The following is a 57,671-nucleotide window of genomic DNA, read 5'->3' as shown; positions in this document are numbered from 1 at the left end:
CATTCAGTACGCCGCCGCTGATCGAAACGCCCCCCAGGAAAATCCCGGCGGCCACGTGATTAGATTCAATCTTGTCACTGATCCGCGGCATGTAAATTTTCACCGCCGCAAACAGCAGCAGTTGCACCACTAAAGCCACGACACCCCATAGCAAGTAGTCCAACAGACTGACAGAGTTGATCGCCGCACTGGCCAGCGGGATCACATACCCCAGGCAAGCACCAATGAAGCCGAAAGCGGCAGACTGATTGTCGGCCTTAATCAACGCCCATTCGTCGTGTGGTGTAATGCGGGTATAAACAAACAAGAACACCAGAACCATGGCAAAGCCACTGAAAAAATAAGAGGCGAATGCCGCCAACGCGCTAAGAATATCCATGTCATGCTTCCTGATCAGAGGTCAGTATCCCTTACGGGCCAAGTGCTGAATTAAAAAGCTTTTCTCGTTCTGGCGCCACTGTTTTCCCTAGCCTCCCATCGCTCGGGTAAACAGCGTTTCGCACAGCCGGTCTGGTAACGCCCTTTCACCACGGGCATCGAGCATCATTTGACACCAGGCCTCTGCCAACGGGGGTGAACTGTGACGCAAAAGCTGTGCCGCAGCGAACAAATTGAATAATGTCCCGGTAACCGCGCGCCCTTGCTCTTCATGCGGTTTACGCATCAGCTGGAGCACCCGCCGCCACTGATGATCATAATGGCGGTTTTGTCCCTTCACTTCGCCAAGCTCGCGCTCCAAAGCCTCCTGCACCGCCGGCAGTTTTCCCCATGCCCGCATCACGTCCAGGCACATGATATTACCTGATCCTTCCCAGATGCTGTTTACCGGCATTTCACGGTACAGTCGCGGCAACTCACTCTCTTCGCAGTAACCGATTCCTCCTAACGCCTCCATGGCTTCACCAACAAAAGGGATGCCTTGTCGGCAAACTTCGAATTTCGCTGCTGGGGTCATCACACGGCACAGCGCCTGCTCCAAAGGCGCACCGGTACCCACGCTGTCGTAGGCACGCGCCAGTCGCATCAAGGCCGCTGTCTGTCCCTCTAACCGCAACGCCATCCGCGCTAACACCTGGCGCATCATCGGCTGTTCGATCAGTGGCTTGCCAAACGCCTGTCGCTGCAAAACATGATATAGCGCTACCGATAAGCCACGCCGCATCAAACCGTGGCTGCCCAATGCACAGTCAAAACGGGTCAACCCGCCCATTTTCAGGATATGCCGTACGCCATCGCCCTCCTCACCCACCAGCCAGGCGATGGCATCCTGGAATTCAACTTCACTGCTAGCATTGGAGCGGTTGCCGAGTTTGTCTTTGAGACGTTCCAGCCGTATTGCGTTGCGCGTACCGTCAGGCAGGATCCGCGGCAGAAAGAAGCAAGACAGCCCGCCTTCCGCCTGTGCCAACACCAGGTGTGCATCACTCTGTGGCACCGAGAAGAACCATTTGTGCCCCACGAGCCGGTAAGCTTCACCCGGGCCACGTGCAGCCAGCGGCGTGGCCGTTGTGGTATTGCTTAATACATCGGACCCCCCTTGTTTCTCGGTCATCCCCATACCAATCAGTAATCCGCGTTTTTGTCCGCCAGGCAACAAATGGGCGTCGTAACGATCAGACAGCAGCGGCGTCAGCCAAGTCTGGAACTCCGCGGGTAATGAACGTTGCAGTAATGGAATTGCACCAAAAGTCATGGTCACCGGGCACAACGTGCCGGCTTCAACCTGGGCGTGTAACACAAAACGCGCGGCACGTGCCACAAATGACCCCATGCGCGCATCCTCTTCCCACGGCAGATTGTGCACGCGGTTAGCGATCAAGCCTTGCATCAGAATATGCCAGGCAGGATGAAAACGGACATCATCCAGCCGCTGGCCGGTGGCGTCATAGCGCAGCAGTTCGGGCGGATTGACGTTGGCCAACCGCCCCAGTTCCAGTGACTCCTGAGTACCCAACTGTTGGCCTAACGAAGCCAGCACGTCTGCATCCCAACCGGCTTGCTCACGCTGTATTGCCTCAAGCAGCGGCGTGTCAGACAGGAAGAGATTGCTGTTACCCAGTGGCTTCGGCTGATTAAAAACGGTGTGTGTATTCCAGACCATGAGCTTGCTCCCTGATAAAAGCGTCAGGAGTAATTATGGTCGTCAGGGCGATTTCTGCCGCAGGTGAGATCACAGGGTGGGAAATGAGAAGGTAATAAGGGCGCAATGCCTACATTGCGCCCTTATGGGTAAATCAACTGCGCTGACGTACTGCTTCGAACAAACAGATGCCGGTAGCAACAGACACGTTCAAGGAAGAAACCGTTCCTGCCATCGGGATACTGATCAACTCATCACAGTGTTCGCGGGTCAGACGACGCATACCTTCGCCTTCCGCCCCCATTACCAGCGCCATCGGGCCCGTCATTTTGCTCTGGAACAGCGTGTGATCGGCTTCACCAGCAGTACCAACCACCCAGACGTTCATCTCCTGCAACAAACGCAGCGTACGCGCCAGGTTGGTGACACGGATCAACGGGACATTTTCCGCCGCGCCGCAGGCCACTTTCTTGGCGGTTGCGTTCAATTGAGCGGAACGATCGCGAGGGACGATCACCGCATGTACACCGGCAGCGTCAGCACTGCGCAGACAGGCACCGAGGTTATGTGGGTCGGTCACGCCGTCCAATACCAACAGGAATGGCGTATCCACGCTTTCCAGCAGCGCCGGCAAATCATTTTCCTGATACTGACGCCCTTCACGCACCCGGGCAATAATCCCCTGATGCACTGCGCCTTCAACTTTATCGTCCAGCCACTGGCGGTTCGCCACCTGGATAACAATACCGGTCGCTTCCAGCTCAGCAATCAGCGGCTGCAAGCGGCGGTCATCTCGCCCTTTGAGGATAAACACTTCCAGGAAGCGTTGCGGATCGTTATCTAACAGGGCTTTGACGGCATGGATACCGTAAATAATTTCGCTCATGATGCTCTTTTAACTGTGCGGCTGGCGTTTGCCAGCCGGTGATAATAACGTGTGGCAGGTTAAGCCTGCTCAGCACCTTTCTTCTTGCCGGCGCGTTTGGCCTTAGTCGCCGCCGCTATTTTCCGGGTTTTATCGGACACTTTCTTGGCTTTCGCCTTTTTGTCTTTCTTCACCTTGTCGGCAGGCTTGGCGTCATCTTTACGGAAAGCGCTGTCAGGTTCGAAGTTAGCCGGTGTCTTGCCACCACGACGTTTACGCGGTGCTTGTGTACGGCCTGCGCCTGCGCCGCCACGTAGGGTGCGTTGGCCGCCCTTGGCACGATCGCGTTCAGTTTTGCCTTCACCGCGTGGTTTACGGGTGCTGGAGACCAACGCAAAGTCAATTTTGCGCTCATCCATATGCACTGCTTCCACGCGGATCTCCACGGTATCGCCCAAGCGATAAACCACACCTGAGGATTCGCCAATCAGTCGCTGGCCGATATTATCGTAGCGATAGTAATCATTATCCAGCGATGACACATGCACCAGGCCATCGATAAACAGATCGTTCAAACGGACGAAGAACCCAAAGCCCGTCACGCTGGCAATAATACCGCTGAACACTTCCCCGACGTGATCCTGCATAAAGTCGCATTTTAACCAGTCAGCGACATTACGTGTCGCTTCATCGGCGCGACGTTCAGCCATCGAACAGTGCTCGCCCAGTTGCAGCATCTCTTCGAACTCACTGTGCCAGCCGCCTGTCGGGGTCCAGCGCTCTTTCGGCTGACCATGCTCTTTAGCCAGCACATATTTAATCGCACGGTGCAGTGCCAGATCGGGATAACGACGGATCGGCGAAGTGAAGTGACCATAAGAAGCCAACGCCAAACCAAAGTGGCCGCGGTTTTCAGGATCGTAGATCGCCTGCTTCATGGAGCGCAGCAACATGGTTTGCAGCATTTCATGGTCAGGACGTTCGGACACTTCATCCATCAAGGTCGCGTAGTCTTTCGGTTGTGGCTTGTTGCCGCCACCCAGTGTCAGACCCAACTCGCTCAAGACGCTTCGCAGTGCCGTAATATGATCGTCGCTTGGACGGTCGTGCACACGGAACAGTGCCGGCTCGTTGTGCTTCTCAACAAAGCGCGCAGCGGCAACGTTCGCCATGATCATACACTCTTCGATCAGTTTATGAGCATCGTTACGTACCGTTGGCTCAACGCGCTCGATACGACGCTCGGCGTTGAAGATAAACTTGGCTTCTTCCGTTTCGAAAGCAATGCCCCCGCGTTCGGCACGCGCTTGATCCAACACCTTGTACATCGCATGCAGTTCCTGCAGGTGTTTGACCAACGGATGATAATGCTCACGCAGCTCCTGATCGCCCTGCAGAATGTGCCAGACTTTGTTGTATGTCAGGCGAGCATGCGAGCTCATCACCGCTTCATAGAACTTGGATGTCGACAGGCGCCCCTGGGCGGAGATGGTCATCTCACACACCATACACAGGCGATCTACCTGCGGGTTAAGCGAACACAGGCCGTTGGACAGCACTTCCGGCAGCATAGGGATAACCTGCGACGGGAAGTATACCGACGTTGCACGGTTACGTGCTTCGTCATCTAGCGCTGTACGCGGACGAACATAATAGCTGACGTCGGCAATGGCGACCCACAGGCGCCAACCCCCGCCACGTTTTTTCTCACAGTAGACCGCATCATCAAAATCGCGCGCATCTTCACCGTCAATCGTTACCAGCGGCAAATGACGCAGGTCAACACGGCCTTTTTTGGCCGCTTCAGGCACCTGCTCGCTAAGATCGGCAACCTGTTTTTCCACCTGTGGTGGCCAAACATGCGGGATTTCGTGGGTACGCAGCGCGATATCCACCGCCATGCTGGTGCCCATTTTATCGCCGAGGATCTCAACGATCTTGCCAACCGCTTTAGTACGACGGGTCGGGCGTTGGGTCAGTTCAACCACCACCATAAAGCCCATGCGTGCACCACTCACCGCATCGGCTGGGATCAGGATATCAAAGCTCAGGCGACTGTCGTCTGGTACGACAAAGCCAGTACCGGCATCCATAAAGAAACGGCCAACGATTTGGCTGGTTTTCGGTACCAATACCCGCACAATACGGGCTTCGCGGCGACCCTTGCGATCTGCGGCCATTGCCTGCGCCAGCACCACATCACCGTGGATCGCCATTTTCATCTGCTCGGCGGACAGATACAGGTCGTCTTTGCTGCCTTCAATGCGCAAGAAACCGAAGCCATCACGGTGGCCAATAACGGTACCCCGCAGCAGATCCAGGCGTTCCGGCAGCGCATAGCACTGGCGGCGGGTAAATATCAATTGGCCGTCACGTTCCATTGCACGCAGACGACGGCGTAATGCCTCTAAAGGCTCTTCCCCGGTTAAATTCAGTTCTTTGGCCAGCTCTTCGCGGCTGGCCGGCGTTTCTCTTTTCGCCAGATGGGCCAGAATGAATTCACGGCTCGGGATTGGGGATTCATATTTTTCTGCTTCTCGTTCCAGGAATGGATCTTGTGACATTGCGGTTCCTCCGTTGTCATCAGCAGGGTGTCGCTGAGCCTTGTCTTCTCAGCAACGCTTTATTCGACAAGCAATAGCTTGTAGAGCGATGGATTGTCTTCAACCATATCGGCAAGCGTGTGGCTGTCCAGCTCTTCAAGGAAATTCTGTACGCCCTGTTGCAGCACCTGCTTCAGGCGGCAGGCAGGGGTTATGTGGCAAAAGTCACTGTTGCAGTTAACCAGCGAGAGCGGTTCTAGCGCCCTTACCACGTCGCCAAGGCGAATGGTTTCGGCCGGTTTGCCCAAACGGATGCCACCGTTCTTACCGCGCACCGCGGTCACAAACCCAACCCTGCTTAACTGATTGATGATCTTTACCATATGGTTTCTGGACACGCCGTAGACCTCGGTGACTTCCGAGATGCTGGTCATTTTGTCCGGTGGCAGCGAGGCCATGTAGATCAACGCCCGCAGGCCATAATCAGTAAAACTTGTTAACTGCACATCTACCTCTGGGTGTCATTTTACCCGTCTGATACGCCGATTTTCGGCATTATTCAAAAGATTACTTATTGGATAATAAACCAGCCGGAGAGTTCGCCGCTAATTATTTAGCGCATGTCAGGCTCTGGGGCAGGTTATGAAGGGATTTTTTGATGTGAAACCGCAACTGAGGATAATAATGATAAAAATAAACCGGGACATGCCCGGTTTATCTTATTGCCAGATTATGCGTCGAACGGGTCGCGCAGAATCATGGTTTCGCTACGGTCAGGGCCAGTAGAGATAATGTCTACGGGTACGCCGGTCAGCTCTTCAATACGCTTGATGTAGTCCAGCGCCGCCTGTGGCAGTTTGCTGTATTCCTTCACACCAAAGGTGGTGTCGCTCCAGCCCGGCATGCTTTCGTAGATGGGTTCGATACCTTCCCAACCTTCAGCCGCCAGCGGAGTGGTGGTCATTTCGCGGCCATCTGGCATGCGATAGCCCACACAGATTTTCACTTCTTTCAGGCCATCCAACACGTCCAACTTGGTCAGGCAGAAGCCGGACAGGGAGTTGATCTGCACTGAGCGACGAACAGCTACGGCGTCCAACCAGCCAGTACGACGACGACGGCCAGTGGTGGCGCCGAACTCGTTACCTTGTTTGCACAGGTATTCGCCGGTTTCATCGAACAGTTCAGTTGGGAATGGACCTGCACCCACGCGAGTGGAGTAGGCTTTAACGATACCCAGCACGTAATCTACGTAACGCGGACCAATACCAGAACCGGTAGCAACACCGCCAGCAGTGGTGTTAGAGGAGGTCACGTACGGGTAGGTACCGTGGTCGATATCCAACAAGGTGCCTTGTGCGCCTTCGAACATGATCAGATCGCCACGCTTGCGCGCGCCGTCCAGCAGTTCAGAAACGTCAACAACCATTGCAGTCAGAATATCCGCGATAGACAGCACATAATCCAGCGTTGCCTGATAATCAACGGCTTCAACTTTGTAATAGTTGACCAACTGGAAGTTATGATAATCAACAATTTCCTTCAGCTTAACAGCGAAGGTTTCTTTGTTGAACAAGTCGCTAACGCGCAGACCGCGGCGAGCCACTTTATCTTCGTAAGCCGGGCCAATGCCACGACCGGTGGTACCGATAGCTTTCGCACCACGCGCTTTCTCACGCGCGTTATCCAGCGCAACGTGGTAAGGCAAGATCAGTGGACAAGCTTCAGACAGTAACAGACGTTCACGTACCGGGATGCCACGCGCTTCGAGTTCACCCATTTCTTTCATCAAAGCGTCTGGCGCCAGAACTACACCGTTGCCGATGATGCTGGTCACGTTTTCACGCAGAATGCCTGAAGGAATTAAATGAAGGACGGTTTTTTCACCGTTAATGACCAGAGTATGGCCAGCGTTGTGACCACCTTGATAGCGCACTACATATTGAGCCCGTTCGGTCAGCAGGTCTACGACCTTGCCCTTACCTTCGTCACCCCATTGAGTGCCCAGTACGACGACGTTCTTACCCATTTTAAAAATCACCGGTTGCTTAAAAATGGATTCTACCACCGTAATTCGTGAGTTTCAGCACTTTTAGCGCTGAGTTGCGTATTTTTTAGGCTAAACTTTAAACCCCCGTGCGACTACGCAACATGTAGTAGATCACACAGCCCGCAACCACTATTCCGCCGCCAAATCGCCGTAACGTAGAGTCAGGTAACTGGGTCATCGCCAGTATCATTTTACGCCAGGCCTGCGGAAACAGCATCGGCCCCAGGCCTTCCAGCACCAAAACCAGCCCTAACGCCAGCCAGATCGTTGAATTCATCAGATACTCCCAAAAAGAAAGGGCCCGCGTTTAAACGGGCCCTCGATCATTAACCTGTCGCGGTTACTTACGCGTGGAATCAGGCGACTTCATGTAGCGGAAGAAGTCGCTGTCCGGGCTCAGTACCATCACGTCCTGGTTATTGCTGCTGAAGCTGGTTTCATACGCACGCAGGCTACGGATAAAGGCGTAGAAGTCCGGGTCCTGGCTGAATGCGTTAGCAAACAGTTTGGCCGCTTCGGCATCGCCGTCACCACGAGTGATACGGGCTGTACGTTCGGCTTCTGCCAAAGTACGAGTTACTTCGTAGTCTGCAGTTGCACGCAACTTCTCAGCTTCTTCCTGACCCTGTGAACGGTGACGACGCGCGACAGCTTCACGCTCTGCACGCATACGCTGATAGATTGCGTCAGACACTTCTGCCGGCAGGTTAATCTGCTTGATACGTACGTCGATAACTTCGATACCCAGTGCCGCCATGCTGTTCGGGTTAACCTTCGGCAAGTTGCCAGTGGTTTCCTTTTCAACACGCGCCGCTGCAGAAGCGATAGCATCATCGGCTTCAGTAGTCGCAACTTCTTGGTCATCACCCACGGTACCGGTGTTCAATGCATCACGTACGTCGGACATCAGCTTACCGCGCGAGTCGGTCACGATGTCTTTCACATCCAGACGACCAATCTCGGAACGCAGACGGTCACTGAACTTACGTTTCAGCAGAACTTCGGCTTGTGAAACATCACCACCGCCGGTTGCCAGGTAGTAACGGCTGAAATCACTGATGCGCCATTTCAGATAAGAATCGACAATCAGGTCTTTCTTCTCGCTGGTCACAAAGCGGTCTGCCTGGTTGTCCATAGTCTGGATACGTGCATCCAGCGTTTTCACTGATTCAATAAACGGAATCTTGAAGTGCAAACCCGGTGCATACACCAGCGGTTTGTTGTCGCTGTCACGCAATACCTTGCCGAAACGCAACACAATGCCACGCTGGCCTTCCTGAACCACGAACAGAGAGGCGTATAACGCCACCAGCACCGCGAGGACAATAACTATAAAAGACTTACGCATTGATTACTCTCTCCCTACGCGAGTGGTGTCGTCACGCTGCGCATTCGCCCGGCGCTGGTCCATGACCGAGCCGCTGCTTGTACGCTGGCTGCTAGAGCTGGCGCCACTGTTGACAGACGGAGCGGGGTTGAGACGAATCAGGCTGGTGTCTTTATTGCCGTCAGCCGCCGCGCCAGTTTGACCGCGCAGCATTTGATCCAGCGGCAACACCATCAGATTGTTGCCTTTGTCATTCACCAATACTTTACGGGTATGGCTCAGGACTTTTTCCATGGTTTCGATATACAAACGCTCGCGGGTAATCTGCGGTGCGGACTTATATTCCGGTAACAGCTTGGCAAAGCGTGCAACCTCACCCTGAGCTTCCAGGACGGTACGGTCTTTATACGCTTTGGCATCTTCCAGCAAACGCTGCGCCTGGCCGTTCGCACGTGGCTGAACTTCGTTGGCGTAAGCTTCTGCTTCACGGATGTACTGCTGCTCGTTTTCACGTGCGGCAATCGCATCATCAAATGCGGCTTTCACCTCTTCCGGCGGACGAGCAGCCTGGAAGTTAACGTCCAGCAGTGTGATACCCATGTTGTACGGACGAATAGTCTCTTCCAGTACGCGTTGCGTATCGCTACGTACGATAGTACGGCCTTCGGTCAGGATCTTGTCCATGGTGTACTTGCCGATAACGCCACGCAGGGCGCTGTCAGTCGCCTGGCTCAGGCTGTCGTCAGCATTCGTCACGCTAAACAGATACGCTTCCGGGTTGGTCACGCGATACTGTACGTTCATTTCTACACGTACCACGTTCTCATCAGAAGTCAGCATCACGCCTGAGGCTGCCAGTTCACGCACTGACTCCACGTTGACCGGACGCACTTCATCGATAAAGGTTGGCTTCCAGTTCAGACCCGGCTGTACCAGGTGGCTGAACTTGCCAAAACGGGTGACAACACCACGCTCGGCTTCTTTAATGGTGTAGAAGCCGCTAGCGGCCCAAATCACCACGACTGCAACTGCAGCAATGCCGATAATACGACCACTAAAGCCCGGCCCAGAAGTGCCGGTACCGCCGTTGTTATTGCTGTTGGAGCCTTTGCCTCCGCCCAAACCGCTCAATTTCTTGCTCAGCTTGCGGAAGATATCGTCCAAATCAGGTGGCCCTTGATCACGACCGCCTTTGTTATTACCGCCAGAGTTGCCGCCATTGTTATTGCTGCTCCCCCACGGGTCGCGGTCCTGTCCGTTATTACCGGGCTGATTCCACGCCATGTTTTAGCTCCATATTCTGTGATTGGGTACTTCAGGCTTACGCTTAGTTACAGCAGGCTATCTTACTTGCCCGTTTTCGCTTGGGCAGTGCTCAGAATCCTCACGTACTTGGTGTACGCTCTGGTTCCTGCGCGCTGGCCACCCAAAACTGGCTGAGCCGATAACGCCTGCGGACCGAGTGCTCAAATGTAACAGGATATGATCATACTATAAAGTTAATCAGTTCCTGTTCCTGTTTGCAGAGGCGACGCCATTCGACGATAGGCATACGCACCACCACGCCAATACTGCCGTCTTCTTCGTTCCACTCTTTTTCAATTGCCTGAAGCTGGTAAAAACGGCTACGAAGACGGCCTGCCTCTGGCGGTAAGCGCAGCTCATAATGCGCAATTTCCCCCGATAAGCGCTCCGTCAACGCCTGATACAGCAACGGGATACCTTCACCGCTGGCGGCGGACAGCCACACCCGGATCGGTAAGTTTTCATCGTTGCGGTCGATACGCGGGACAAAATCATCCAGCATATCTATTTTGTTCATCACGAGCAGTGTAGGGATCTCATCCGAGTCAATCTCAGCCAACACGGTATTTACCGCTTCAATGTTTTCATCGACGCGGGTATCCGCGGCGTCTATGACATGTAACAGCAAAGATGCCTGACGCGTTTCTTGCAGCGTTGCCTTAAAGGCGGCCACCAAATCATGCGGCAGGTGTCGGATAAACCCTACGGTATCCGCCAACACGGTATCGCCCACATCGGCGACGTCAATACGCCGCAGAGTCGGATCCAGGGTGGCAAATAGTTGGTCTGCCGCATACACATCAGCAGACGTTATTCGGTTAAACAGGGTTGATTTGCCGGCGTTGGTATATCCCACCAACGAAACGGTTGGCACATCAGCACGGGTACGCGCACGTCGGCCCTGTTCACGCTGCTTAGCTACGCGCTCAAGGCGGCGTAAAATTAAGCTAATGCGATCGCGTAACAGACGACGGTCGGTCTCTAACTGGGTTTCCCCTGGCCCGCGCAGGCCAATCCCCCCTTTTTGACGCTCAAGGTGCGTCCAGCCACGGACCAAACGCGTAGCAATGTGACGCAACTGCGCCAGCTCTACCTGCAGCTTACCTTCATGGGTACGGGCACGCTGGGCAAAGATGTCTAGAATCAACCCGGTGCGATCGATCACCCGGCATTCGCACAGGCGTTCAAGATTTCTCTCTTGCGCTGCGGAAAGGGAGTGATCAAACAGGACAACAGATGCGCCACTGGCTTTTACCGCATCTGCAATTTCTTCGGCCTTTCCTTCACCGACAAAGTACTTGGGATGCGGGGCTTTGCGGCTACCAGTCACCACTTGCAAAGCTTCGACACCGGCAGAGGACACCAGGGACTCGAACTCACTGAGATCTTCTGTATCTTTGTCTTGCGAGAAATAGATATGAACCAGGACGGCCTGCTCACCGGCTTCATAACGGTCAAACAAGCGTGCAACCTCTCAAACGGGAACCCGTGAGTTTGGGGGACATAAACAGCCCATGGCTGCTTATGCTCCCCGTCATGGTTGACTCGCAACGCGCTTTATTCAGCGTCATCGCTTTCCTGCTGCGGCTGTTGCGGCGCAGACGGGTTGTTACCATGGTGATAGTTACTGGTGCCGCCGCTCGGAGTATTGCTATGGTGCGAAACCGGACGTGACGGGACAACGGTAGAGATAGCGTGCTTATAAACCATCTGGCTCACCGTGTTTTTCAACAGGATGACAAACTGGTCAAAAGACTCAATCTGTCCTTGCAGCTTAATACCATTCACCAAATAAATAGAAACCGGAACACGTTCACGACGCAATGCGTTCAGGAACGGATCTTGCAAAGATTGCCCCTTAGCCATTCTATCTTTTCCTTATTTGCTTGTTGTTTTTAACTAAGAACCTGTCGGCTCTAAAATAAACGACCTAAAAAATTTGCGCGCTGAATACTCATCAATTGTACACAATCACTCAACCTATGCACTAACAACCTGTATTACCGAGTCCAAAGCCTCTCCCGGCTTCTCGCTGTCCAGCCAATGTACCGAGTTCCAGCCTCGTAACCAGGTCATTTGGCGCTTGGCCAACTGACGCGTTGCGCAAATACCACGATAAACCATCTCATCGTAACTAATCTCGCCAGATAAATATGACCACATCTGGCGATAACCGACACAGCGAATGGAAGGCAAATCCGTATGCAAATCACCCCGTGCAAAAAGTGCACGCGCTTCCGTCTCAAAACCCGCCACCAACATTTGATGGTACCGCAGCTCAATGCGTTGATGGATCAACTCACGGCTGGTCGGTGCTATCGCAAATTGGTGAACATGATACGGCAACGATTCACCCGAAATTTTAGTCAGTTCCGTTAAAGTTTTACCCGAAATAAAAAAAACTTCCAGTGCTCTGGACAGTCTCTGCGGATCATTCGGATGAATTCTCAATGCCGCAACGGGGTCAATCTCTTGTAACTGACGGTGTAAAGCGTCCCACCCCAACTCTGCTGCCTGCTGTTCGATGCGTTCACGCACCGCAGGATCCGCTGAGGGTAACGGCGATAATCCTTCCAACAGTGCTTTGAAATAAAGCATGGTGCCACCCACCAGCAGCGGGATACGCCCGGCAGCGGTAATTTCAGCCATCTCTTTCAACGCATCAGCGCGAAAATCCGCTGCAGAATAGGCTTCAACGGGATCGCGAATATCAATCAACCGATGTGGCGCCTGCGCCAATTCCTCAGCGCTCGGTTTGGCAGTGCCGATATCCATGCTGCGATAAATCAGGGCGGAATCCACGCTGATCAATTCCACAGGCAGGCGTTCGCGCAGCGCGATCGCCAACGCGGTTTTGCCCGAGGCGGTCGGCCCCATAATAAAAATAGCCGGGGGACGTGGTGTCATTTCAGTTTCAATCATGCCTAAGGGCTGCCAGTGCAGCCTGTAAATCAACAGGTTGTAAAAGTCCGCTCGGTGGTGATTTGACCAGCTGCGGGCAAAGTCGTTCAACGTCGGTCAGTAATTGTATCGCTTGCGAGGTGTTCCATTGTTCATGCTCACTGCCTAAGTGGCGAGCGAACCACGTGGCCAACACCGCGGGCGACATCTCCTGATGCTCGGCCAAGTAGCCTAACAGTTCGGGTATCAGTTTTTGTAAATTTTGTTGGCGTAATGGTAAAGGTACTGCGCGCAGCGTCACACGCCCATGCTCAGACTGCAGGTCCAACCCCATTTTGACGAACAACGGCTGATGATGCACGCAAGCGGCCACCTCGTTTTTGCTCAGCGTCAGCTTGATAGGAATCAACAGCGGTTGCGGCCGTAACCCCTCTTCTGACGGATTAAGCTGCGCCTGGCGCAACCAACGTTCAGCCACCGACAAATTAAGCAACATCAGTTGCTGACGGTTTTCAATCAACGCATAGCAGGGGGGGTGGATCATCAACACACGCCCAAAACTATGTTGGCTACCGGCCAGCGGCGTTTCCTGCGCAATTTTAGCCGGCGGAAACAGCGGTTGCTTCTGCGTTTCTTGCTGAGGTTCAGCCGCGGTAGCCACCTGTAGCAGCTTGCCGTACAGCTCGCCTTCGCGTTTTTGATAACCACTGCCTGCATGATAGGCAGGTTGCGGAGCACGTTCACGCGCGACGGCAGGTTGCGGCTCGCGGTACGGCGCCGGTTGCGAGAAATGGTTCCCCCCGGCAGCGACGCGGTTTTCAGGCTGCCAAGCTGGCGCAGGTTCCTGCTCCTGCTCATCAGCCAGCGGTAGCTGCGCATTGCCGACCTGCTGCAACACGGTGGTTACCGCCTGATAAATAAAATCATGTACCAGCCGCGCCTGATGGAACCGCACCTCATGCTTGGCCGGATGAACATTCACATCAACCTGATGGGGGTCTACCTCGAGATACAGCACGTAAGCAGGCTGCTGATCGTCTTTCAATTGATCCTGGTAGGCCTGGCGGATGGCATGGTTGATCAGACGATCGCGCATCATTCGGCTATTGACGTAGCAATACTGCATTTCGCCCAGTTGCCGAGCGCCCGCGGGGTCGGCCACCCAACCACGGATGGTCAAGTCGCCATGCTGCCATGAGATATTCAGCGCATGCTGCAAAAAGGCCGGGCCACAGATGCTGCCTAATCGACGCTCATGCTGGCTCTCGTCTTTCGCTGCGCGGTATTGGCGGATAAGTTTGCCGTTGTGGCTGAGGTTGATCGCCACATCGAAACGCGCCAGCGCAATGCGCCGCACCACTTCATCAATATGGCCGAACTCCGTTTTCTCGGTGCGCATGAATTTACGCCGCGCGGGCGTGTTGTAGAACAAGTCCAGGACTTCCAGCGTGCTACCTATCGGGTGGGCCGCCGGCTTGACCGTCACCGCCTGATCGCGGCCCTCAGCGTAGGCCTGCCAGGCTTCGTGTTGTTCTGCGGTACGTGAGGTGAGCGTCAAACGCGAAACCGAGCTGATACTGGCCAGCGCTTCACCACGAAAACCGAGGCTAACAATGGCTTCTAAATCATCGAGCGTGCTGATTTTACTGGTGGCATGACGGGCCAAAGCCAACGCCAGATCGTTCTTGCCGATACCACAGCCGTTATCGCGGATACGAATCAGCTTGGCGCCCCCGCGTTCGATATCGATATCGATACGCGTCGCCCCAGCATCCAGACTGTTTTCCACCAGTTCTTTGACCACTGACGCAGGCCGTTCAACCACTTCACCGGCGGCAATCTGGTTAGCAAGTTGGGGCGGTAACACCTGGATGGGCATGCTGACTCCTGTAATATTGGCGCTAGGCCTGCGGAATGGTCAACGTCCGGTCCAGCGGCGCGACGTCCGACTTCAGTTTATTTACACGTTTCAAGTCACTGACGCTGACACCATAGCGAGTCGCAATAGATGTCAGCGTATCGCCGCGGGTCACTTTATGTTTTGACGCTTTCTTCACGCCAGGTTTAGCCTTAGTGCTGGTCGTGACGGCGGTGTTACCCGCTGGCACTTTAAGACGCTGGCCAACCCACACGCCATCCTTCTTCAGCTTGTTCAGATCACGCAACGCCGCCATTGTGGTGCCATAACTGTCTGCGATACCGGAGAGCGTCTCTGCACGTTTCACCACGTGAATCTGTGTTTTGCCGTTAATACGGCTACCACCGGCCGAACTAACGACCGGTGCAGGCTGACTGATGACGTCTGGTGTTGAGGATTTAACCGCCGCTGCGACGTCCAGCGGTCGGTTTTCCACCTTTGGGTCGGCTTGTAGCGGGTGCGCCAGGAAATAACTGCGCAGGCCATTGTGGATCGCCTTGGCAATTTTATCCTGATATGCGCTACTGCCGAGCAGCCGCTCCTCCGTGCTATTACTGATAAATCCTGTTTCCACCAGCAATGATGGAATGTCCGGCGAACGCAGTACGCCAAGGCTGGCGTGCTCTGGACGACGCTTATGCAATGCACCCACACTCTGCAGCTGCTGCAAGACTTTAACTGCGACATCGTAACCCACACGTTGCGAGTGACCGAATTGCAGATCCAGTACCGCTTGGCTCAGATAAGGATCCGCTTGGCTGTTGGCCAGCAAATCACCCGCACCACCCAGTAATTCAGATTGTTTCTCATGCTGTTCCAGCCAGCCCGCCATCTCACTGTTGGCACGGCGGTTGGACAATACCCAAACCGAGGCCCCATTGGCACTGCGATTTGGCGCAGCGTCAGCGTGAATGGACACCAACACGTTTGCGCCCTGCTTACGTGCCACATCCGAACGCCCCATCACTGAGATGAAGTAGTCGCCATTACGCGTTAACACCGGTTTGAACTGAGGATCGGCATCCAGCAGCGCCTGAAGGCGACGTGCGATGGCGATAGTGACATTTTTCTCTTTCAGTCCGTTCGGGCCGATCGCGCCCGGATCCTGCCCGCCATGACCTGCGTCAATCGCCACCACCACGCGATCGCCAGAACCTGCGGACACTCGGCTACTGCGCGGTGTAACCTCTGATGCGGTCCCTGCAACAACGGTAGGTTTATTGGTGAAAGGATTCGAACCGCTTGGCGCTTTACGCATCGGTTCCGGCTCAGACTCCTCCACAACCACCGGTGCTTTGCGCGCCGGCTGGCTCACAACCAGCGGCGCTGGTGCAGGGGCTTTACGCGCGGTGTTGGTATTAGCACTGCCCTCTGCAGCAATAGTGAACACCACGGTATAGACACTGCCATTTTGACGAGTAGCGACCCGGGTCTTCGAGCGCTGCGTTAAATCAAACACCAAACGTACGCTCTGGGCATCTTTCGGCGTACTGGAACGAATGCTTTTCACCAGATTCTGGCCGCTAAAATTCAGCGGCAGGCCACCCACTTTACCTTTCTGATTCACATCCAAAACCACGCGATCCGGGCCGTGTAGCGGGAAAAAGGCATAGTCTGGCGGGCCAGTGAAACTCACGGAGACCGTAGCTTCTCGCTGGGCATTGGTGACTTTAATATCTGATAGTGATGATGCAGCCAGCGCACTTGCCGCACCCAAAGGCCCCAATACGGCGATCAGAGCGATTACGAATAGTTTTCTCAACGCATACGTCATTGCGGCGTCATTCCTGTGGCCCGTGAATACGGTCTAAAAGCTGGCTGCCGTAGGCGGAAACCGCCTGAATTTTTGCCTCTCGGCCTTGATCCTGATAGCTGAGATGCAGCTCCAGATCTGGCTCTGGCAATACGCCCGTGCCCTGCTGTGGCCATTCCACCAGGCAAATGGCATCCTGCGCAAAATAATCGCGAATACCCATAAATTCGAGTTCTTCCGGATCGGCTAAGCGATACAGATCAAAATGGTATACCGCTAATGGCTGCAGCGCATAAGGCTCCACCAGCGTGTAGGTTGGGCTTTTAACATTGCCCTGATGGCCTAATGCCTGCAAGAAACCACGGCTGAAGGTGGTTTTACCGGCGCCCAGGTCACCGTAAAGATAAATTACGCTGGCGCGATCGCACGCCTTAGCCAAGGCGGCACCCAATGCGACAGTCGATGCCTCATCCGACAGAGGTAAAACGAGTTCTTTCATTCGATAGTTTCTATTATGCCAACTCAGGATTAACGTAATAAGGAATTTCCGGCAGCAAATCGCTTGCCAGCATTCCCCTTATTCCTTGTCTTGCCGCCACGCGATCGGCGGCTGCGCCATGCACCACACACCCGGCACAGGCAGCATCATACAGCGAGAGCTTTTGCCCCACCAAACCGCCGATTATGCCTGACAGTACATCCCCCATACCACCCGAGGCCATGCCAGCATTGCCGACGTCAGTGATTGCCATCTGGCCCTGGTCGTCTGCGATCAGCGTGCCCGCGCCTTTGAGCACAGCAACGCCGCCATAGCGTGCAACCAGATTGCGCACTGCAAGTAAGCGGTCACTCTCAATATCAGCGGTACGGCACCCCAGTAGACGTGCTGCCTCCCCAGGATGCGGGGTCATTACACGATTCTGACGCTTCTCGGGATTTAATGCCAGCAAGTTCAACGCATCCGCGTCCCATAACGCCGGTTTATCACTGGCTTGCAATACTTTCAGCGCATTCCTAGCCCATTCTCCCTGGCCCAACCCTGGCCCCACGACCAGTGCGTCTGCCCAATCGAGCGCCTGCTGCAGCGTATCGTCCTTCAACGGCTGTACCATCAGCTCCGGCCTGGCGGTCAACAAGGGGCCGACATGCTCTATGTGAGTAAGCACTCGCACCAATCCCGCGCCGCTGCGTAACGCCGCCTCTGACGCCATACGTATTGCGCCACCAAAACCCTGATCGCCTCCTACCACCAACAGACGCCCCTGTTCACCTTTATGCGTGCAGGGGCGGCGTGGTTTTAACCACTGAGGCAACGATTTGTCAGTAAGCCGCTGAATCTGTGCCGGTTGCTTCGCCAACCAACCAGATAATCCTAGCGTACTCTGGTGAAGTTGCCCGACCCAATCACGTGCCTGGCCTGTCAACAAGCCAGGTTTGAGGGCAATAAAAGCCATCGTGTGCATCGCGCGGATGACCGCACCGGGCGCAGCACCGCTTTCGGCCAACAGGCCTGAAGGAATATCGAGTGCGATAACCGGCGCAAGACTGCGGTTAGCGGCTTCAATCAGAGCGTCGTACGGCGCCCGCGGTGCAGTGCTCAACCCCGTACCGAGCAAACCATCGATAATCAGATCAATGCCTGCTGGCCACTGGGCGTCAGCCGGATGGATTTCACCGCCGGCGGCCAGCCAGGCTTGCCTGGCTGCATCGGCTTCCGGCGGTAATGGACGCGTCCCCTCACAGGCGATCAGGCTAACCTTGACGCCAGTTGCCGCTGCCAGCCGAGCGACAACATAGCCGTCACCACCGTTATTACCATGGCCACACAGCACCAGCCAATGGTGGGCAGCCGGGTATTGGTCGCACGCCAGAGCGTAAGCCGCTTCACCAGCGCGCTGCATGAGTTGATAGAGTGAGATACCCAGCGAAGCAGCAGCACTCGCTTCCGAGCGCCGGATCCAGTCCGCAGACCAGACAGAGTGTGATAAACTGTCAGAGTATTGTTTTTCACTGTGGCCCGTCATGACTCACCCCCTCGATCTCAATCAACTCGCCCAACATATCAAGCAATGGGGGCAATCGCTAGGATTCCAGCAGGTAGGCATCTGCGACACCGATCTCAGCGCCGAAGAACCCAAATTGCAGGCATGGCTGGACAAGCAATACCACGGTGAAATGGAATGGATGGCGCGGCATGGCATGTTACGCGCCCGCCCTCATGAGCTACTGCCGGGGACATTGCGGGTGATCAGCGTACGCATGAACTACCTGCCAGCCAAAGCGGCCTTTGCCAGCACACTCCAAAATCCTAACCTGGGTTACATCAGCCGCTATGCGCTGGGCCGTGACTACCACAAACTCCTGCGCCAACGGCTCAAAAAGCTCGGCGATCAGATCCAGGCCTATTGCGGTGAACTTAATTTCCGCCCCTTTGTCGATTCCGCACCGGTAATGGAACGCGCCCTGGCCTCCAAGGCCGGGATTGGCTGGGTTGGTAAACACTCACTTATTTTGAATCGCGAGGCAGGCTCCTGGTTTTTTCTCGGTGAACTGCTTATCGACTTGCCGTTACCGGTGGATGAACCACAGCAGGAGCAATGTGGCCGTTGCGTTGCCTGCATCACCACTTGCCCAACGGGGGCCATCGTCGCCCCTTATACCGTCGATGCACGGCGCTGTATCTCCTACCTGACTATCGAACTGGAAGGGGCTATTCCGGAAGAATTCCGTCCATTATTGGGCAACCGCATTTACGGCTGTGACGATTGCCAGCTAATTTGCCCCTGGAACCGCTTCTCGCAACTCACCGACGAAGATGATTTCAGCCCACGCGCGGCCCTGCATGCACCACAACTTATCGATCTGTTTGGTTGGACGGAAGAAAAATTCCTGCGCATCACCGAAGGTTCCGCCATTCGGCGAATCGGCCATTTGCGCTGGCTGCGTAATATCGCCGTCGCGCTGGGCAATGCCCCTTATCAGGATACCGTCGTGATGGCATTACGTTCCCGCTTAGAACAGGACGCCATGCTAGACGAACATATCCATTGGGCGATTGAACAACAATTGGCACGACGTGAGGCGCAAGGTGTAGACGTGCAAACAACGCAGAAAAAACGATTGGTACGTGCTGTGGAAAAAGGATTACCGAGGGATGCTTAAAAGCTTCCATGCTTACCAGAGAGTCACTCTGTGGATTTGTGTATAAAAATAAAAATGCTTTGTCTTTCAACTGCAACAAAAAGAGCAAGTGATCGGCATAACGTTTTCCGATAAATAAATATACTTACGAATCAATCAGATAAATATTTCATTTGTGTGGCGTTGATTTTTTGAACTGAGGGTATTATGTACGCTACCTGTGGATAAGTCTGTTCACAACATTTCGACAGGATATGTATAACGAGGCAAAGAACCGCGCCAGCAAAGGCGTTGAACTGAGATAAACCGAAGAGAAAATTGGAGCGGGAAACGAGACTCGAACTCGCGACCCCGACCTTGGCAAGGTCGTGCTCTACCAACTGAGCTATTCCCGCATTGAGATGCTTTGTGCATCCGGCCATCAAACAAAACATGGCCTTTGAATTTTTTGGAGCGGGAAACGAGACTCGAACTCGCGACCCCGACCTTGGCAAGGTCGTGCTCTACCAACTGAGCTATTCCCGCGTCGCATGGGTACTGCTTAATACTCTTTTTATTCATCACACCGCTTACGCAGCATTGTTGAATAGATAATAGGAGATAAATTGCATTATTTATCCCTATCTTATTGATTTTTATGGGCTTTTTTGGCGACACTCAATCAATGGACTGCATTATGGACTAGTCATCGCGCCTTGGCAACCCCCCACATAGCGAAAAAATGCAAATTAGAGGGCGTTTGCTCAATTTGCAATCGAAGGTACCACAAGCTGACAATTTCTCAACATCTGCTGGAACGGCAGAATGATCGTGCCAGGCTGGCACGATCATTCTCATCTTAGCTAAAAATGATAACGTGCGTTCAGCATCCCGCCATATCCCTGCTGACCGTTGTTACCCGCTTGCCCAAACACATGCCCAGAAACTTGAAGCTTCTGCCCAACGTCCCCTGCGGCACCAAGCTTCATCTCTAGCATGCTGCGTGCCAATGAGGCATCCAACACGGAGCTTCCCATCTGCACAGATGCCTTTTCACCATAATGCAGTAGGTTGGTTTCCAAAAACGGCCGAATGCCCGTTTCACGCTGCGGGTAAATGCGTAAACCGGTACGTGCAAACCAGGGATTATTCACATGACTCCTCATGCGCGTACCTTGCAGCACCGCATCCGAGGCACGGTAATCACTGTAGACAAACTGGGCATTTGGTTCCATCACCAGCCCCTCCAAGGCCGAGCCGGCGGCGAATGACGTCATCGCATAACCCGCTTCCAACGAGGCAGACCACACATTCGAATGATAATCGGCCCTCCCAAGTTCGCTGCCAATGTGGTTAGCATAGCGGCCATATTGCAACCAGGCGTCGGCATACCCCCCTTGACGCGTTGCTTCGTTTTCAAAAACGGTGGCATACATCCCTACCGCATACCCCGACATTTTCCCTTTTGCTTTCGCCTGTGCACGGGTGCCTTTGCCTGGCAATACAAGAGTGGAAACCGAATCCGTTCGCGCTGTACCGTACCCACTCATGATTCCCACGTGGGCCGTACCCTTGTTCAGCACCGAGATCTGAAGCACGTCCCCACCCAGTTGCAGGAGAGTACTGTCTGATTTCATATCGACCCGCCCCTCCGACATACTCATCCCTTTATCATGTCGGCCCTGAGTACGAAGCCATAGCCCACGTTCGTCTGGCACACTATTCCCTTCTGCGGAAATAGGCAGACGATCGCGCAGGTTATGAATAAACAGTCTGGTTCCAGCGAGTTGGTTGCCGATGTAAGCGCCACTTTCCGGCGAAACATTACTCACGCTTGGGGCCACCGGGGGCAGCACAATTTCCTCTGGTGGCACTACTGTCGGCGGCTGTATGACCGGAGGTTCAACCGTTGGGGGTGTCACAGGCGGCTCTACCGTAGGGGGGACTACCGGTGGCTCCACCGTTGGGGGGATTACCGGGGGTTCAACGGGCGGCGTATAAGTCGAGGTCAGGTACCAGTCATCCGGCACACCCTGATTCCCACCGCGAACCAGACTGTAATCGTAACCATTGAGGGCCAGAGTGGCCGTTCCCGCGCGATAGCCCGTTGAGGCTGCATCAAGTCTAAAGGCATCCACACCCGTTGTACCGCCGTTAAGTGTTTCTACCAGGCGAATTCCACGCTGGGTATACCCGCCGGTGCCACCAGCGTTGATAACGCGCAACGCGGTTTTACCTTCAGCCGTTCCGCCATCAATGACCAGGCGATCTGTCAGCGAATTATCATCACCGAGCCGCGTATTTAACACTAGGGTCCCATTTCCCCGGTAGTGGTTAACTGTCACCGTTTTAAAACCGCTGTTGTCCGTTGGGGCCAGGAAGGCAACGGTGCCGTCATTTTCTAACGCCCCCAGCAATGAGCTATTTCGCACATACCAATAGCTGTCATTATCCAGCGCAAAACGGTTGACCAAGCCTTTCTCACGTTGGTTCACGGCCCCTACCAACTGGGAACCCTTGGCCAATAAAAGGTTTGCGGAACCGCTATCTATCAGAATATCGCCCGTCAGTTGGCTATTCTTCGCGTCCAACAGAATCGAGCCTGTTTCAATCTCTTTCACTACCCCACCGGAGGTAATGTTAGCCGATTTTGAATACAGCAATATGCCCTGTTCTTCGGCCCCTTCAGTTCTTGCCGTGACGTTGGTGCTATCCAGGATAAACCGATGGTTGCCTCCGTTAGCAAACAAACCGACACCATCCTGCGTATCGATCCGCGAGCCGTTTGTAACAGAGACTTCATTGCTGAAGTCAGCGGAAGTCGCGTAGCTCCAAATACCCTGTGATTTCGCCCCCGTCGACGTTAATTGGACATTATTCAGACTGACCGTTGGGCTGTTGCTGATAAACAAGCCAGCGGCAGACGCACCCGACGTGGTTATTGCTGAATTAAGTGCTGTAAGAGTCGCACCGCTTCCGGTGGCGTAAAGAGCATGGGAATTGTCACCGTAGGTATTGATAACCACATCTTCAAGACCGATTGTCGATCCGGCAAAGCGCGCCAAGGCCCCCACAGCACCGGAGCCAGACGTCTCAATTTTTACATTTTTGGCCGTGGTTGCTGCCTGATTCTTGGCTTCAGCCGCGACATAAAGCGCATGACCGCTGTTGCCCTCTGTCGCCAAGATACCCTCATCCAACAAGACCTTTCCTGCACGGTTATCTATGCCGACATAGAGGGTGCGAATATCGAAGCGACTTGCCGTCAGGCTAGTGCCCGCAGAGGGCAGCCACGCACCGGAGGTATAAGGGTCTGGTGCTCTGATTTGCACGTTCTCCATGACAACGCGCGCATTTTGCGAATTGATATTGAGGCCATAACTGAACTCTCCTCCCGCAACCAATTTGGCATTGCGAAGATAAACCACAGGCGAGGTTCCGTTATAAAGAGACATCAGCCGGATCGCATCGCCTTTGGCGGTTAGCGTGCCGCCATTCATGTCAAAGGCACCACTTCGCACGATCACTGCAGGCCCATTGACAGAAAGCACATCCGTGTCCTTTAAGGTTATCAACGCGTTTGTGCCCTCTGCATATACAGCGGCGTTAGCGCTACCTTTAACGGTTATTGTTGAATTATCTAGCCGAATAGAAGCCCCTGGCCCGGCAAATGCCCCTTTTCCCGCAGCCATGATGGTCACGTTTTTTGCAGTAATGCTGGCTTTTGCGTCTTTCGCATGCAGACCATCACTGTTGGTACCCGCCGTAGTGATAGTCCCACCATTCAGTATGATTTTCCCGCCCGCCTGAGCCATCGCGCCATGCGAGCTTGTCCCTTCTGTAGAAAGCGTCACCCCGGTACCGGCAATGCTGCTACCTGTATCTCTCGCGTACAGTGCATGGGTTTTAGAACCTGTACCAATGGTCTCAACGGTACTGTTGCTCAAGAACACAACACCGCCGTACCGCGTCAGCACGGCTGGCGTGTCGCCAGTGTCCGTGCCGTCTGCACGAATGGAGATATCCTCGCCAGTGAAGCTATTACCGACCTGGGAGACCAAAATGGCGGGCCCCCTGCCAATGTGATTCACCCTATCGCCAGGCGCCAGAATAATTTGGGTGTTGCCACTGGGATCATCCACGACAATTTGCCCGTATTCTTCCGCAAAGCTGGATCCAGAACTGAACAGCGCCAGCATAACGGCACTGTAACGGAAAGGAGCCCGTTTATAGGGCCGATGTAAAGCAGGTGTAACCCCCGCAGTTACGTTTTTGCTAAGTCCTGAAGTCAATTCAGATACGGCTTGATATACCCGCAAAGCTGAATTAAATACGATACGAAATACGTGATTCATTATAATTTGCTCCAGCCTTTATGGCCGCTGGCAGCAATTCAAAAACAATATACTTGCTGCACATCGGGCCAAAAAGTCGTCCGACAAAATCCATTTCATGACGCTCCGTGTGCCTGGCGCCTACGAAGCCTGGGTTGGGCATGCAATCCCCTGGTACATTGGCGGAGGCCCGGCAATATCTACGTGCACATATTTACCGATACCCTATTGCCTGCATTATTCGCACTAAAAATAACACACGGCATTTAACTTAAAGAAATTAAAGTTTCCAAAAAAATGAAAATTCAGAAAAACCTTCAACACATTGAATATAAATAATAAAAATTATTTATATATTGTAATTTTAGTATATTAATTTCTTATTAATTGGGCCTAAATGAGAAAGCACACCCCATTCTGTCGAAACAGAGATCGGGTGAGTATGACGTTGAAGCAGGGGGGCTTTGGGGAATACAAATATTGGGAGCAAGGAGTGGCCCACTTGCATTGACCAGGAAAACGCGTGGTCAGAAAATACAAAAACAAAAAAAGGGGCAAAAGCCCCTTTCTTCGTCATCTGCAGAATGCTCTGCAGCGTATAATTTTGGAGCGGGAAACGAGACTCGAACTCGCGACCCCGACCTTGGCAAGGTCGTGCTCTACCAACTGAGCTATTCCCGCCCGGCGTATCGATGTCGGAACTAAACGAAATTCTTCATCGGTACGGGGTGCGCATTATACGAGAAATCCTTTTGGCCGCAAGCCCCTAAAAGCAAAAAAACACGATTTTTGTTTGATTGCTGATTAAATCGGCTGATTGAACAATTAAGCGGCGCAGCCGAGCACTTTTGGAATACGGCCCTGTCGAGGGCCCCACATCCATTACAACTGAATGAAATGCTCACGGTAATAGGCCAACTCGCCCACCGACTCACGGATGTCATCCATTGCCTGATGCGTCCCCTGCTTTTTAAAACCGCTCAGGATTTCCGGCTTCCAACGACGAGCCAACTCTTTTAGCGTACTGACATCCAGATAGCGGTAATGGAAGTAGGCTTCCAGCTCTGGCATATAACGGAACAGGAAGCGACGGTCCTGACCAACACTGTTGCCACAAATCGGTGATTTACCGGCAGGAACCCACTGCTGCAAAAAGGCAATGGTAGCCAGTTCAGCGGCATGGTCGTCGAACTGGCTGGCCTTCACACGCTCCACCAGCCCACTGCCGGTATGCGTGCGCACGTTCCAGTCATCCATAAGCCCCAGTTGTTCATCTGATTGATGTACGGCGATTACCGGACCTTCTGCAAGGATGTTCAAATTGGCGTCAGTGACCAATGTGGCGATCTCGATAATGCGATCGCGTTCAGGATCCAACCCAGTCATTTCCAGATCGATCCAAATCAGGTTATTTTCGTTTCCTGTCATGATATTTCCTGCGTAAAAGCCAAAAGATAAACAAACTGTGGACAAGGCGGCGACCGACGCTGGCTGTTTGCTGGCAGAGGTACGCTGCGCGTGGCGGCTAACAACGGTTATTTAATATAAAATAGCGTGTATCATAGTCTTTTTGGTCGCCATGAGCGATAAAGCGGATTCAAGTGAGGCGCAGTGAGCAAGAACAAACTGTCCAAAGGTCAAGAACGCCGCGTGCAGGCGAACCATCAACGTCGCCTGAAGCGCACCGATAACAAACCGGAACTGGATGATTCCCAACTGGGCGAGCCGCAGGACGGCATCGTAATCAGCCGTTTTGGCATGCATGCTGACGTTGAAGCAGCGGACGGTACCCAGCATCGCTGTAATATCCGCCGTACGTTGCGTTCACTGGTCACCGGCGATCGTGTGGTATGGCGTCCCGGTGTTGGCACCCATGAAGGGGTCAAAGGGATTGTCGAGGCGGTATACGAACGCACCTCGGTACTGACACGCCCAGACTTCTATGACGGCGTGAAGCCGATCGCCGCTAATATCAACCAAATCGTTATTGTTTCGGCGATCTTACCCGAACTTTCGCTAAACATCATCGACCGTTACCTGGTCGCCTGTGAAACGCTGGAAGTTGAGCCACTGATCGTCCTGAACAAGATTGATCTGTTAGACGCCGAAGCGCGTAAACGGGTCGACGGTATGATGGATACCTATCGCAAGATTGGCTATCGGGTATTGGAAGTCTCCAGCCAGACGCGCGAAGGCATGGAAGCGTTTGAACAAGCGCTGGTTGGGCGCATCAGCATCTTTGCGGGCCAGTCAGGGGTCGGCAAGTCCAGCCTGCTGAACGCTCTGCTTCCCGCGTCCAAAGAGCAAATTCTGGTAAATCAGGTTTCCGATGTCTCTGGCCTCGGGCAACATACCACTACCGCTGCACGGCTGTATCATTTCCAGCACGGCGGCGACGTGATTGACTCCCCAGGGGTGCGCGAGTTTGGCCTGTGGCACCTGGAACCGGAACAAATCACCCAAGGTTTTGTCGAATTCCGTAATTATTTAGGCGGTTGCAAATTCCGTGATTGCCGCCACGATACCGATCCAGGCTGCGCGATCCGTGCCGCAATGGAGAAAGGCGACATCGCGAAAGAACGTTTTGACAACTACCACCGTATTCTGGAAAGCATGGCGCAAGTGAAGGTTCGCAAGAACTTTACTGATGCCGCAGACTGATCATACCGGGCGGCGTTGACTGTGGCGGAGCCACAGTTACAATGCGCGCCCTTTTACCCCGATTTACGAGGTTAACGTGCTGGATAGCATCAAAATTAAATTGCAGTATTGGTTGCCAAAGCTGGCACTGACCCGCCTGGCTGGCTGGGGTGCGGATAAAAACGCGGGCTGGCTAACCCAGCTTGTACTGAAGGCGTTCGCCCGCTATTACCGCGTGGACATGCAGGAAGCAAAAAATCCTGACCTGGCTTCTTATGCCACTTTTAACGATTTCTTTGTGCGACCGCTGCGTGACGGTGCGCGTCCGATCATCGACGACGCCCACTGGTTGGCGCTGCCTGCCGATGGTGCGATAAGCCAGCTCGGCCCGATCAACGACGATCAAATTTTCCAGGCTAAAGGTCATTACTACAGTCTGGAAGCGCTGCTTGCCGGTAACTATATGCTGGCGGAGCCATTCCGCAACGGCTTGTTTGCCACCACTTACCTGGCCCCGCGTGATTATCACCGCGTGCATATGCCTTGCGCTGGCGTATTGCGCGAAATGATTTACGTCCCGGGCGACCTGTTTTCCGTCAACCCACTCACCGCCGCCAACGTGCCGAACCTGTTCGCACGCAACGAGCGTGTCATCTGCGTATTTGATACCGCCATCGGGCCAATGGTGCAGATTCTGGTCGGTGCCACTATCGTTGGCAGTATCGAAACGGTGTGGGCTGGTACGGTAACGCCACCACGCGAAGGCGTGATCAAGCGCTGGACCTATCCCGAAGAGGGCGCAGAAGGTGCCATCGCCTTGGAAAAAGGCGAAGAAATGGGCCGTTTCAAGCTCGGCTCTACCGTCATCAATCTGTTTACACCAGGCAGCGTAGCGTTTGCTCCGCAGCTGAATAACGGCACCGTGACCCGCATGGGTGAAGCCTACGCAGAAATACCAGCCGCGCCTGTCGCCGCTGAATCACCGCAGATCTAAAGGAATTGACGCTGTGCGCCTGATTATCACGCTATTGCTCGGTTGTTTACTGTCTCAACCGGTGCTGGCCGCTACGGTGCCCACTGAAGCTCAGATTAAACAAGAGCTAAAGCAGGCCGAGGGCAACAAAAGCGCGCCTAATCAGGCGGAAACGACAGAGGCACTCCAAAGCGCCCTCAATTGGTTGTCAGAGCGGAAAGAGTCGTTAACGCGCGTTGAACAGTACCAACGCGTAATTGACGACTTCCCCAAGATGACGCAGGAACTGCGCCGTCAGTTAACGCTGGAAAACAGTAAAATCCTGCCAAACGGCGATAATCTGCCGGCCAGCGATCTGGAGCAGCAAATACTGCAGACCAGCAGCCTGCTGCTGGAACAGGCACGCCTGCTTCAACAAGAACAGGACCGTACGCGAGAGATCAGCGACTCTCTGGGCCAATTGCCACAGCAGCAGACCGATGCACGCCGTGCGTTGACGGAAGTACAGCGCCGCCTGCAGGCTCAACCCGCCAATCCAACCACCCCGCATGCGCAAGCAGCGCTGGCGTTATTGCAGGCAGAGGCCGCGGCGCGCAAAGCCAAGGTGGACGAGCTCGAGCTGGCGCAACTGTCCGCCAACAACCGTCAAGAGCTGGCGCGAATGCGCGCAGAAGTCTACAAAAAGCGCCATGAGAAGATTGACGTTCAACTGCAGGCGTTACGCAATAACCTCAACGCACAGCGGCAACGTGAAGCCGAGCTGGCGCTGGAAAAGACAGAGCAACTCGCCGAACAAAATGGCGATCTGCCAAAAAGCGTCAGTCAGCAGTTACAGATTAACCGCGAGCTTTCTGCCGCGTTGAATAATCAGGCCCAGCGTATGGACCTGATCTCATCCCAACAACGACGGGCCGCCGCCCAAACGCTGCAGGTGCGTCAGGCACTAAGCACCATTATCGAACAGGCGCAATGGCTCGGTTCCTCGTCGGCACTCGGCGAAACCCTGCGCGCTCAGGTGGCAACGCTACCTGAAATGCCCAAGCCACAGCAGCTCGATGGCGATATGGCCCAACTGCGCGTGCAACGGCTGCAGTTTGAAAGCCAGTTGGAGAAGCTGCCTCAGCGAGAATTCAAACGTGACGACGGCAGTGAACTGACCAGCGCGGAACGACGCATTGTCGACGCCCAATTGCGTACCCAACGTGAACTCCTGAATTCACTGCTTTCTGGCTGCGACACTCAAATCCTCGAACTGACCAAGCTTAAAGTAGCAAATACCCAGTTGATCGAGGCGCTGAACGAAATCAAGGACGCCACGCACCGCTATCTGTTCTGGGTCCCGGATGTTAATCCGATCACCCTGTCCTACCCGATTAACGTGGCGCACGATCTTACGCTCTTGCTGTCGCTGGATACGTTATCGCAGCTGGGCGGCGCCTTTATGATGATGGTAACCAGCCGCGAAACACTGATCCCCATCTTTGGCGCTCTGCTGCTGGTCATTTTCAGCATCAGTTCCCGTAAGCACTACCACGACTTCCTGGCTCGGGCCAGCAGCCGAGTTGGTAAGGTCACCCAAGACGAATTTTTCCTGACCGTACGCACCGTATTCTGGTCAATTCTGGTTGCACTGCCGCTACCTGTACTCTGGGCAGCACTCGGGTTTGGCCTGCAAAGCGCCTGGAATTATCCGGTCGCAGAAGCGATCGGCAAAGGGGTGACGGCCACACTGCCAATCCTCTGGGTATGTATGATTTGCGCCGCGTTTGCCCACCCGCAAGGGCTATTCATCGTGCATTTCCGCTGGCCGGCGAAGCAAGTTTCACGCGCCATGCGCTACTACAAAATGTCGATCTGGCTGATCGTGCCGCTGATCATGGCCCTGATCACCTTCGACAGCCTGAAAGAACGCGAATTTGCCAATACCCTTGGCCGGCTGTGCTTTATCCTGCTGTGTTTAGCGCTGGCTATCGTCACCAACAGCCTGAAACGTGCCGGCATTCCGCTGTATCTGGACAAGAAAGGCTCCGGTGAGAACATCATCAACACCGCACTCTGGGGGCTGCTGTTGTCAGCACCGGTGTTGGCGGCGCTCGCCTCCGCCGTCGGGTACCTGACCACGTCGCAGGCGCTGCTGGCACGATTGGAAACCTCCGTCGCAATCTGGTTCTTCCTGCTAGTGATCTACCATATTATTCGCCGGTGGATGCTTATCCAGCGCCGCCGTATCGCCTTCGACCGCGCCAAGCAGCGCCGTGCCGATATCCTGGCCCAGCGTGCGCGTGGTGAAGAGGAAACCTCACACGCCCCCAACAGCACCGAAGGTTCGATGGATCTGGATGACTCGGAGATCGATCTGGACACCATCAGTGCCCAATCCCTACGGTTGGTGCGTTCGATCCTGACAATGATCGCGCTGGTGTCAGTGATCGTCCTGTGGTCAGAAATCCATTCCGCCTTTAGCTTCCTGGAAAACATCACCCTGTGGAACGTCAGCTCGACGGTCAATGGGGTGGATACCGCGCATCCAATCACCCTTGGTGCGGTATTGATCGCCATTCTGGTGCTGATCGTCACCATGCAACTGGTGCGTAACCTGCCAGCGCTGTTGGAACTGGCAGTGCTTCAACACCTGGATCTGGCACCGGGCACTGGCTATGCCATCACCACCATCACCAAGTATCTGCTGCTGCTTTTCGGCGCATTGCTCAGCTTTGCCTGGATCGGCATCGAGTGGTCGAAACTGCAATGGGTAGTGACTGCGCTCAGCGTGGGGTTGGGCTTTGGTATGCAGGAGATCTTCTCTAACTTTATCTCCGGCCTGATCATTTTGTTCGAGAAACCGATCCGCATCGGCGATACCGTGACGATCCGCAATCTGACCGGCAGCGTGACCAAGATTAACACCCGTGCCACGACAATTTCAGATTGGGATCGCAAAGAGATCATCGTGCCTAACAAGGCATTCATCACTGAACAGTTTATCAACTGGTCGCTGTCGGACAACCTGACCCGTGTGGTACTGACCGTGCCGGCACCTGCGGATGCCAACAGTGAAGAAGTGACCAAGATCCTGACCAACGCCGCAGAGCGCTGCTCACTGGTGCTGGATAACCCGGCGCCTGAAGTCTATCTGGTCGATCTACAGCAAGGCATCCAGATCTTTGAACTGCGTATCTATGCCGCAGAAATGGGCCACCGCATGCCGCTGCGTCACGAGATCCATCAGTTGATCCTGTCCGGTTACCGCGAGCATGGCATTACGCTGCCATACCCGCCGTTCCAGGTGCGCAGCGAAACGCTATCCCGCTTGACCAGCAACGGTCGCACGCCGCCTTCCACGCCGGCGCCTAACACCAAACGCGAATCGGGCAGTTTGTAACCTCAGCATGCAAAAAGGGTTCGGCGTGCAATGCAACACCGAACCCTTTTATCACCACAATATACCCTATGGATTTCACGTTGCGGCCAGCTCCCCCCACTGACTTACTTCAGTAAGTCAGTGGGGGGAGCGATAAATCTGTCTGAACGCTGCGGCGTGAAAGACGACAGAGATACGCTTACGCGCGCCCAACCGGGAAGGCCAACACGTCGCTCAGGCTTTCTGCCCCCAGCGCTAGCATTACCAGCCGGTCAACCCCCAGGGCCACACCAGAACATTCCGGCATACCATGCTGCAAAGCGTCCAATAAATTGTTATCAATCGGATGCTGCGGCAAACCACGTTCCGCACGCTTGCGATTGTCCTGATCAAAACGCTGACGCTGTTCACGGCTGTCGGTCAGTTCACGGAAACCATTCGCCAGCTCAATCCCTTTGAAATAGACCTCGAAACGTTCCGCCACCCGGTGATCTTCAGTACTGATTTCCGCCAACGATGCCTGGCTGGCCGGGAAATGATAAACGAATGCCGGTTTATCACGGCCGATGTGCGGTTCCACACCCACGGTGAACAACAGTTGCAGCAGCGTGTCGCGATCTTCTTCAGTATCGGCGATGTTGCTCAGATCGAGCTTGGCTGCCGCTTCACGCAGCTGGACTTTCTCCGCCGACAACGGATCGATATCCAGATGGCGCAAGAAAGCCTGCTGATACGACAGCGTCTCCGCGCTGTCGCAATCCAATACCTGCTGCAACAGATCGTCCACTTCATTCATCAGCCGGTACATGTCGTAATGCGGACGGTACCACTCCAGCATGGTGAATTCCGGGTTGTGGTGCCGGCCCGCTTCTTCATTACGGAAACTGCGCCCCATCTGATAGATCGGTCCGCTGCCTGCCGCCAACAACCGTTTCATGTGGTATTCCGGGCTGGTCATCATGTACAGCGTCAGGCCATCCGCGGCACCGGGTCCGACAAAGCGAGTCTGGAACGGGAACAGGTGGATATCGGTGACCGTCGCCTGGCTCATGGTTGGCGTTTCAACTTCTAATACGCCACGATCGGCGAAGAAACGCCGGATCTCAGTCAGGATCGCTGCGCGTTTCAACAAATTGGCGATGGGTGCACTTGGCTGCCAGCTTGCCGTTTCGCTCATGGTAATTACTCCGAAATCAAACAGGGGATGCAGTCTACTCGTATCCAGGCATGCAAACAAATTCTTAACAGCCCGGCGCCTTTAATGGCGGTATTTCCTAATAAATAATTAGCAGAAAGGTTAATAAAAGGTGAATAAACGTTAAATACCCCTTGCAGGCAATTATCCTTCCGGCTTCGAGTTAAAAGGCAAAACAATCGATCACATCAAATTTCTTCTACTTATCTTTAGGTATAGTTAATTCCACATTATTGGTGGGAGATATCTATCCTTAGTCTTTATGCAACGACAATGAACTCAATTAGTTAGCACCCGAAGAATTTTTATAAATATTAAGCATAGATATTTAATTTGCCGTTCTTAACAAGAATATTGGAGGAATGCAGTGCAAACCTTTAACGCCGATCTTGCCATTATTGGGGCCGGGGGTGCTGGTTTACGTGCAGCAATAGCCGCAGCGGAAGCCAATCCCCAACTGAAAATCGCGCTGATCTCTAAAGTTTACCCGATGCGCAGCCATACCGTGGCCGCCGAAGGGGGCTCCGCCGCCGTTACTCAGGATCACGATACCTTTGACTACCACTTTAACGACACCGTTGCCGGTGGCGACTGGTTGTGTGAACAGGACGTAGTCGACCATTTCGTTCACAACTGCCCACGTGAAATGATCCAACTTGAACAGTGGGGTTGCCCGTGGAGCCGCAAACCAGACGGTTCAGTCAACGTGCGTCGCTTCGGCGGCATGAAGATTGAACGTACCTGGTTCGCCGCCGACAAAACCGGCTTCCATATGCTGCATACCCTGTTCCAGACGTCACTCAAATACCCGCAAATCCAGCGTTTTGACGAGCACTTTGTGCTGGATATTCTGGTGGATGACGGTCAGGCCCGTGGTTTGATAGCGATGAACATGATGGAAGGCACCCGCGTGCAGATCCGTGCCAATGCGGTGATCATGGCTACCGGCGGTGCTGGACGCGTATACCGCTACAACACCAACGGCGGCATCGTTACCGGTGATGGCATGGGTATGGCGTTCCATCACGGCATACCGCTGCGCGATATGGAATTCGTCCAATATCACCCGACCGGTTTGCCAGGCTCCGGCATTCTGATGACTGAAGGTTGCCGTGGTGAAGGCGGCATTCTGGTGAACAAAGACGGCTATCGCTATCTGCAAGACTACGGCATGGGGCCAGAAACCCCGCTGGGCGAACCGAAGAATAAATACATGGAACTGGGCCCGCGCGACAAAGTTTCTCAGGCCTTCTGGCACGAATGGCGTGCCGGCCGCACCATCCCGACACCTCGTGGTGACGTGGTCTATCTCGACCTGCGCCATTTGGGGGAAAAGAAACTGCTCGAACGCCTGCCGTTTATTTGTGAACTGGCCAAAGCCTATGTCGGCGTGGATCCGGTGAAAGACCCCATTCCGGTTCGTCCGACCGCGCACTACACCATGGGGGGTATTGAGACCGACCAAAACTGTGAGACACGCATCAAGGGGCTGTTTGCCGTTGGCGAATGTTCGTCTGTCGGTCTGCACGGCGCCAACCGACTGGGTTCCAACTCACTGGCAGAATTAGTGGTGTTTGGCCGAGTCGCCGGTGAGCACGCCGCACGTCGGGCATTGGAAAGCGGCCCGGCCAACGGCAGTGCTCTGGATGCACAGGGCCGCGACGTCGAGACCCGTCTGAGCAACCTGATGAAACAGGAAGGTAACGAGAACTGGGCCAAAATCCGCGACGAAATGGGCATGTCGATGGAAGAAGGCTGCGGCATTTACCGCACGCCAGAGTTGATGCAAAAGACTGTCGATAAGCTGGCTGAGCTGAAAGAACGTTTCAAACGCGTAAAAATCACCGACAGTTCCAGCGTGTTCAATACCGATTTGCTGTACACCATCGAGCTGGGTTACGGGCTGGACGTCGCAGAATGCATGGCACACTCTGCCCTGAACCGCAAAGAGTCCCGCGGTGCTCACCAGCGCCTGGATGAAGGCTGTACCGAACGTGACGACGTGAATTTCCTGAAGCATACCTTAGCGTTCCATAACCCGAACGGCGCACCACGCCTGGAATACAGCGACGTGAAGATCACCAAACTGCCACCGGCCAAACGCGTGTACGGTGCTGAAGCCGAAGCACAGGATAAAAAGGATAAGGAGCAGGCAAATGGCTGAGATGAAGACCCTGAAAATCGAGGTCATGCGCTATAACCCTGAACGCGATGCCGAACCGCATTTCGAAACCTTTGCAGTCCCTTATGACGAACAAACCTCGCTGCTCGATGCGCTGGGCTATATCAAGGATAACCTGGCGCCCGACCTGTCCTACCGCTGGTCATGCCGCATGGCGATTTGCGGTTCGTGCGGCATGATGGTCAACCGGGTTCCGAAATTGGCCTGTAAAACCTTCCTGCGCGAATACACCGACGGTATGAAAGTAGAGGCCTTGGGTAACTTCCCGATTGAACGTGATTTGGTGGTCGATATGACTCACTTTATCGAAAGTCTGGAAGCCATTAAGCCTTATATCATCGGCAATAACCGCAAACCGGAAGATGGCCCTAACGCACAAACCCCTGCGCAGATGGCCAAGTATCACCAGTTCTCTGGCTGCATCAACTGCGGTTTGTGTTACGCCGCTTGTCCGCAATTCGGCCTGAACCCAGAGTTTATTGGCCCTGCGGCGATTACTCTGGCGCATCGCTATAACCTGGATAACCGCGACCACGGCCAGAAACAGCGCATGGCGCAGCTCAACGGCCAGAACGGCGTATGGAGCTGTACCTTTGTTGGCTATTGTTCTGAAGTCTGTCCGAAGCACGTTGATCCAGCCGCTGCGATTCAGCAAGGCAAGGTAGAAAGCGCCAAAGACTTCATGATCGCCATGCTGAAGCCGCAATAAGGGAGATAAACAGCAATGACTACACAACGTAAGCCCTATGTGCGCACCATGACGCCGACCTGGTGGCAAAAACTCGGCTTTTACCGTTTCTATATGCTGCGTGAAGGGACTTCAGTACCGGCAGTCTGGTTCAGTATCGTGCTGATCTACGGCGTTTTTGCACTGAAAGGTGGAGCGGATAGTTGGGCAGGTTTCGTCGGTTTCCTGCAAAACCCACTGGTGCTGCTGATTAACATCATCGCCCTGCTGGCCGCACTGCTGCATACCAAAACCTGGTTCGACTTGGCACCGAAAGCCGCCAATATCGTGGTCAACAGCGAGAAAATGGGTCCTGGGCCTATCGTCAAAGCGCTGTGGGCAGTAACGCTGCTCGCCAGCGTGGTCATCCTGGCCGTGGCCTTGCTGTAATCCGGAGGAAACATGATAAATCAAGCACCTAAACGCTCAGACGAACCGGTTTTCTGGGGATTATTCGGCGCTGGCGGCATGTGGGGGGCGATCATCGCGCCCGCTATCGTACTGCTGGTCGGCATTCTGCTGCCGCTGGGGTGGTTCCCCGGCGATGCATTAGGCTATGACCGCGTGCTGGCTTTCTGTCAAAGCCTGATCGGCCGCTTGTTCCTGCTGCTGATGATCATCCTGCCACTGTGGTGCGGTCTGCATCGTATCCATCATGCGATGCACGATTTGAAAATCCACGTGCCGGCAGGTAAATGGGTGTTCTATGGCCTGGCAGCTATCCTCAGCGTCGTCACCGTTATCGGCGTAGTAACGCTATAAAACACCGCTGGCGGCCAACGCTTATTGGCCGCCAGCTTTGCCTTTCGGCTACACTGTTTATTCACATCAGGTAAACAGGAGTAACCCATGCGTCTTCGGTCAAAGCTATGCACGATTATTCCCGCCTTCCTTTCCGCCGCGTGCAGCGTTTCCCCTCCGCAGGATATCAAAGTAGTGAATGATTTCGACAGCCAACGCTACCTCGGTACCTGGTATGAAATCGCTCGCTTTGATCACCGTTTTGAACGGGGCCTCGAGCAGGTTACCGCCAGTTACAGCCCTCGCGAAGACGGTGGCCTAAAAGTGGTTAATCGGGGTTTTAATTCGCAAAAACAACAATGGCAGGAAAGCACGGGCAAGGCCTATTTTACGGGTTCACCGCAGGTTGCCGCACTTAAGGTGTCCTTTTTTGGGCCTTTCTACGGTGGATATAACGTGATTGAGCTGGATGCGAATTACCGCTACGCCCTGGTATGCGGCCCAAACCGGGGGTATTTGTGGATACTGTCGCGCACGCCGACACTGGACACCGCCACGCGCGACAGATTAGTACAAACCGCGAAAAACAACGGCTTTGATACGGATAAGCTAATCTGGGTGAAACAACAGCAACATCAGTGACTGCTGAACTTCAACCCAAGTATGCCGACAACGATCAGGCACAGGCTGATAATGCGCGCGATATTGGTCGACTCACCCAGCAATACCATCCCCATAATTGCTGCCCCTACAGCGCCGATGCCCGTCCAGACGGCATAAGCGGTGCCCGCAGGTAGCGTTTTCATCGCGTTCGCCAACAGCACCATACTGACCACCATAGCGACAACGGTAATGATGCTCGGCGTCAGGCGGGTAAATCCATGGGTGTATTTCAGGCCTATAGCCCACACAACTTCAAGTAAACCCGCGATAAGTAAAATAATCCAAGCCATGAGACGGCCTCCATAAGTGGGGTCGTCCCCGAACAATGGCACGTAAACGGGTCGTCCCGTTCAGTTTGATGATGAATTGCGGGCAAGAAGAGCCGCCAGAGGCAGGATATCAGGCCCGTAAACGGGCAGGCAAGCAGGTTTGACGATGCGGTGGTATTCCACCGTGGGAAATACCACCAGGATCAGGAATGCGGGCTATTGCGCACTACGCTGGATGGCCTTACCGCCAGCCTGAATATCTTCGCCCACACCTTGAGTGGTATTGCATGCGGTCAATGAGGTCAAAATCATCAAAGAGAAAATCGCGATAATACTTTTCTTCAGCATAGGGAAGTCCTTATTTATCAGTGATGAAAAAATACGACTTTCTAAGCTTAGTAAATATTAGCGGGCGTTGCTGTTTAAAATGGTTTTATTTTGCACTATGACATTAGTGCATTTTATGTGTATTAGCTGGCCGTGCGCGAAATAGCGCCGCCGAGGTGCTGGACGTCCTCACCGAAGCCACGGAAAGTATTACAACTGCTAAGGGACATCAGTAACAACAGGGAGACAACGGCTAACAGAGTTTTCTTCATTATTCAGATTCTGCCAACAATATGCGGGAAGGGATAAAACAAAGGAGCCAAGTTTGGCTCCTTTGTGTTGAAACTTATTTAACGCGTGAAACGTATTCGCCAGAGCGAGTGTCAACGCGGACAACTTCGCCAATCTGTACGAACAGGGGAACCTTAACCACAGCGCCAGTGCTCAGGGTAGCAGGCTTGCCGCCGGTACCCGCAGTGTCGCCTTTCAGGCCTGGATCGGTATCAACGATTTCAGCTTCGATGAAGTTCGGCGGCTGAACCGCGATAGGACGACCGTCCCACAGGGTAACGATACATTCTGCGTTATCTTGCAGCCATTTTGCCGCATCAGATACAGTTTTTTCTTCAACACCGTGTTGCTCGAAAGTCTCAGGGTGCATGAAGTGGTAGAACTCACCGTCGTTGTACAGGTAGTTCATGTTGGTATCTACAACGTCTGCGCCTTCGCAAGAGTCAGTAGATTTGAAGGTTTTTTCAACGCGGCTGCCGGTCAGCAGACGACGCATCTTAACGCGTGCAAACGCCTGGCCTTTGCCCGGCTTGACGAACTCACTGGATTCGATGGCGTAAGGTTCACCCTCGAACATGATTTTAAGACCCGGACGGAAATCGTTGCTAGAATAAGTCGCCATGATGGCCCTCTGAATATTTAAACTGGTAGCTTAGCCAAAAAAATGGCACACATTATAACCCAAAGTACGGCATATAGAGAAGATTGGTTGCATCAACTCGCCGATGTTATTACCGATCCCGATGAATTACTGCAGCTTTTATCACTGAATACGCATCCAGAGCTGCCGCAGGGCCGCGAAGCCCGGCGCCTGTTCGCATTGCGCGTACCACGCGCCTTCGCCGCACGCATGCGTTCCGGCGATCCCGATGACCCGTTACTGCGCCAGGTTCTGACTGCCAGCGAAGAGTTCATCAATGCGCCTGGCTTCACAAACGACCCGCTGGATGAACAACGTAGTGTGGTGCCAGGCCTGCTGCATAAATACCGTAATCGTGCTTTGCTGTTGGTCAAAGGAGGCTGTGCGGTCAACTGCCGTTACTGCTTCCGCCGCCATTTTCCGTATCAGGACAACCAGGGCAACAAGGCCAACTGGCGTCAAGCGCTGGATTATATCCGCCAACACCCAGAACTGGATGAGATTATTTTCTCCGGTGGGGACCCGTTGATGGCGAAAGACCATGAGTTGGACTGGTTGATCGGTGAACTAGAAGCCATTACGCACCTGAAACGGCTGCGTATTCATACCCGCTTACCCGTCGTTATCCCTGCGCGCATTACGCCTGAGCTGTGTCAGCGGCTTTCAGTATCACGCCTACAGGTGTTGATGGTCACGCATATCAACCACGCCAATGAAATTGACCGCGAACTGCAAGCCAGCATGGCACAGCTGCGCCTGGCCGGTGTCACGTTGCTGAATCAAAGCGTGCTGCTGCGTGGTATTAATGATAATGCTGACACGCTGGCGGCACTGAGTAACGCGCTATTTGATGCAGGTATTCTACCGTACTACATCCACGTACTGGATAAGGTACAGGGAGCCGCGCACTTTATGGTCAGTGATGACGAGGCACGCGCAATCATGCAGTCTCTGCTGAGCAAAGTTTCCGGCTATATGGTGCCACGCCTCACCCGTGAAGTCGGTGGTAAGCCAAGCAAAACCCCTCTCGACCTGCACCTGATGCAAGACTGACGATGGCGGTTTATCGAGACAAAAAGAGGCATGCCTGAGCATGCCTCTTTTTTATGCCATCTTGTAAATCGTATTATGTTACGGGCACTTATAAACCTGGCCAACCATTTTGCTGTCTAATGGGGCAAAGCTTGACAGTAAGTTCTGGCTTGGGCTGGTTGCACCATAAATGACATTGCCACCCATTGCCGCCGCTTTATTACGCAGATCGTTTGCCGCACCGCGCATGGAACTACCTTCACCGCCATTACCTGACAACCAGTTGCTCTGAGTGCCGGTCACTTCGCCCACCAGCTGGCATTCTGCTGCCGGTTTGGTGTCGGTGAATTTAACCTGTTGGCCTGCAGCGGACAGTTCATTGGTGCTGCTGCAACCTGCCAGCAGTACCGCTGCCGAAAGACCCAGTAAGGCTTTAATCCGCATCTTGTTCCCCATCTATATTGAGAATTTCGCAAAAGCTTATCAGAAAGCGTTGCCATCTCTTAAGCATCCGTTGCCACTGGTGCTGGCCAACGTCTTGAGCGACAGCTGATGAAAGATCAGTTTACCAGCTAAATCAGTCCGGTCTGCAAAAATATCATCAAAAGCCGTACGACAAAGCACGCAAAAAAAACCCCGACCAATTGGCCGGGGCTTTTGCACACGCTAACGTGGGGGATGATTACATCATGCCGCCCATGCCGCCCATGCCACCCATACCGCCAGCGCCACCTAAATCAGGTGCATCACTTTTTGGCAGGTCGGTTACCATGCATTCGGTGGTGATCATCAGGCCAGCCACAGATGCCGCGTACTGCAGAGCAGAACGGGTTACTTTGGTTGGATCCAGGATACCCATCGCGATCATGTCGCCGTATTCTTCGGTGTAAGCGTTGTAGCCGTAGCTGCCTTCGCCTGCTTTCACGTTGTTCGCAATAACAGAAGCTTCTTCACCGGCGTTGATTACGATCTGACGCAGTGGGGATTCCATCGCGCGCAGTGCAACCTTGATACCGACGTTCTGGTCTTCGTTGTCGCCTTTCAGGTTAGCGATTTTGCTTGCTACACGGATCAGTGCAACACCACCACCCGCAACCACGCCTTCTTCAACCGCAGCACGGGTTGCGTGCAGGGCATCTTCAACGCGTGCTTTCTTCTCTTTCATTTCAACTTCAGTTGCTGCGCCAACTTTGATAACGGCAACGCCGCCAGCCAGTTTAGCGACACGCTCTTGCAGTTTTTCACGATCGTAGTCAGAGGTCGCTTCTTCGATCTGCTGACGGATCTGGGTAACGCGGCCTTTGATAGTCGCTTCGTCGCCCACGCCATCGATGATGATGGTGGTGTCTTTGTTGATAACAACACGCTTAGCCTGGCCCAGGTCTTCCAGGGTCGCTTTTTCCAGCTCCAGACCGATCTCTTCAGAGATAACGGTACCGGCAGTCAGGGTAGCGATGTCCTGCAGCATGGCTTTACGACGGTCACCGAAACCAGGTGCTTTAACCGCAGCCACTTTCACGATGCCGCGCATGGTGTTAACCACCAGGGTAGCCAGCGCTTCGCCTTCAACATCTTCAGCAATGATCAGCAGTGGTTTGCCCGCTTTCGCTACGGCTTCCAGTACTGGCAGCATTTCACGGATGTTGGAGATTTTCTTGTCAGCCAGCAGGATGAACGGGCTTTCCAGCTCAATAGAACCTGTTTCTGGTTTATTGATGAAGTATGGAGACAGGTAACCACGGTCGAACTGCATACCTTCAACCACGTCCAGCTCGTCTTGCAGGCCAGTGCCTTCTTCAACGGTGATGACGCCTTCTTTACCGACTTTTTCCATCGCTTCTGCAATCAGTTTACCCACGGTTTCGTCGGAGTTTGCAGAGATAGTGCCTACCTGAGCGATAGCTTTGGAGTCAGAGCAAGGTACGGACAGTTTTTTCAGCTCTTCAACAGCAGCGATAACCGCTTTGTCGATGCCGCGCTTCAGATCCATCGGGTTCATGCCGGCAGCGACTGCTTTCAGGCCTTCGGTGATGATGGATTGAGCCAGTACGGTTGCAGTGGTGGTACCGTCGCCTGCCGCGTCGTTCGCTTTAGAGGCAACTTCTTTCACCATTTGCGCACCCATGTTTTCAAACTTGTCTTCCAGTTCGATCTCACGAGCAACAGATACGCCATCTTTAGTGATGGTAGGAGCGCCGAAGGATTTATCCAGCACTACGTTACGGCCTTTCGGGCCCAGGGTCACTTTCACTGCATCAGCGAGAACATTCACACCGCGGAGCATTTTCACGCGAGCGTCATTGCCGAATTTTACGTCTTTAGCTGCCATTGGTATTTCCCTTCAACTCGTTCAGTTCAGAAGATAAAAGCGTAATTACGCTTCAACAATTGCCAGAATGTCGCTTTCGGACATGATCAACACTTCTTCATTGTCGATCTTCTCTGCTTTCACGCCGTAGCCGTCGTTGAAAATCACGATATCGCCAACTTTTACATCCAGCGGCTGGATGTTGCCGCTTTCCAGAACACGTCCTTTACCAACTGCAACTACTTCACCACGAGTAGATTTACCCGCTGCAGAGCCAGTCAGAACGATGCCGCCAGCAGATTTTGATTCAACTTCTTTGCGCTTGACGATAACGCGGTCATGCAATGGACGAATACTCATTGAACGCTCTCCTGTAAGAAGGTCTCTATCAGATTTAGGGTTGTCACCGGATTGTGATTACCGGCCTCGTGGAATTTGAAATGGGGGCATTCCATTCCCCTTCAAGGGGCCGGCCAAAAAAATTTTCGCTTTTAATGGCAATACTGGGCTACCGATACAAAAAACGCGGCCTGAGCCGCGTTTTTTCAGCGATCGTTACGCTTGTCATGATCGTCAGGTTGGTGATCCAACGTATAACGATCGTCATTCTTACGCTGAAACTCACCGTCGAAAGTGTTGCCATTAGCAGCGTCGCCCCCTTGCCCCCAACCGCCTGGGCGGTAGACGGACAGATGCGGCATCAACTTAAGCGTCAGCGACTTCTGCACGGGCGGCAGCAGCAACAACAGACCGAGGAAGTCGGTAAAAAACCCTGGGACAAGCAGCAGGAAACCCGCCAGCACCAGCGAAACACTCTTCACCATTTCCGCTGCCGGGCTTTCACCGGCAGCCAGTTTCTGTTGCATTTGCATGAAGGTTTTCATGCCCTGATTGCGTACCAGCGAAATGCCGACGCAGGAGGTGAACACCACCAGCAACAGAGTAATTGCCACACCCAATACGGCGGCAACTTTGATAAATAAAGATATTTCTATGTAAGCCAACAGAAATATCAGCAGTAACGGTAACCAGCGCACCTGGTTCTCCTCTGGTAGCGTTGCGTAGCCGCACACTGGCGACGACGCGGAAAAAGAGGCCGGTAAACGGCCGACCTCAATACAATGGGGTCAGCCGGTAGCCATTTCAACCAAAGACCCTTTTTTATTGCTAAAGTGAGTAAACGTGAATGAGATCACAGAACACGAAACACGTGATTTAAGAAGGCCCAGAAGGTGATCTGGATTCAGTCATTTATTACTAACCAGCATATGATCTGGGCAGCAACGGGCACTATGGTTAATCGTTTCACGCCTGAAGCCTTCGGCAACATAATTTGGTTACCTGACAATTAATTAATTCGGCAGCAATTTAAAGAAGGTTCTCATGTCAAATAACATTCGTATCGAAGAAGACCTGTTAGGAACACGTGAAGTCCCCGCAGAAGCCTATTACGGTGTTCACACTCTGCGTGCGATTGAAAACTTCTATATCAGCAACAGCAAAATCAGTGATGTGCCCGAATTTGTTCGTGGCATGGTGATGGTAAAAAAAGCCGCAGCGATGGCGAATAAAGAACTAAAAACCATTCCGCGCAAAATCGCTGATGTCATCATCCAGGCCTGTGATGAAGTGCTGGATAAAGGCAAATGCATGGACCAGTTCCCAGTAGACGTGTTCCAGGGCGGCGCCGGCACGTCTCTGAACATGAATACCAACGAAGTACTAGCGAACATCGGCCTGGAACTGATGGGGCATCAGAAAGGGGAATATCAATACCTGAACCCTAACGACCACCTCAACAAATGCCAATCCACTAACGACGCCTACCCAACCGGTTTCCGCATTGCCGTTTATGCCTCCAACCAAAAGCTGATCGACGCCATCAACCAACTGCGCGAAGGTTTTGACCATAAAGCCAAGGAATTTGAAAACATCCTGAAAATGGGGCGTACCCAACTGCAGGATGCCGTCCCTATGACGTTGGGTCAGGAATTCCACGCTTTCAGCGTTTTGCTGAAAGAAGAAACCCGCAACTTGCATCGCACTGCTGAGCTCTTGCTGGAAGTGAACCTGGGTGCCACCGCGATTGGTACGGCGCTCAACACGCCTGAAGGCTACCCACAATTGGCCGTACAGAAACTGGCAGAGGTCAGTAACTTGCCGGTCGTGCCCGCCGAAGATTTGATCGAAGCCACCTCAGACTGCGGTGCTTATGTGATGGTACACAGCGCACTGAAACGCCTGGCGGTTAAACTGTCTAAAATCTGTAATGACCTGCGCCTGCTGTCTTCAGGCCCTCGTGCCGGCTTGAACGAGATCAACCTGCCGGAACTGCAGGCAGGCTCCTCAATCATGCCAGCCAAGGTGAACCCAGTTGTACCGGAAGTGGTCAATCAAGTGTGTTTCAAGGTGATTGGCAACGACACTTGCGTTACCATGGCGGCCGAAGCAGGCCAACTGCAGTTGAACGTGATGGAACCGGTCATTGGCCAGGCCATGTTCGAGTCTATCCATATACTGACCAACGCATGTTATAACCTGCTGGAAAAATGCATTAACGGCATCACCGCGAATAAAGAAGTGTGCGAACACTACGTCTTCAATTCTATCGGTATCGTCACCTATCTGAACCCGTTCATTGGCCACCATAATGGTGACATCGTCGGGAAGATCTGCGCCGAAACAGGTAAAACCGTACGTGAAGTCGTATTGGAACGCGGTCTGCTGACGGAAGCCGAGCTGGATGACATCTTCTCCGTGGAGAACTTGATGCACCCGGCCTATAAAGCCAAACGCTATACGGATGAAAATGAACAATAGCAGATACACCCGGTAGCCCAAAAAGGCACGCTAAATCCCCTGGATAGCGTGCCTTTTTACTTTCCATCGCCCACAAAAATTTAACTTTTTATTTTCAATTTACACCCAAAATAATTGGGGCTGCATCAAGGCGGCAAGAGGGAATCCCAAGAGCTTACTCAAATAAGTGACTGGGGTGAGTACTGACAGCCAACGCAGATGCGGCTTTAAAAATGCAGGGTATAGCTCACTTTAAGGAGTAGACACTATGTTAGCCGTAGAATTGGTTATCGTTCTGCTGGCCATTTTTTTAGGGGCCAGGCTGGGCGGTATCGGAATTGGATTTGCAGGCGGACTCGGGGTTTTGGTCTTGGCGCTGATTGGCGTGAAGCCAGGTAGCATCCCTTTCGACGTGATTTCCATCATCATGGCTGTGATTGCCGCGATCTCGGCAATGCAGGTCGCGGGCGGTATGGATTACCTGGTGCAGCAAACTGAAAAACTGCTGCGCAAGAATCCAAAACACATCACGATCTTAGCGCCGATCGTCACCTATTTTCTGACCATCTTCGCCGGTACCGGCAACATCTCTCTTTCTGCACTGCCCGTCATTGCAGAAGTGGCGAAAGAACAGGGCATTAAGCCTTGCCGCCCGCTGTCTACCGCAGTGGTTTCCGCTCAAATTGCCATCACCGCATCCCCCATTTCGGCGGCTGTAGTTTACATGTCTTCCGTGATGGAAGGCCACGGCGTCAGCTATCTGCACCTGCTGATGGTGGTCATGCCTTCAACTTTCTGTGCCGTACTGGTGATGTCGTTGCTAGTGAGCTGGCTGTTCGACTCTAAATTGTCTGACGACCCGGTTTACCTGAAACGCCTTGAAGAAGGCCTGGTGACACTGCGCGGCAACAAGGTAATGGAAATCAAACCGCGCGCCAAAGTCTCGGTATTGCTGTTCCTGCTGGGCGTGTTGTGCGTGGTAGCCTACGCCATCATCAACAGCCCAGGCCTGGGCCTGGTGGCAAAACCCTTGATGAACACCACCAATGCGATTTTGATCATCATGCTGAGCGTCGCCACCCTGACGACCCTGCTGTGTCGCGTCGATACTGATGCAGTGCTGAACTCCAGCACCTTCAAGGCCGGTATGAGCGCTTGTATCTGTATTCTGGGCGTGGCCTGGTTGGGCGATACTTTCGTGCAGGCCAATATTGATTGGATCAAAGAGACTGCGGGTAGCGTGATTCAGTCACACCCATGGCTGCTGGCAGTGATCTTCTTCTTCTGCTCTGCGCTGCTGTACTCTCAGGCCGCCACTGCCAAGGCATTGATGCCAATGGCGCTGGCGCTGAATGTATCCCCCTTGACCGCCGTGGCATCCTTCGCTGCCGTCTCGGGCCTGTTCATCCTGCCGACCTACCCTACGCTGGTCGCGGCAGTCCAGATGGATGACACCGGCACAACGCGCATTGGGCGCTTTGTCTTTAACCACCCGTTCTTTATCCCCGGCACCATCGGCGTAATATTGGCGGTGCTATTCGGCTTCCTGCTGGGCGGCGTAATGCTGTAATGCTCTCACCGGGGCTTACCGCCCCGGTTTCCTCCAATCCTGCCCCACTGGCGATAAACTCGCCTTCTAGCCAACCGTCCTTCAAGGTATAGTGCCCACTGATAATTTGGATGAGAGGGCCGAAGATGTCTGACTGCGAAGCTATCGTCATACTCTGCACCGCACCCGATGAGGCCACGGCACAAGACCTGGCAGCCCGGGTATTGGGAGAAAAGCTGGCGGCCTGCGCCACACTGCTACCCGGCGCATCATCGTTGTACTACTGGGAAGGGAAACTGGAGCAGGAGTACGAAGTGCAAATGCTGTTCAAAAGCGATCGCCACCACCAAGACGCCCTGCTCAACTACTTGAAACAACATCACCCGTACCAAACGCCCGAGCTACTGGTACTGCCGGTGATGGCTGGAGATAAAGACTACCTGTTATGGATCAACGCCTCATTAAATTGATATTCCTGCTTTGCAGCCTGTTTTTTTTGCCACAGGCGGCTCAGGCCTCGTTGTTCACCCAAAAGGGTGGCAGCCAATTCGTGCCCGTCGATCAGGCATTTGCCTTTGATTTTAAGCAGCAAGGCCACCAGCTCACGCTAAACTGGCAAATCCGCCCCGGATATTACCTGTACCGCCAGCAGATCAAACTGGTACCACAGCAGGCGACGTTAGGCGCCTTTACGCTGCCTGCCGGGCTGAGCCATAAAGATGAGTTCTTCGGCGAAGTGGCCATTTTCAAGCAGCAGCTTACTCTGCCCATTCCCCTGCGGCAGGCTGCCAGTGGCGCCAGTGTGAGTGTGACTTATCAGGGCTGCGCCGAAGCGGGTTTCTGCTACCCACCGGAAACACGGGTGATCCCTTTGGATGCCGTAAGTGCCGTCACCGCGCCGCCTACCGTTGCGCCTGAAGCACCTGCGCCGGCCGGTCTGCCATTTTCCCCGCTGTGGGCACTGCTGATTGGTATTGGTATTGCCTTTACCCCCTGTGTACTGCCGATGTACCCCTTGATTTCCGGCATCATCCTTGGGCGAGAAAAACCGCACAGCAGTGGACGCATACTGGCACTGGCGGTGGTGTATGTTCAGGGCATGGCGCTGACCTACACCCTGCTGGGTTTAGTGGTTGCGGCCGCCGGGCTACAGTTCCAGGCAGCACTGCAACACCCCTATGTTCTCATCGGCCTGTCGATACTGTTTATCGCTTTGGCTTTGTCGATGTTCGGTCTGTATTCGCTGCAGTTGCCGTCTTCACTGCAAACACGGCTGGCGGGCTGGAGCAACACCCAACAAGGCGGCTCTCTGCCTGGCGTGTTCCTGATGGGGGCGCTGGCTGGGCTGATTTGTTCTCCCTGCACTACCGCGCCGCTCAGCGCTATCCTGCTGTACATTACCCAAAGCGGTAACATGTGGGCAGGCGGCGGTACGTTGTACCTCTATGCGTTAGGCATGGGTATCCCGCTGGTGCTGGTGACCCTGTTCGGCAATCGCCTGTTGCCGCGCAGCGGCCCATGGATGCAGTATGTCAAAGAAGCCTTTGGCTTTGTGATCCTGGCACTGCCTGTATTCTTGCTGGAACGTGTCATTGGCGAGCCATGGGGGCTACGGTTGTGGAGCCTGCTCGGCCTGGCGTTCTTTGGTTGGGCATTCACGTTGAGTCTGAAAACCTCCAGCGGCTGGGGGCGTGCATTGCAATTACTCCTGCTGGCAGCGGCTGTGATTACTGCGCGCCCGCTCCAAGACTGGGCGTTTGGTGCCAATAGCGCCCAGCAAGCTGCAGTGCAACATTTGAAGTTCACACGTATTAGTAACGTAGAAGAGCTCAATCTTGCGCTGCAACAGGCGCAAGGGAAGCCAGTAATGCTGGATCTGTACGCTGATTGGTGTGTAGCCTGCAAGGAGTTCGAAAAGTACACCTTCAGCGATACCGCGGTTCAGTCTACGCTTTCCAATACAGTGCTACTGCAGGCCGATGTGACCGCCAACAATACCGAGCAGGTCGCGCTTCTCAAACACCTAAAAGTCTTGGGATTACCGACAATTCTGTTCTTTAATGGTGTCGGGCAAGAGTTAACAAACCAACGAGTAACCGGATTTATGGATGCAACGGCGTTCAACGCGCATTTGCAGAAAGTGGTGCAATAAATAACACTGAATTTCAGAACCGAATTTGGAGGGAGCACAAGTGCAACGTGAACACGTTCTTGATACGGCACTGGGGCTGTTAGAACAACAGGGCCTGGCGACCGCCACACTAGAAATGCTGGCAGATAAACTCGACGTGCAACCGGGTGACCTAAAGCGATTCTGGCCGGATCGCGAAGCATTGTTGTATGACTGCCTGCGTTATCACGGTCAGCAAATTGACACCTGGCGCCGCCAACTCTTGCTGGACGAAACCCTGAGCCCACAGCAAAAACTGCTGGCGCGATATGACGTTCTGGAAGAATACGTCAAACATGACCGCTACCCAGGTTGCCTGTTTATTGCCGCCTGCAGTTTCTTCCCTGAGGTGGACCACCCGATCCACCAGCTAGCGGAACAGCAGAAGCTGACATCGTTGGATCTGACCCGTGATCTACTCCGTGAAATGGACGCCGATGACGCCGACATGGTGGCACAGCAGATGGAGCTGATTCAGGAGGGTTGCCTGAGTAAACTGCTGGTAAAACGTCAGCTACAGGACGTATCTGTCGCTAAGCGACTGGCGGAAGACATCTTACAGGTGGCCCAGTGCCGCAGAAACGGGGCATTAAGCTGAGTTCACTCCCGGCGGCACACAGCCGCCGCAGAGCGTCGACAGTTTTGGACCAAATTTCACGCCCTTTGACCGAAAAGCCAGCAATCAGACGCATTTTGCCTGATTTCGTTGAGAAAGCCGTTGACTGCTTTCGGCCAATACGGTTTAATGCTGCGCGTTGCCCGGATAGCTCAGTCGGTAGAGCAGGGGATTGAAAATCCCCGTGTCCTTGGTTCGATTCCGAGTCCGGGCACCACTATTTAGAAGAACCCGCCTATGGCGGGTTTTTTGCTTTCTGAGATACGGACTCTCCATCGAACTCCGTTCGATTATTCGGCCACAGGCCTCACCCTGCGGGCCAACGCTAAAGCGTTGTTCAACACGGCGCCAGCGCCGGTTGTCCGAGTCCGGGCACCCTATTTAGAAGAACCCGCCTATGGCGGGTTTTTTGCTTTCTGAGATTCGGACTTTCCATCGACCAGCCACGCGATCATTGTTAACTAAAGTACCTGACAATCAGCATGGTCCCCGAAGCCAGCAAAATAATATTGATAATCCTGAGGAACTGCTCACGCGACATTCTGAGGGTGAAATGCCGGCCCAAGGTAATACCCACCAACATTCCCGGCACCAGCGCTAATGCCAACAATAATAAGTCCACATCCAGATAAACACCGGCAACAGCAAAAATGATCACACGGGTCAGAGTGCTCAGACCAATCAGCGTGGTCTGAGTTATGCGAAAAGCCTCTTTTTTTTCAATTCGACCACTGAGATAGATCGCGTAAATAAAGCCGCCGCTCCCGAAAAGTGCGCTGAATATCCCCCCAATCAAACCAAAGGGCACTGAAGCCTTGGGCGACAATTGCCGAACCGGTTTTACGCCACTGAGAGAATAGACAGCGTAAAACACGACAAAAATCCCCAACGCCAGCAACAGTATCTCTGGCCGGGACTTCAGCAAGATAGCCGCCCCCAACAGGCTGCCGATGACCATTAATGGCACCAGCCGTTTCAATTCCGACCATTGCGCATTACGCCCATCACGACTGACATTGATAACAGCCGCACACATATCCAACAGCGCCAACAAAGGGACAATTTTCGCCACCGGAATATAAAGCGCCATCACAGGACTGGCGATCAGCGCAGAGCCAAAACCAGCGATGCCAAAGATGACATAAGCCACTAATAATGTGCCTGCCAGTACCAGATAACTCGAGAGCGTTAAGGTATCGTACATATTATTTTTTCCAATCCATGAAAATTCTTGAGCTGCACGAGAAATGCCGTGTCTTAGCGGGCTCAGCTCGCTGCAGCCCAAGTCCTGAAAAAACTTAGCCTATGGCGGCGTTTTTGACCACCTGACCGTTGGTGTTACTATATGTAGATCACTATGAAGCGCGACGACGTTTAAGGACGATATTTGAGTATGGGAAGCACATTCGCTGTATGGCGGCTGATCGCCGTGTGCGTGGTCAGTCTGGGATTATTGGGGTGCGGCTCCGGAAAAAAATCGAACAGCTACAACCGCGATTATGATCAATTAGCCAGAGGCAGCTATAACGGCAACACCTATACCGTCAAGCGCGGCGATACGCTGTTTTATATTGCCTGGATCACCAACAGCGAAGTCAGTGAGTTAGCCCGACGCAATAAAATTCCCAAACCTTACAACCTCGAGATTGGCCAAAAGCTGGCGTTAAATAACGCGACGGCGAAGAAAGGCAAATCGCGCAAAACACAATCCACTAGCCAAATCGCAGCAGTGGCACCACCTCCAATCCGCAGCAGCATTAAATGCTGGCGTTGGCCAACTCAGGGCAATATCGTCAGTAAGTATTCTACGGCAGACGGCGGTAACAAAGGCATTGATATTGCCGGTAACCGTGGCCAGCCCGTGTTTGCGGCAGCCAAAGGTCGCGTGGTGTACGTTGGCAATCAGCTGCGAGGTTATGGCAACCTGATTATGATCAAACACAATGATGAGTACATCAGTGCCTATGCCCATAACAATACGCTGCTGGTTAGCAACGCTCAGGAAGTAAAAGCCGGACAGAAGATTGCCACCATGGGGAGTACGGGCACCGACAAGGTGATGCTGCACTTCCAAATCCGTTATCGTGCCACCGCATTGGATCCGCTCCGCTTCTTGCCAGCTCAAGGCACTGCACCTGCCTGCTGATTCCTCACCGGAATAAAGACAAAAAACCCGCACAAGGCGGGTTTTTCATAGCAAACCAAGTGGCTGTTAAGACTCTTTGACCTGCTTGACGTCACCGGACAAGAACGCCTGCTCGTAAGCACGCGCCTTTTTACTGTCGAACTGGTGCTCCCATTTTGCGACCACCAGTACTGCCAATGCATTGCCCACTACATTCAGAGCCGTACGCGCCATATCCAGGATACGGTCAACGCCGGCAATAAATGCCAATCCTTCCAGTGGGATCCCCACACTGCCCAGTGTTGCCAGCAGCACCACAAAGGAAACGCCCGGCACGCCGGCAATGCCCTTCGAGGTCAGCATCAACGTCACCACCAAGACGACTTCCTGCCCCAGGGAGAGCTCAATTCCGTACAGCTGTGCAATAAAGATGGCCGCAATGCTTTGGTACAGCGTAGAACCGTCCAAATTGAAAGAGTAACCGGTCGGCACCACAAAGCTGGTGATGGCTTTCGGTGCGCCATACGCTTCCATCTTTTCAATGATACGCGGCAGTACCGTTTCAGAACTGGCGGTGGAGAAGGCCAGGATCAATTCATCTTTCAGGATGCGAATCAGCGTCCAAATACGCAGATTGCACAACCGGGCCACTGCACCCAGCACTACCAAGGCAAAAAAGGCTATGGCGAAATACACCAGCAAGACCAACTTGGCCAACGGCAACAATGAGGCAAAGCCAAAGTTGGCGACCGTCACTGAGATCAGACCAAACACCCCGATCGGCGCATAGCGCATGATCATATGGGTCACTTTGAACATGCTTTCGGAAATGGCTTTAAATACCTTCAGCAACGGCTCTTTGGTTTCTTTGGGTAATGACGACAAACCAAGACCAAACAACACCGAGAAGAAGATAATCGGCAGCATGTCGCCTTTTGCCATTGAGGCAAAGACGTTTGAGGGAATCAACGACAAAATGGTCGCCACCAGGCTATGTGAACCACTTTGTACCTGTTCCGTGGTTTTTTCATATTGCGAGATATCGACCGCAGTCAGCGTCGACATATCGATGCCATGGCCGGGTTGAAAAACATTAGCTAACGTCAGCCCCACAACGATGGCAATCGTTGTGATCACTTCGAAGTAAATAATGGTTTTCAATCCGAGCCGACCTAACTTCTTCGCATCCCCTACCCCGGCGATGCCCACAACCAATGTCGAAATAACAATCGGGACCACAATCATCTTAATCAAGCGAATAAATATATCACCAGCCGGACTAAGAATATTACTGACCAACCACTCACGTGACTCGCTTTGATTATGGAGCACCGCCCCGACAATAATACCCAGCACCAGTGCGATAAGGATTTGCCAAGCAAGACTGACTTTTACACTTTTCATACCCAAAAAGTCCTCAAAGGCTCTTTTCGTCGTATTTATCTTAACGCGACGAAAAAAGCACTTAATCATTTAATACAGGCTTATGTTAATAACCAAGAAGCGATCACCTGCCCTTAATGTGCCGCTATCTAAATCTGTACCATCTGAGTGGCATGATCTGCAAGCCTTGTTTTATATGACTTTAGTGCAAAATTTAATCTAAAGTAAGTTTGACATTCATTTCAAGCCACATAACTTGTTGTTATTAACAGCATAATTTTATGTGATAGGCATCACAAAATTATCGTGCGTCGAGATATTTAAAATCAGAAAATATGCGTTAATTTTGCATATTTAGTCCAACAAGGATGTTTATATTATGTTGCGTAAAGGTTTTAAAAATGAGAATTATCCGGAATGGATAATAAGTATCGGTAATTAATAACAGCCCAAAAGTGATTGTTTGTTATAAATACCCTCTGACAAGCAAAACATTAATATCAACATCGAATATTAATGAAAATCTATGTTCCATAATGGTTTAAAAGAGCGTTAATTCAGTCGGTGGTATATCTACTATTCTCTATAGAAAGAATTTATCGCCGAAGTGTTTATTCTTTTTAGTTCTTTAGATCGCGTTTTCTGACTAAAAGCTCCTATCTAACCCTTTTCTCCCACCAAGCAGGCAGATGCCCAACGCAAATGAGGCAGAACTATTACAAATCAATATCTTCGTTGCGTGATCTGCCGCGCAAAAAAGAAACAAAGAATCGGAGCAAACTATACTTAACCTTCAGTTGACATATCATTAACAACTTCAAGGAGAAAAGCTATGAGCCAAGTGCATAAACACGCTATTCCTTCTGCAATTGCAGAACACGCCCTGATTAATCCGACACAATATCAACAATATTATCAACAGTCTGTGCAAGACCCAGAAGCCTTCTGGGGCGAACAGGGAAAAATCCTGGATTGGATGAAACCCTATAGCCGGGTAAAGAATACTTCATTCGATCCGGGCCATATCAGCATCCGCTGGTTTGAGGACGGTACGCTAAACCTGGCGGCCAACTGCCTCGATCGCCATCTGGCCGAACGCGGTGACCAAACGGCGATTATCTGGGAAGGTGACGATCCTACCCAGTCAAAACAAGTGACATACAAACAACTGCATCACGATGTCTGCCAATTCGCCAACGTGCTGAAAAAGCTGGGTGTCAAAAAAGGCGACGTCGTAGCTATCTATATGCCAATGGTGCCTGAAGCCGCTGTCGCCATGCTGGCCTGTGCCCGAATAGGGGCCGTGCATTCGGTTATCTTTGGCGGTTTCTCACCGGAAGCGGTAGCCGGCCGTATTATCGACTCTAATTCCAAATTGGTTATCACCGCTGATGAAGGCCTGCGCGCCGGACGTGCCGTGCCGCTGAAGAAAAATGTCGATGATGCGCTAAAGAATCCAGGTGTGAAAAGCATCACCAATGTCGTCGTGTTCCAGCGCACCGGCAAACCAGGCTACTGGCAGGAAGGGCGTGACCTGTGGTGGCATGAACTTACCCAAGGTGTTTCAGCCGATTGCCCACCAGAAGAGATGAATGCGGAAGATCCGCTGTTTATCCTTTATACCTCCGGCTCGACCGGTAAACCCAAGGGCGTGCTGCACACTACCGGCGGTTATCTGGTGTATGCCGCGATGACCTTTAAGTATGTGTTTGATTACCATGATGGCGACGTGTACTGGTGCACCGCCGATGTTGGCTGGGTCACTGGGCACAGTTATCTCTTATATGGCCCACTCGCCTGCGGTGCCATTACCCTGATGTTTGAAGGGGTCCCGAATTACCCTGGCGTAAACCGTCTGTCTCAGGTCATCGACAAACATCAGGTCAATATCCTGTACACCGCGCCGACGGCCATACGCGCCCTGATGGCCGAAGGTGACAAGGCGATTGAAGGCACCAAGCGCGACTCACTGCGCATCATGGGGTCGGTCGGTGAGCCAATCAACCCAGAAGCCTGGGAGTGGTACTACAATAAAATCGGCAACGGTAAATGCCCGATCGTCGACACCTGGTGGCAGACAGAAACCGGTGGTTTTATGATCACGCCACTGCCTGGAGCCACCGAGTTAAAAGCAGGGTCCGCGACGCGGCCATTCTTTGGCGTACAGCCCGCGCTGGTCGATAACATAGGTACACTGCAGGAAGGTGCCTGTGAAGGTAATCTGGTGATCACCGATTCCTGGCCTGGCCAGGCACGTACTCTGTTTGGTGATCACGATCGCTTCGAGCAAACTTACTTCTCCACCTTTAAAGGCATGTATTTCAGCGGGGACGGCGCACGCCGTGACGAGGATGGCTATTACTGGATCACCGGCCGCGTCGACGACGTGCTGAACGTATCCGGCCACCGTTTGGGCACTGCCGAGATCGAATCAGCTCTGGTCTCACACCCGAAAATCGCTGAAGCCGCAGTAGTGGGTATCCCCCATAACATTAAAGGCCAGGCGATTTACGCCTATATCACACTGAATCATGGCGAAGAACCTTCACCAGAGCTCTATACCGAAGTACGTAACTGGGTACGCAAAGAGATAGGGCCGATCGCCACGCCGGATTTACTGCACTGGACAGACTCCCTGCCCAAGACGCGTTCCGGCAAGATCATGCGCCGCATCCTGCGCAAAATTGCCGCTGGCGATACCAGCAACCTGGGGGACACCTCAACGCTGGCTGATCCGGCTGTAGTCGACAAGCTGTTGGAAGAAAAACAATCAATGAAAGTGCCGTCATAATTTACGCCGCCTCTGGCCGATCAAAGGGGAAATAACCCGATGATCGGCTTCAAGCGCGGCGCATTCGTTCAATACCTACTGGAGACACTCTGATGAATGACACCATTTATCAAGGGATTGAGGAAAACCCGCGCTTTATAGAGCTGGTGCGTAAACGTAGCCGATTTGCCTGGCTGCTCTCGTTGATTACGCTCGCGCTGTATGTTGGCTTTATTCTATTGATCGCTTTCGATCCTCAGTGGTTGGGTACACCGATCGCAGAAGGATCGACCATTACCCGTGGGATCCCGGTAGGCGTTGGCCTGATCGTAATCTCTTTTGTACTCACTGGGATCTACGTATTTCGCGCCAACGGCGAATTCGATCACCTGACTGCAGAAGTCCTGCGTGAGGTGAAGAAATGAAGCGTTTACTGTCTGCCGCTACTCTGATGGCCCTACCGGGCATGGCCTTTGCTGACGCCATTGGTGGTGAAGTAAAGCGCCAACCGTTGAACATTCAGGCGATCGTCATGTTCGTGCTGTTTGTTGGCGCCACGCTTTACATCACCTATTGGGCTTCCAAACGCACCCGTTCGCGCCAGGATTACTACACCGCTGGCGGGAAAATTACCGGCCTGCAAAACGGCCTGGCTATTGCTGGCGACTTTATGTCGGCAGCCTCTTTCCTCGGTATTTCCGCACTGGTGTATACCTCAGGCTATGACGGGCTGATTTACTCCATCGGCTTCCTGATCGGTTGGCCAATCATTTTGTTCCTGATTGCAGAACGCCTGCGTAACCTGGGCCGTTATACCTTTGCGGATGTAGCATCCTACCGCCTGAAACAAAAACCGATCCGCACGCTCTCCGCCTGCGGCTCTTTGGTGGTGGTAGCGCTATACCTGATTGCGCAAATGGTGGGTGCCGGCAAACTGATCCAGTTGTTGTTCGGCCTGAACTACCATGTCGCCGTCATTCTGGTCGGCATTCTGATGGTGTTGTACGTACTGTTCGGCGGCATGCTGGCCACCACCTGGGTACAGATTATCAAAGCGGTATTACTGTTGGCAGGCGCCAGCTTTATGGCACTGATGGTAATGAAATCGGTTAATTTCGACTTCAATACCCTGTTCGCTGAAGCCGTGAAGGTACATCCGAAAGGTATCGCCATTATGAGCCCTGGAGGACTGGTCTCTGATCCTATTTCAGCGCTTTCTTTAGGGTTAGCTCTGATGTTTGGTACCGCCGGTCTGCCGCATATTCTGATGCGTTTCTTTACCGTCAGTGATGCAAAAGAGGCCCGTAAGAGCGTGTTCTATGCCACCGGCTTTATTGGTTATTTTTATATCCTGACCTTTATTATCGGCTTCGGTGCCATTCTGTTAGTTAGCCCTAACCCAGCGTTCAAAGACGCTACCGGGGCGCTGCTGGGCGGAACCAATATGGCAGCAGTGCATTTGGCTAATGCCGTGGGCGGCAACTTCTTCCTCGGCTTTATCTCAGCCGTCGCCTTTGCCACCATTCTGGCGGTAGTTGCCGGCCTGACCCTGGCGGGCGCCTCTGCGGTATCCCATGATTTGTACGCCAGCGTGATTAAAAACGGCAAAGCGACTGAACGTGACGAACTGCGGGTTTCCAAGATTACCGTGGTGGTCTTGGGTATCGTGGCAATAGCGCTGGGGATTTTGTTCGAGAAACAGAATATTGCCTTTATGGTCGGGTTGGCCTTCTCAATCGCGGCCAGTTGCAACTTCCCGATTATCATTCTTTCAATGTATTGGTCACGTCTGACGACCCGTGGCGCCATGATTGGCGGCTGGTTAGGGTTGTTGACGGCTGTGATCTTGATGATCCTCGGCCCAACGATCTGGGTGCAAATCCTCGGTCATGAGAAACCCATTTATCCGTATGAATATCCAGCATTGTTCTCGATGATCGTGGCCTTTGTCGGCACTTGGCTGTTCTCGGTTACCGACAGTTCTCTGGCCGGACAGCAAGAACGTGAGCGCTTCCGTGCCCAGTTTGTTCGTTCGCAAACCGGATTGGGGATCTCACAAGGTAGCTCGCATTAACGAATAATAAGTGAAAAAAGCAAACACACCCTAATCAAAGGCCCTTCGGGGCCTTTTCTCTTGGCGGATGATGACTGGCGCGGCTATTGGAGAGGTATCTGTACCAAAGGCGCAGCGTAGCTGCGTAATTTTTTTCTTTCGCACACAGCAAAAAGGCCATCCTTGCGGATGGCCTCTTGGCTTAATTGATGCCTGGCAGTGTCCTACAATACTCGTCTCATCCTGAGACTCACCCCTGCGGGGCCGCCGCCAGCGGCGTTAAAGCCCGTTCCCGACGGGCTTTTCGCATGCCCATGCTCAACCAGAACACCATGCAGCAGACAAAACAAAAAGCCCTACGCTTTCACGTAGGGCTTGTTGCTTTATTTGATGCCTGGCAGTGTCCTACTCTCGCATGGGGAGACCCCACACTACCATCGGCGCTACGGCGTTTCACTTCTGAGTTCGGCATGGGGTCAGGTGGGACCACCGCGCTATTGCCGCCAGGCAAATTCTGTTTCATTCCGGCCGTTACTCGCGTAACCACCAGAACCAATCTCGGAACCCGCTGAAAATCTTTCGTCTGCTCTAAAAACACCTTTGGTGTTGTAAGGTTAAGTCTCACGGATCATTAGTACTGGTTAGCTCAATGCATCGCTGC

At 53.2% G+C, this 57,671-nt stretch carries 48 protein-coding genes, 4 tRNA genes and 1 rRNA gene (1 of these 53 running past the window's edge); 20 read left to right on the top strand and 33 right to left on the bottom strand.

From position 1 onward, the window contains the following. From JOE25_RS08985 to nnr, 16 genes are all read right to left on the bottom strand, one after another. A protein-coding gene (locus JOE25_RS08985; RefSeq protein WP_209634290.1) for a DUF350 domain-containing protein crosses the window boundary here: on the bottom strand, positions 1–379 show its 5' portion. The gene continues 20 nt to the left of window position 1, outside the view; 379 of the gene's 399 nt are visible here — the first part of the coding sequence; its start codon is at positions 377–379; the stop codon falls past the left edge of the window. Between the two features lie 87 nt (positions 380–466). Continuing rightward, entirely contained in the window at positions 467–2,101 is a 1,635-nt protein-coding gene (locus JOE25_RS08980) for an isovaleryl-CoA dehydrogenase (protein WP_209634288.1), read from the bottom strand. 133 nt (positions 2,102–2,234) lie between these two features. Continuing rightward, positions 2,235–2,966 (bottom strand): 23S rRNA (guanosine(2251)-2'-O)-methyltransferase RlmB, encoded by a 732-nt coding sequence (gene rlmB, locus JOE25_RS08975; protein ID WP_037422563.1) that lies wholly within the window; start codon positions 2,964–2,966, stop codon positions 2,235–2,237. Between the two features lie 59 nt (positions 2,967–3,025). After that, entirely contained in the window at positions 3,026–5,509 is a 2,484-nt protein-coding gene (rnr, locus tag JOE25_RS08970; protein WP_209634286.1) for a ribonuclease R, read from the bottom strand. 59 nt (positions 5,510–5,568) lie between these two features. Then, a complete protein-coding gene (nsrR, locus tag JOE25_RS08965) occupies positions 5,569–5,994 on the bottom strand; it encodes a nitric oxide-sensing transcriptional repressor NsrR (RefSeq protein WP_061807511.1) in 426 nt (141 codons plus the stop codon). Between the two features lie 224 nt (positions 5,995–6,218). After that, positions 6,219–7,517: an adenylosuccinate synthase gene (locus tag JOE25_RS08960; protein ID WP_209634285.1), complete on the bottom strand. Its 1,299-nt coding sequence runs from the start codon at positions 7,515–7,517 to the stop codon at positions 6,219–6,221. A gap of 97 nt (positions 7,518–7,614) precedes the next feature. Next, positions 7,615–7,815 (bottom strand): DUF2065 domain-containing protein, encoded by a 201-nt coding sequence (locus JOE25_RS08955; RefSeq protein WP_020824909.1) that lies wholly within the window; start codon positions 7,813–7,815, stop codon positions 7,615–7,617. Between the two features lie 63 nt (positions 7,816–7,878). Further along, complete coding sequence (gene hflC / locus JOE25_RS08950; protein WP_037426474.1) at positions 7,879–8,886, bottom strand: protease modulator HflC; 1,008 nt, start codon at positions 8,884–8,886, stop codon at positions 7,879–7,881. A 3-nt stretch (positions 8,887–8,889) separates the two neighbouring features. After that, on the bottom strand, positions 8,890–10,149 hold the full coding sequence (hflK, locus tag JOE25_RS08945) for an FtsH protease activity modulator HflK (RefSeq protein ID WP_209634284.1): 1,260 nt from the start codon (positions 10,147–10,149) through the stop codon (positions 8,890–8,892). Positions 10,150–10,351: 202 nt separating this feature from the next. Further along, complete coding sequence (hflX, locus tag JOE25_RS08940; RefSeq protein WP_037426478.1) at positions 10,352–11,632, bottom strand: ribosome rescue GTPase HflX; 1,281 nt, start codon at positions 11,630–11,632, stop codon at positions 10,352–10,354. 95 nt (positions 11,633–11,727) lie between these two features. Next, on the bottom strand, positions 11,728–12,036 hold the full coding sequence (hfq, locus tag JOE25_RS08935; protein WP_012004894.1) for an RNA chaperone Hfq: 309 nt from the start codon (positions 12,034–12,036) through the stop codon (positions 11,728–11,730). A 114-nt stretch (positions 12,037–12,150) separates the two neighbouring features. After that, the gene (gene miaA / locus JOE25_RS08930) at positions 12,151–13,092 is read right to left on the bottom strand and encodes a tRNA (adenosine(37)-N6)-dimethylallyltransferase MiaA (RefSeq protein WP_209634283.1); all 942 of its coding nucleotides are present in this window, start codon (positions 13,090–13,092) and stop codon (positions 12,151–12,153) included. Further along, positions 13,085–14,950, bottom strand: a complete 1,866-nt coding sequence (gene mutL, locus JOE25_RS08925; protein ID WP_209634282.1) for a DNA mismatch repair endonuclease MutL — start codon at positions 14,948–14,950, stop codon at positions 13,085–13,087. Before mutL ends, miaA begins: the two co-directional genes overlap by 8 nt. A gap of 22 nt (positions 14,951–14,972) precedes the next feature. Next, the gene (gene amiB / locus JOE25_RS08920) at positions 14,973–16,763 is read right to left on the bottom strand and encodes an N-acetylmuramoyl-L-alanine amidase AmiB (protein ID WP_209634281.1); all 1,791 of its coding nucleotides are present in this window, start codon (positions 16,761–16,763) and stop codon (positions 14,973–14,975) included. A 7-nt stretch (positions 16,764–16,770) separates the two neighbouring features. Continuing rightward, positions 16,771–17,241, bottom strand: a complete 471-nt coding sequence (gene tsaE / locus JOE25_RS08915) for a tRNA (adenosine(37)-N6)-threonylcarbamoyltransferase complex ATPase subunit type 1 TsaE (protein WP_037426487.1) — start codon at positions 17,239–17,241, stop codon at positions 16,771–16,773. Between the two features lie 13 nt (positions 17,242–17,254). Further along, positions 17,255–18,766, bottom strand: a complete 1,512-nt coding sequence (gene nnr / locus JOE25_RS08910) for a bifunctional ADP-dependent NAD(P)H-hydrate dehydratase/NAD(P)H-hydrate epimerase (RefSeq protein WP_209634280.1) — start codon at positions 18,764–18,766, stop codon at positions 17,255–17,257. On the opposite strand from nnr, the gene queG reads away from it, so the two are divergent. Then, complete coding sequence (gene queG / locus JOE25_RS08905; protein WP_209634279.1) at positions 18,765–19,904, top strand: tRNA epoxyqueuosine(34) reductase QueG; 1,140 nt, start codon at positions 18,765–18,767, stop codon at positions 19,902–19,904. The two genes, nnr and queG, sit on opposite strands and share 2 nt — an antisense overlap. Positions 19,905–20,202: 298 nt before the next feature. Here the strand turns inward: queG and JOE25_RS08900 are convergent. The 5 genes from JOE25_RS08900 to orn form a co-directional block, all read right to left on the bottom strand. Then, positions 20,203–20,278, bottom strand: a tRNA-Gly gene (locus JOE25_RS08900). A 54-nt stretch (positions 20,279–20,332) separates the two neighbouring features. Further along, a tRNA-Gly gene (locus tag JOE25_RS08895) sits at positions 20,333–20,408 on the bottom strand. A 317-nt stretch (positions 20,409–20,725) separates the two neighbouring features. Next, positions 20,726–24,061, bottom strand: a complete 3,336-nt coding sequence (locus tag JOE25_RS08890; RefSeq protein ID WP_245209809.1) for an autotransporter outer membrane beta-barrel domain-containing protein — start codon at positions 24,059–24,061, stop codon at positions 20,726–20,728. A 740-nt stretch (positions 24,062–24,801) separates the two neighbouring features. Continuing rightward, a tRNA-Gly gene (locus JOE25_RS08885) sits at positions 24,802–24,877 on the bottom strand. A gap of 201 nt (positions 24,878–25,078) precedes the next feature. Next, positions 25,079–25,624 (bottom strand): oligoribonuclease, encoded by a 546-nt coding sequence (orn, locus tag JOE25_RS08880; protein ID WP_061807516.1) that lies wholly within the window; start codon positions 25,622–25,624, stop codon positions 25,079–25,081. A 183-nt stretch (positions 25,625–25,807) separates the two neighbouring features. Here orn and rsgA point away from each other — a divergent pair, with 183 nt between their 5' ends. From rsgA to mscM, 3 genes are all read left to right on the top strand, one after another. Beyond that, positions 25,808–26,857, top strand: coding sequence for a small ribosomal subunit biogenesis GTPase RsgA (gene rsgA / locus JOE25_RS08875; protein ID WP_209634275.1), 1,050 nt, complete (start codon positions 25,808–25,810; stop codon positions 26,855–26,857). Positions 26,858–26,933: 76 nt separating this feature from the next. Beyond that, a complete protein-coding gene (gene asd / locus JOE25_RS08870) occupies positions 26,934–27,830 on the top strand; it encodes an archaetidylserine decarboxylase (RefSeq protein ID WP_209634273.1) in 897 nt (298 codons plus the stop codon). A 13-nt stretch (positions 27,831–27,843) separates the two neighbouring features. After that, positions 27,844–31,191 carry a miniconductance mechanosensitive channel MscM gene (gene mscM / locus JOE25_RS08865; protein ID WP_209634271.1) on the top strand — a complete coding sequence of 1,116 codons (3,348 nt, stop codon included), beginning with the start codon at positions 27,844–27,846 and terminating at the stop codon, positions 31,189–31,191. Between the two features lie 178 nt (positions 31,192–31,369). Here the strand turns inward: mscM and epmA are convergent, their stop codons facing one another. Beyond that, positions 31,370–32,347 carry an elongation factor P--(R)-beta-lysine ligase gene (gene epmA, locus JOE25_RS08860; RefSeq protein WP_209634269.1) on the bottom strand — a complete coding sequence of 326 codons (978 nt, stop codon included), beginning with the start codon at positions 32,345–32,347 and terminating at the stop codon, positions 31,370–31,372. 385 nt (positions 32,348–32,732) lie between these two features. Between epmA and frdA the strand changes: the two genes are divergently transcribed. The 5 genes from frdA (at position 32,733) to blc (ending at position 36,657) form a co-directional block, all read left to right on the top strand. After that, positions 32,733–34,529 (top strand): fumarate reductase (quinol) flavoprotein subunit, encoded by a 1,797-nt coding sequence (gene frdA / locus JOE25_RS08855; protein WP_209634267.1) that lies wholly within the window; start codon positions 32,733–32,735, stop codon positions 34,527–34,529. Then, a complete protein-coding gene (locus JOE25_RS08850) occupies positions 34,522–35,256 on the top strand; it encodes a succinate dehydrogenase/fumarate reductase iron-sulfur subunit (protein ID WP_209634265.1) in 735 nt (244 codons plus the stop codon). Before frdA ends, JOE25_RS08850 begins: the two co-directional genes overlap by 8 nt. 15 nt (positions 35,257–35,271) lie before the next feature. Continuing rightward, positions 35,272–35,664, top strand: a complete 393-nt coding sequence (gene frdC, locus JOE25_RS08845; protein ID WP_209634263.1) for a fumarate reductase subunit FrdC — start codon at positions 35,272–35,274, stop codon at positions 35,662–35,664. A gap of 12 nt (positions 35,665–35,676) precedes the next feature. Further along, a complete protein-coding gene (gene frdD, locus JOE25_RS08840; RefSeq protein ID WP_020824891.1) occupies positions 35,677–36,036 on the top strand; it encodes a fumarate reductase subunit FrdD in 360 nt (119 codons plus the stop codon). Between the two features lie 87 nt (positions 36,037–36,123). After that, positions 36,124–36,657, top strand: a complete 534-nt coding sequence (blc, locus tag JOE25_RS08835) for an outer membrane lipoprotein Blc (RefSeq protein WP_209634261.1) — start codon at positions 36,124–36,126, stop codon at positions 36,655–36,657. On the opposite strand, the gene sugE is transcribed toward blc, so the two are convergent. The 4 genes from sugE to efp all read right to left on the bottom strand — a co-directional run bounded on the left by sugE (position 36,651) and on the right by efp (position 38,187). Further along, positions 36,651–36,968, bottom strand: coding sequence for a quaternary ammonium compound efflux SMR transporter SugE (sugE, locus tag JOE25_RS08830; RefSeq protein WP_037425920.1), 318 nt, complete (start codon positions 36,966–36,968; stop codon positions 36,651–36,653). The genes blc and sugE overlap by 7 nt on opposite strands. Before the next feature lie 195 nt (positions 36,969–37,163). Further along, complete coding sequence (locus JOE25_RS08825; RefSeq protein ID WP_044553925.1) at positions 37,164–37,295, bottom strand: entericidin A/B family lipoprotein; 132 nt, start codon at positions 37,293–37,295, stop codon at positions 37,164–37,166. A gap of 122 nt (positions 37,296–37,417) precedes the next feature. Continuing rightward, entirely contained in the window at positions 37,418–37,546 is a 129-nt protein-coding gene (locus tag JOE25_RS08820; protein WP_245209808.1) for an entericidin A/B family lipoprotein, read from the bottom strand. 74 nt (positions 37,547–37,620) lie between these two features. Further along, positions 37,621–38,187, bottom strand: coding sequence for an elongation factor P (gene efp / locus JOE25_RS08815; protein WP_209634259.1), 567 nt, complete (start codon positions 38,185–38,187; stop codon positions 37,621–37,623). A gap of 42 nt (positions 38,188–38,229) precedes the next feature. Between efp and epmB the strand changes: the two genes are divergently transcribed. After that, complete coding sequence (gene epmB, locus JOE25_RS08810) at positions 38,230–39,258, top strand: EF-P beta-lysylation protein EpmB (RefSeq protein ID WP_209634257.1); 1,029 nt, start codon at positions 38,230–38,232, stop codon at positions 39,256–39,258. Positions 39,259–39,336: 78 nt separating this feature from the next. Here the strand turns inward: epmB and JOE25_RS08805 are convergent, their stop codons facing one another. From JOE25_RS08805 to JOE25_RS08790, 4 genes are all read right to left on the bottom strand, one after another. Next, positions 39,337–39,681, bottom strand: a complete 345-nt coding sequence (locus JOE25_RS08805; protein WP_037425914.1) for a DUF4156 domain-containing protein — start codon at positions 39,679–39,681, stop codon at positions 39,337–39,339. Between the two features lie 238 nt (positions 39,682–39,919). Further along, the gene (gene groL / locus JOE25_RS08800) at positions 39,920–41,566 is read right to left on the bottom strand and encodes a chaperonin GroEL (protein ID WP_037425911.1); all 1,647 of its coding nucleotides are present in this window, start codon (positions 41,564–41,566) and stop codon (positions 39,920–39,922) included. A gap of 45 nt (positions 41,567–41,611) precedes the next feature. After that, positions 41,612–41,905: a co-chaperone GroES gene (locus tag JOE25_RS08795; RefSeq protein ID WP_004952634.1), complete on the bottom strand. Its 294-nt coding sequence runs from the start codon at positions 41,903–41,905 to the stop codon at positions 41,612–41,614. 185 nt (positions 41,906–42,090) lie between these two features. After that, positions 42,091–42,582, bottom strand: a complete 492-nt coding sequence (locus JOE25_RS08790) for an FxsA family protein (RefSeq protein ID WP_037425908.1) — start codon at positions 42,580–42,582, stop codon at positions 42,091–42,093. Positions 42,583–42,928: 346 nt separating this feature from the next. On the opposite strand from JOE25_RS08790, the gene aspA reads away from it, so the two are divergent. The 6 genes from aspA to JOE25_RS08760 all read left to right on the top strand — a co-directional run bounded on the left by aspA (position 42,929) and on the right by JOE25_RS08760 (position 48,896). Further along, a complete protein-coding gene (aspA, locus tag JOE25_RS08785; RefSeq protein WP_209634255.1) occupies positions 42,929–44,365 on the top strand; it encodes an aspartate ammonia-lyase in 1,437 nt (478 codons plus the stop codon). 247 nt (positions 44,366–44,612) lie between these two features. Next, positions 44,613–45,914, top strand: a complete 1,302-nt coding sequence (locus JOE25_RS08780; RefSeq protein ID WP_209634253.1) for an anaerobic C4-dicarboxylate transporter — start codon at positions 44,613–44,615, stop codon at positions 45,912–45,914. A gap of 125 nt (positions 45,915–46,039) precedes the next feature. Beyond that, positions 46,040–46,363, top strand: a complete 324-nt coding sequence (gene cutA / locus JOE25_RS08775; protein WP_037425900.1) for a divalent cation tolerance protein CutA — start codon at positions 46,040–46,042, stop codon at positions 46,361–46,363. After that, positions 46,339–48,045 (top strand): protein-disulfide reductase DsbD, encoded by a 1,707-nt coding sequence (locus tag JOE25_RS08770; protein WP_209634251.1) that lies wholly within the window; start codon positions 46,339–46,341, stop codon positions 48,043–48,045. Before cutA ends, JOE25_RS08770 begins: the two co-directional genes overlap by 25 nt. Positions 48,046–48,085: 40 nt before the next feature. After that, positions 48,086–48,661 carry a transcriptional regulator gene (locus tag JOE25_RS08765; RefSeq protein ID WP_209634249.1) on the top strand — a complete coding sequence of 192 codons (576 nt, stop codon included), beginning with the start codon at positions 48,086–48,088 and terminating at the stop codon, positions 48,659–48,661. 159 nt (positions 48,662–48,820) lie between these two features. Beyond that, a tRNA-Phe gene (locus JOE25_RS08760) sits at positions 48,821–48,896 on the top strand. 240 nt (positions 48,897–49,136) lie between these two features. Here JOE25_RS08760 and JOE25_RS08755 read toward each other — a convergent pair. Next, the gene (locus JOE25_RS08755; protein WP_209635255.1) at positions 49,137–49,883 is read right to left on the bottom strand and encodes a sulfite exporter TauE/SafE family protein; all 747 of its coding nucleotides are present in this window, start codon (positions 49,881–49,883) and stop codon (positions 49,137–49,139) included. A gap of 189 nt (positions 49,884–50,072) precedes the next feature. Between JOE25_RS08755 and actS the strand changes: the two genes are divergently transcribed. Beyond that, entirely contained in the window at positions 50,073–50,825 is a 753-nt protein-coding gene (actS, locus tag JOE25_RS08750; protein ID WP_209634246.1) for an amidase activator ActS, read from the top strand. 66 nt (positions 50,826–50,891) lie between these two features. Here actS and gltP read toward each other — a convergent pair whose 3' ends face one another. Continuing rightward, positions 50,892–52,208, bottom strand: a complete 1,317-nt coding sequence (gene gltP, locus JOE25_RS08745) for a glutamate/aspartate:proton symporter GltP (RefSeq protein ID WP_209634244.1) — start codon at positions 52,206–52,208, stop codon at positions 50,892–50,894. A gap of 811 nt (positions 52,209–53,019) precedes the next feature. On the opposite strand from gltP, the gene acs reads away from it, so the two are divergent. From acs to actP, 3 genes are all read left to right on the top strand, one after another. After that, positions 53,020–54,978: an acetate--CoA ligase gene (gene acs / locus JOE25_RS08740; RefSeq protein WP_209634243.1), complete on the top strand. Its 1,959-nt coding sequence runs from the start codon at positions 53,020–53,022 to the stop codon at positions 54,976–54,978. A gap of 92 nt (positions 54,979–55,070) precedes the next feature. Next, entirely contained in the window at positions 55,071–55,382 is a 312-nt protein-coding gene (locus JOE25_RS08735) for a DUF485 domain-containing protein (RefSeq protein WP_209634241.1), read from the top strand. Next, positions 55,379–57,031: a cation/acetate symporter ActP gene (gene actP, locus JOE25_RS08730; protein WP_209634240.1), complete on the top strand. Its 1,653-nt coding sequence runs from the start codon at positions 55,379–55,381 to the stop codon at positions 57,029–57,031. The genes JOE25_RS08735 and actP overlap by 4 nt, the downstream gene beginning before the upstream one ends. Positions 57,032–57,402: 371 nt before the next feature. Here actP and rrf read toward each other — a convergent pair. After that, positions 57,403–57,518, bottom strand: a 5S ribosomal RNA gene (rrf, locus tag JOE25_RS08725). Between the last annotated feature and the right edge of the window lie 153 nt (positions 57,519–57,671).

Origin of the sequence: Serratia sp. PL17, from assembly GCF_017832355.1 — a bacterium.
Taxonomy (GTDB): Bacteria; Pseudomonadota; Gammaproteobacteria; order Enterobacterales; family Enterobacteriaceae; genus Serratia.
The sequence above is the reverse complement of the archived record's forward strand: the minus strand, read 5'-3'. Positions and strand labels throughout refer to the sequence as shown.

What these genes read in the sequence shown, in the direction of transcription:
- JOE25_RS08980 (WP_209634288.1), bottom strand. Translation starts at nt 2,101, where the DNA reads ATGGTCTGGAATACACACACCGTTTTTAATCAGCCGAAGCCACTGGGT.
- rlmB (WP_037422563.1), bottom strand. Translation starts at nt 2,966, where the DNA reads ATGAGCGAAATTATTTACGGTATCCATGCCGTCAAAGCCCTGTTAGAT.
- rnr (WP_209634286.1), bottom strand. Translation starts at nt 5,509, where the DNA reads ATGTCACAAGATCCATTCCTGGAACGAGAAGCAGAAAAATATGAATCC.
- JOE25_RS08960 (WP_209634285.1), bottom strand. Translation starts at nt 7,517, where the DNA reads ATGGGTAAGAACGTCGTCGTACTGGGCACTCAATGGGGTGACGAAGGT.
- JOE25_RS08955 (WP_020824909.1), bottom strand. Translation starts at nt 7,815, where the DNA reads ATGAATTCAACGATCTGGCTGGCGTTAGGGCTGGTTTTGGTGCTGGAA.
- hflC (WP_037426474.1), bottom strand. Translation starts at nt 8,886, where the DNA reads ATGCGTAAGTCTTTTATAGTTATTGTCCTCGCGGTGCTGGTGGCGTTA.
- hflK (WP_209634284.1), bottom strand. Translation starts at nt 10,149, where the DNA reads ATGGCGTGGAATCAGCCCGGTAATAACGGACAGGACCGCGACCCGTGG.
- hfq (WP_012004894.1), bottom strand. Translation starts at nt 12,036, where the DNA reads ATGGCTAAGGGGCAATCTTTGCAAGATCCGTTCCTGAACGCATTGCGT.
- miaA (WP_209634283.1), bottom strand. Translation starts at nt 13,092, where the DNA reads ATGATTGAAACTGAAATGACACCACGTCCCCCGGCTATTTTTATTATG.
- mutL (WP_209634282.1), bottom strand. Translation starts at nt 14,950, where the DNA reads ATGCCCATCCAGGTGTTACCGCCCCAACTTGCTAACCAGATTGCCGCC.
- amiB (WP_209634281.1), bottom strand. Translation starts at nt 16,763, where the DNA reads ATGACGTATGCGTTGAGAAAACTATTCGTAATCGCTCTGATCGCCGTA.
- tsaE (WP_037426487.1), bottom strand. Translation starts at nt 17,241, where the DNA reads ATGAAAGAACTCGTTTTACCTCTGTCGGATGAGGCATCGACTGTCGCA.
- queG (WP_209634279.1), top strand. Translation starts at nt 18,765, where the DNA reads ATGACTCACCCCCTCGATCTCAATCAACTCGCCCAACATATCAAGCAA.
- nnr (WP_209634280.1), bottom strand. Translation starts at nt 18,766, where the DNA reads ATGACGGGCCACAGTGAAAAACAATACTCTGACAGTTTATCACACTCT.
- JOE25_RS08890 (WP_245209809.1), bottom strand. Translation starts at nt 24,061, where the DNA reads ATGCTGGCGCTGTTCAGTTCTGGATCCAGCTTTGCGGAAGAATACGGG.
- orn (WP_061807516.1), bottom strand. Translation starts at nt 25,624, where the DNA reads ATGACAGGAAACGAAAATAACCTGATTTGGATCGATCTGGAAATGACT.
- epmA (WP_209634269.1), bottom strand. Translation starts at nt 32,347, where the DNA reads ATGAGCGAAACGGCAAGCTGGCAGCCAAGTGCACCCATCGCCAATTTG.
- JOE25_RS08850 (WP_209634265.1), top strand. Translation starts at nt 34,522, where the DNA reads ATGGCTGAGATGAAGACCCTGAAAATCGAGGTCATGCGCTATAACCCT.
- frdC (WP_209634263.1), top strand. Translation starts at nt 35,272, where the DNA reads ATGACTACACAACGTAAGCCCTATGTGCGCACCATGACGCCGACCTGG.
- frdD (WP_020824891.1), top strand. Translation starts at nt 35,677, where the DNA reads ATGATAAATCAAGCACCTAAACGCTCAGACGAACCGGTTTTCTGGGGA.
- blc (WP_209634261.1), top strand. Translation starts at nt 36,124, where the DNA reads ATGCGTCTTCGGTCAAAGCTATGCACGATTATTCCCGCCTTCCTTTCC.
- sugE (WP_037425920.1), bottom strand. Translation starts at nt 36,968, where the DNA reads ATGGCTTGGATTATTTTACTTATCGCGGGTTTACTTGAAGTTGTGTGG.
- JOE25_RS08825 (WP_044553925.1), bottom strand. Translation starts at nt 37,295, where the DNA reads ATGCTGAAGAAAAGTATTATCGCGATTTTCTCTTTGATGATTTTGACC.
- JOE25_RS08820 (WP_245209808.1), bottom strand. Translation starts at nt 37,546, where the DNA reads ATGAAGAAAACTCTGTTAGCCGTTGTCTCCCTGTTGTTACTGATGTCC.
- efp (WP_209634259.1), bottom strand. Translation starts at nt 38,187, where the DNA reads ATGGCGACTTATTCTAGCAACGATTTCCGTCCGGGTCTTAAAATCATG.
- epmB (WP_209634257.1), top strand. Translation starts at nt 38,230, where the DNA reads ATGGCACACATTATAACCCAAAGTACGGCATATAGAGAAGATTGGTTG.
- JOE25_RS08805 (WP_037425914.1), bottom strand. Translation starts at nt 39,681, where the DNA reads ATGCGGATTAAAGCCTTACTGGGTCTTTCGGCAGCGGTACTGCTGGCA.
- groL (WP_037425911.1), bottom strand. Translation starts at nt 41,566, where the DNA reads ATGGCAGCTAAAGACGTAAAATTCGGCAATGACGCTCGCGTGAAAATG.
- JOE25_RS08795 (WP_004952634.1), bottom strand. Translation starts at nt 41,905, where the DNA reads ATGAGTATTCGTCCATTGCATGACCGCGTTATCGTCAAGCGCAAAGAA.
- aspA (WP_209634255.1), top strand. Translation starts at nt 42,929, where the DNA reads ATGTCAAATAACATTCGTATCGAAGAAGACCTGTTAGGAACACGTGAA.
- JOE25_RS08780 (WP_209634253.1), top strand. Translation starts at nt 44,613, where the DNA reads ATGTTAGCCGTAGAATTGGTTATCGTTCTGCTGGCCATTTTTTTAGGG.
- cutA (WP_037425900.1), top strand. Translation starts at nt 46,040, where the DNA reads ATGTCTGACTGCGAAGCTATCGTCATACTCTGCACCGCACCCGATGAG.
- JOE25_RS08770 (WP_209634251.1), top strand. Translation starts at nt 46,339, where the DNA reads ATGGATCAACGCCTCATTAAATTGATATTCCTGCTTTGCAGCCTGTTT.
- JOE25_RS08755 (WP_209635255.1), bottom strand. Translation starts at nt 49,883, where the DNA reads ATGTACGATACCTTAACGCTCTCGAGTTATCTGGTACTGGCAGGCACA.
- actS (WP_209634246.1), top strand. Translation starts at nt 50,073, where the DNA reads ATGGGAAGCACATTCGCTGTATGGCGGCTGATCGCCGTGTGCGTGGTC.
- gltP (WP_209634244.1), bottom strand. Translation starts at nt 52,208, where the DNA reads ATGAAAAGTGTAAAAGTCAGTCTTGCTTGGCAAATCCTTATCGCACTG.
- acs (WP_209634243.1), top strand. Translation starts at nt 53,020, where the DNA reads ATGAGCCAAGTGCATAAACACGCTATTCCTTCTGCAATTGCAGAACAC.
- JOE25_RS08735 (WP_209634241.1), top strand. Translation starts at nt 55,071, where the DNA reads ATGAATGACACCATTTATCAAGGGATTGAGGAAAACCCGCGCTTTATA.
- actP (WP_209634240.1), top strand. Translation starts at nt 55,379, where the DNA reads ATGAAGCGTTTACTGTCTGCCGCTACTCTGATGGCCCTACCGGGCATG.